The organism is Variovorax sp. PAMC 28711 (assembly GCF_001577265.1).
Lineage (GTDB): Bacteria > Pseudomonadota > Gammaproteobacteria > Burkholderiales > Burkholderiaceae_C > Variovorax.
The window spans coordinates 2,702,501-2,758,411 of record NZ_CP014517.1 but is presented as its reverse complement, the minus strand read 5'-3'; the positions used below and the strand labels follow the sequence as shown (position 1 = coordinate 2,758,411).

General features: G+C 66.4%; 52 protein-coding genes, 2 rRNA genes and 1 pseudogene (2 of these 55 only partly in view). 11 read left to right on the top strand and 44 right to left on the bottom strand.

The genetic code is table 11. From position 1 onward, the window contains the following. The 15 genes and pseudogenes from uvrA to AX767_RS13310 form a co-directional block, all read right to left on the bottom strand. Positions 1 to 5,453: the 5' portion of an excinuclease ABC subunit UvrA gene (gene uvrA / locus AX767_RS13370; RefSeq protein WP_068631789.1), read on the bottom strand. 292 nt of this gene lie to the left of the window's left edge; 5,453 of the gene's 5,745 nt are visible here — the first part of the coding sequence; the start codon lies at positions 5,451 to 5,453; its stop codon lies off the left edge, out of view. Positions 5,454 to 5,558: 105 nt separating this feature from the next. Beyond that, entirely contained in the window at positions 5,559 to 5,711 is a 153-nt protein-coding gene (locus AX767_RS21605; protein ID WP_168164827.1) for a hypothetical protein, read from the bottom strand. Positions 5,712 to 5,825: 114 nt separating this feature from the next. After that, a complete protein-coding gene (locus tag AX767_RS13365) occupies positions 5,826 to 7,520 on the bottom strand; it encodes an MFS transporter (protein ID WP_068631788.1) in 1,695 nt (564 codons plus the stop codon). A gap of 149 nt (positions 7,521 to 7,669) precedes the next feature. Then, positions 7,670 to 8,311 (bottom strand): 2-hydroxychromene-2-carboxylate isomerase, encoded by a 642-nt coding sequence (locus AX767_RS13360; RefSeq protein ID WP_068631787.1) that lies wholly within the window; start codon positions 8,309 to 8,311, stop codon positions 7,670 to 7,672. After that, positions 8,308 to 8,445, bottom strand: coding sequence for a DUF1289 domain-containing protein (locus AX767_RS22175; RefSeq protein WP_335338858.1), 138 nt, complete (start codon positions 8,443 to 8,445; stop codon positions 8,308 to 8,310). The genes AX767_RS13360 and AX767_RS22175 overlap by 4 nt, the downstream gene beginning before the upstream one ends. A 60-nt stretch (positions 8,446 to 8,505) precedes the next feature. Next, positions 8,506 to 8,991: pseudogene (locus tag AX767_RS22170) on the bottom strand (YbaK/EbsC family protein); the annotation flags it as partial. 104 nt (positions 8,992 to 9,095) lie between these two features. Further along, a complete protein-coding gene (locus AX767_RS13350; protein WP_068631785.1) occupies positions 9,096 to 9,488 on the bottom strand; it encodes a VOC family protein in 393 nt (130 codons plus the stop codon). A gap of 37 nt (positions 9,489 to 9,525) precedes the next feature. Then, the gene (locus tag AX767_RS13345) at positions 9,526 to 10,476 is read right to left on the bottom strand and encodes a hydroxymethylglutaryl-CoA lyase (protein ID WP_068631784.1); all 951 of its coding nucleotides are present in this window, start codon (positions 10,474 to 10,476) and stop codon (positions 9,526 to 9,528) included. A gap of 22 nt (positions 10,477 to 10,498) precedes the next feature. Further along, the gene (locus AX767_RS13340; RefSeq protein WP_068631783.1) at positions 10,499 to 11,434 is read right to left on the bottom strand and encodes a 2-hydroxyacid dehydrogenase; all 936 of its coding nucleotides are present in this window, start codon (positions 11,432 to 11,434) and stop codon (positions 10,499 to 10,501) included. Then, positions 11,434 to 12,330, bottom strand: a complete 897-nt coding sequence (locus AX767_RS13335; protein WP_237288454.1) for a DUF4349 domain-containing protein — start codon at positions 12,328 to 12,330, stop codon at positions 11,434 to 11,436. The genes AX767_RS13340 and AX767_RS13335 overlap by 1 nt, the downstream gene beginning before the upstream one ends. Before the next feature lie 80 nt (positions 12,331 to 12,410). Beyond that, positions 12,411 to 14,414: an acetyl-CoA carboxylase biotin carboxylase subunit gene (locus AX767_RS13330; protein ID WP_068631781.1), complete on the bottom strand. Its 2,004-nt coding sequence runs from the start codon at positions 14,412 to 14,414 to the stop codon at positions 12,411 to 12,413. Next, entirely contained in the window at positions 14,407 to 15,078 is a 672-nt protein-coding gene (locus tag AX767_RS13325) for a DUF4126 domain-containing protein (protein WP_068631780.1), read from the bottom strand. Before AX767_RS13325 ends, AX767_RS13330 begins: the two co-directional genes overlap by 8 nt. Then, complete coding sequence (locus tag AX767_RS13320) at positions 15,075 to 15,869, bottom strand: enoyl-CoA hydratase/isomerase family protein (RefSeq protein WP_068631779.1); 795 nt, start codon at positions 15,867 to 15,869, stop codon at positions 15,075 to 15,077. Before AX767_RS13320 ends, AX767_RS13325 begins: the two co-directional genes overlap by 4 nt. 295 nt (positions 15,870 to 16,164) lie before the next feature. Beyond that, entirely contained in the window at positions 16,165 to 16,677 is a 513-nt protein-coding gene (locus tag AX767_RS13315) for a DinB family protein (protein WP_068631778.1), read from the bottom strand. A 7-nt stretch (positions 16,678 to 16,684) separates the two neighbouring features. After that, positions 16,685 to 18,307: a carboxyl transferase domain-containing protein gene (locus AX767_RS13310; RefSeq protein WP_068631777.1), complete on the bottom strand. Its 1,623-nt coding sequence runs from the start codon at positions 18,305 to 18,307 to the stop codon at positions 16,685 to 16,687. Positions 18,308 to 18,387: 80 nt separating this feature from the next. On the opposite strand from AX767_RS13310, the gene AX767_RS13305 reads away from it, so the two are divergent. Beyond that, a complete protein-coding gene (locus AX767_RS13305) occupies positions 18,388 to 18,798 on the top strand; it encodes a nuclear transport factor 2 family protein (RefSeq protein ID WP_068631776.1) in 411 nt (136 codons plus the stop codon). A gap of 32 nt (positions 18,799 to 18,830) precedes the next feature. Here the strand turns inward: AX767_RS13305 and AX767_RS13300 are convergent, their stop codons facing one another. Together AX767_RS13300 and AX767_RS13295 are read right to left on the bottom strand one after the other, a co-directional pair. Then, positions 18,831 to 20,495: an AMP-binding protein gene (locus AX767_RS13300; RefSeq protein WP_068631775.1), complete on the bottom strand. Its 1,665-nt coding sequence runs from the start codon at positions 20,493 to 20,495 to the stop codon at positions 18,831 to 18,833. A 10-nt stretch (positions 20,496 to 20,505) separates the two neighbouring features. Further along, positions 20,506 to 21,678: an isovaleryl-CoA dehydrogenase gene (locus tag AX767_RS13295; protein ID WP_068631774.1), complete on the bottom strand. Its 1,173-nt coding sequence runs from the start codon at positions 21,676 to 21,678 to the stop codon at positions 20,506 to 20,508. Positions 21,679 to 21,786: 108 nt separating this feature from the next. Between AX767_RS13295 and AX767_RS13290 the strand changes: the two genes are divergently transcribed. Beyond that, positions 21,787 to 22,827 carry an AraC family transcriptional regulator gene (locus tag AX767_RS13290; RefSeq protein WP_068631773.1) on the top strand — a complete coding sequence of 347 codons (1,041 nt, stop codon included), beginning with the start codon at positions 21,787 to 21,789 and terminating at the stop codon, positions 22,825 to 22,827. 10 nt (positions 22,828 to 22,837) lie between these two features. On the opposite strand, the gene AX767_RS13285 is transcribed toward AX767_RS13290, so the two are convergent. The 11 genes from AX767_RS13285 to AX767_RS13235 form a co-directional block, all read right to left on the bottom strand. Then, entirely contained in the window at positions 22,838 to 23,686 is an 849-nt protein-coding gene (locus tag AX767_RS13285; protein WP_068631772.1) for a PA4780 family RIO1-like protein kinase, read from the bottom strand. Further along, a complete protein-coding gene (locus AX767_RS13280; protein WP_068631771.1) occupies positions 23,649 to 24,026 on the bottom strand; it encodes a thioredoxin family protein in 378 nt (125 codons plus the stop codon). The genes AX767_RS13285 and AX767_RS13280 overlap by 38 nt, the downstream gene beginning before the upstream one ends. A gap of 15 nt (positions 24,027 to 24,041) precedes the next feature. Further along, positions 24,042 to 24,674, bottom strand: a complete 633-nt coding sequence (locus AX767_RS13275) for a response regulator (protein ID WP_068631770.1) — start codon at positions 24,672 to 24,674, stop codon at positions 24,042 to 24,044. Between the two features lie 146 nt (positions 24,675 to 24,820). Next, a complete protein-coding gene (locus tag AX767_RS13270; RefSeq protein WP_068631769.1) occupies positions 24,821 to 25,522 on the bottom strand; it encodes an HAD family hydrolase in 702 nt (233 codons plus the stop codon). A gap of 1 nt (position 25,523) precedes the next feature. Beyond that, positions 25,524 to 25,946, bottom strand: coding sequence for a YchJ family protein (locus tag AX767_RS13265; RefSeq protein WP_068633687.1), 423 nt, complete (start codon positions 25,944 to 25,946; stop codon positions 25,524 to 25,526). Positions 25,947 to 25,965: 19 nt separating this feature from the next. After that, the gene (locus AX767_RS13260) at positions 25,966 to 26,229 is read right to left on the bottom strand and encodes a hypothetical protein (protein WP_068631768.1); all 264 of its coding nucleotides are present in this window, start codon (positions 26,227 to 26,229) and stop codon (positions 25,966 to 25,968) included. After that, positions 26,226 to 27,356 carry an acyl-CoA dehydrogenase family protein gene (locus AX767_RS13255; RefSeq protein ID WP_068631767.1) on the bottom strand — a complete coding sequence of 377 codons (1,131 nt, stop codon included), beginning with the start codon at positions 27,354 to 27,356 and terminating at the stop codon, positions 26,226 to 26,228. Before AX767_RS13255 ends, AX767_RS13260 begins: the two co-directional genes overlap by 4 nt. Before the next feature lie 14 nt (positions 27,357 to 27,370). Next, on the bottom strand, positions 27,371 to 28,618 hold the full coding sequence (locus tag AX767_RS13250; protein ID WP_068631766.1) for a glutamate carboxypeptidase: 1,248 nt from the start codon (positions 28,616 to 28,618) through the stop codon (positions 27,371 to 27,373). Between the two features lie 34 nt (positions 28,619 to 28,652). Next, positions 28,653 to 29,837 (bottom strand): acetyl-CoA C-acyltransferase, encoded by a 1,185-nt coding sequence (locus tag AX767_RS13245; protein ID WP_068631765.1) that lies wholly within the window; start codon positions 29,835 to 29,837, stop codon positions 28,653 to 28,655. A gap of 43 nt (positions 29,838 to 29,880) precedes the next feature. Next, positions 29,881 to 30,609 (bottom strand): carbonate dehydratase, encoded by a 729-nt coding sequence (gene can, locus AX767_RS13240; protein WP_068631764.1) that lies wholly within the window; start codon positions 30,607 to 30,609, stop codon positions 29,881 to 29,883. 27 nt (positions 30,610 to 30,636) lie between these two features. Continuing rightward, positions 30,637 to 31,032: a MerR family transcriptional regulator gene (locus tag AX767_RS13235; RefSeq protein WP_068631763.1), complete on the bottom strand. Its 396-nt coding sequence runs from the start codon at positions 31,030 to 31,032 to the stop codon at positions 30,637 to 30,639. Between the two features lie 87 nt (positions 31,033 to 31,119). On the opposite strand from AX767_RS13235, the gene AX767_RS13230 reads away from it, so the two are divergent. The 3 genes from AX767_RS13230 to AX767_RS13220 are packed head-to-tail and all read left to right on the top strand — an operon-like array spanning position 31,120 to position 34,418. Beyond that, positions 31,120 to 32,199: an MBL fold metallo-hydrolase gene (locus AX767_RS13230; RefSeq protein ID WP_068631762.1), complete on the top strand. Its 1,080-nt coding sequence runs from the start codon at positions 31,120 to 31,122 to the stop codon at positions 32,197 to 32,199. Between the two features lie 9 nt (positions 32,200 to 32,208). Beyond that, entirely contained in the window at positions 32,209 to 33,528 is a 1,320-nt protein-coding gene (locus AX767_RS13225) for a leucine-rich repeat-containing protein kinase family protein (protein ID WP_068631761.1), read from the top strand. Further along, positions 33,525 to 34,418, top strand: coding sequence for a pseudouridine synthase (locus tag AX767_RS13220; RefSeq protein ID WP_068631760.1), 894 nt, complete (start codon positions 33,525 to 33,527; stop codon positions 34,416 to 34,418). The genes AX767_RS13225 and AX767_RS13220 overlap by 4 nt, the downstream gene beginning before the upstream one ends. Here the strand turns inward: AX767_RS13220 and AX767_RS13215 are convergent. Next, positions 34,405 to 35,088: a GNAT family N-acetyltransferase gene (locus tag AX767_RS13215; RefSeq protein ID WP_068631759.1), complete on the bottom strand. Its 684-nt coding sequence runs from the start codon at positions 35,086 to 35,088 to the stop codon at positions 34,405 to 34,407. The genes AX767_RS13220 and AX767_RS13215 overlap by 14 nt on opposite strands. A 151-nt stretch (positions 35,089 to 35,239) precedes the next feature. On the opposite strand from AX767_RS13215, the gene AX767_RS13210 reads away from it, so the two are divergent. Then, positions 35,240 to 36,010, top strand: coding sequence for an SDR family oxidoreductase (locus AX767_RS13210; RefSeq protein ID WP_068631758.1), 771 nt, complete (start codon positions 35,240 to 35,242; stop codon positions 36,008 to 36,010). Here AX767_RS13210 and AX767_RS13205 read toward each other — a convergent pair. From AX767_RS13205 to glyQ, 5 genes are read right to left on the bottom strand one after another with little or no spacing between them, the layout of a single operon-like run. Beyond that, on the bottom strand, positions 36,007 to 36,924 hold the full coding sequence (locus tag AX767_RS13205) for a M48 family metallopeptidase (RefSeq protein ID WP_068631757.1): 918 nt from the start codon (positions 36,922 to 36,924) through the stop codon (positions 36,007 to 36,009). The genes AX767_RS13210 and AX767_RS13205 overlap by 4 nt on opposite strands. A gap of 8 nt (positions 36,925 to 36,932) precedes the next feature. After that, positions 36,933 to 37,667, bottom strand: a complete 735-nt coding sequence (locus tag AX767_RS13200; RefSeq protein ID WP_068631756.1) for a lysophospholipid acyltransferase family protein — start codon at positions 37,665 to 37,667, stop codon at positions 36,933 to 36,935. Beyond that, positions 37,667 to 38,245 carry a D-glycero-beta-D-manno-heptose 1,7-bisphosphate 7-phosphatase gene (gene gmhB / locus AX767_RS13195; protein WP_068631755.1) on the bottom strand — a complete coding sequence of 193 codons (579 nt, stop codon included), beginning with the start codon at positions 38,243 to 38,245 and terminating at the stop codon, positions 37,667 to 37,669. The genes AX767_RS13200 and gmhB overlap by 1 nt, the downstream gene beginning before the upstream one ends. Before the next feature lie 10 nt (positions 38,246 to 38,255). After that, complete coding sequence (gene glyS, locus AX767_RS13190) at positions 38,256 to 40,406, bottom strand: glycine--tRNA ligase subunit beta (RefSeq protein ID WP_068631754.1); 2,151 nt, start codon at positions 40,404 to 40,406, stop codon at positions 38,256 to 38,258. A 3-nt stretch (positions 40,407 to 40,409) separates the two neighbouring features. Next, positions 40,410 to 41,315: a glycine--tRNA ligase subunit alpha gene (glyQ, locus tag AX767_RS13185; protein WP_068631753.1), complete on the bottom strand. Its 906-nt coding sequence runs from the start codon at positions 41,313 to 41,315 to the stop codon at positions 40,410 to 40,412. Positions 41,316 to 41,474: 159 nt separating this feature from the next. Between glyQ and AX767_RS13180 the strand changes: the two genes are divergently transcribed. From AX767_RS13180 to AX767_RS13170, 3 genes are read left to right on the top strand one after another with little or no spacing between them, the layout of a single operon-like run. After that, positions 41,475 to 42,434 carry a diacylglycerol/lipid kinase family protein gene (locus AX767_RS13180; protein ID WP_068631752.1) on the top strand — a complete coding sequence of 320 codons (960 nt, stop codon included), beginning with the start codon at positions 41,475 to 41,477 and terminating at the stop codon, positions 42,432 to 42,434. Continuing rightward, positions 42,431 to 43,267: a metallophosphoesterase family protein gene (locus AX767_RS13175; protein ID WP_068631751.1), complete on the top strand. Its 837-nt coding sequence runs from the start codon at positions 42,431 to 42,433 to the stop codon at positions 43,265 to 43,267. Before AX767_RS13180 ends, AX767_RS13175 begins: the two co-directional genes overlap by 4 nt. Then, on the top strand, positions 43,257 to 44,090 hold the full coding sequence (locus AX767_RS13170) for a phosphatase PAP2 family protein (protein ID WP_068631750.1): 834 nt from the start codon (positions 43,257 to 43,259) through the stop codon (positions 44,088 to 44,090). The genes AX767_RS13175 and AX767_RS13170 overlap by 11 nt, the downstream gene beginning before the upstream one ends. On the opposite strand, the gene AX767_RS13165 is transcribed toward AX767_RS13170, so the two are convergent. From AX767_RS13165 to AX767_RS13145, 5 genes are all read right to left on the bottom strand, one after another. After that, positions 44,066 to 45,133: a type II asparaginase gene (locus AX767_RS13165; protein ID WP_068631749.1), complete on the bottom strand. Its 1,068-nt coding sequence runs from the start codon at positions 45,131 to 45,133 to the stop codon at positions 44,066 to 44,068. The two genes, AX767_RS13170 and AX767_RS13165, sit on opposite strands and share 25 nt — an antisense overlap. Before the next feature lie 117 nt (positions 45,134 to 45,250). Next, complete coding sequence (gene lnt, locus AX767_RS13160; RefSeq protein ID WP_082755016.1) at positions 45,251 to 46,813, bottom strand: apolipoprotein N-acyltransferase; 1,563 nt, start codon at positions 46,811 to 46,813, stop codon at positions 45,251 to 45,253. After that, on the bottom strand, positions 46,810 to 47,688 hold the full coding sequence (locus AX767_RS13155; RefSeq protein ID WP_068631747.1) for an HlyC/CorC family transporter: 879 nt from the start codon (positions 47,686 to 47,688) through the stop codon (positions 46,810 to 46,812). The genes lnt and AX767_RS13155 overlap by 4 nt, the downstream gene beginning before the upstream one ends. Positions 47,689 to 47,751: 63 nt before the next feature. Continuing rightward, entirely contained in the window at positions 47,752 to 48,480 is a 729-nt protein-coding gene (locus tag AX767_RS13150; RefSeq protein WP_068631746.1) for a GNAT family N-acetyltransferase, read from the bottom strand. Positions 48,481 to 48,657: 177 nt separating this feature from the next. After that, on the bottom strand, positions 48,658 to 49,545 hold the full coding sequence (locus AX767_RS13145; protein ID WP_068631745.1) for an esterase/lipase family protein: 888 nt from the start codon (positions 49,543 to 49,545) through the stop codon (positions 48,658 to 48,660). Between the two features lie 103 nt (positions 49,546 to 49,648). Here AX767_RS13145 and AX767_RS13140 point away from each other — a divergent pair, with 103 nt between their 5' ends. Both AX767_RS13140 and AX767_RS13135 read left to right on the top strand, forming a co-directional pair. Further along, on the top strand, positions 49,649 to 51,340 hold the full coding sequence (locus tag AX767_RS13140; RefSeq protein ID WP_068631744.1) for an AMP-binding protein: 1,692 nt from the start codon (positions 49,649 to 49,651) through the stop codon (positions 51,338 to 51,340). Between the two features lie 53 nt (positions 51,341 to 51,393). Beyond that, positions 51,394 to 51,993, top strand: coding sequence for an MBL fold metallo-hydrolase (locus AX767_RS13135; protein WP_068631743.1), 600 nt, complete (start codon positions 51,394 to 51,396; stop codon positions 51,991 to 51,993). An 84-nt stretch (positions 51,994 to 52,077) separates the two neighbouring features. Here AX767_RS13135 and tnpC read toward each other — a convergent pair whose 3' ends face one another. From tnpC to AX767_RS13110, 5 genes are all read right to left on the bottom strand, one after another. Beyond that, on the bottom strand, positions 52,078 to 53,685 hold the full coding sequence (gene tnpC, locus AX767_RS13130) for an IS66 family transposase (protein WP_068631742.1): 1,608 nt from the start codon (positions 53,683 to 53,685) through the stop codon (positions 52,078 to 52,080). Positions 53,686 to 53,761: 76 nt separating this feature from the next. After that, positions 53,762 to 54,118: an IS66 family insertion sequence element accessory protein TnpB gene (gene tnpB, locus AX767_RS13125; RefSeq protein WP_068631741.1), complete on the bottom strand. Its 357-nt coding sequence runs from the start codon at positions 54,116 to 54,118 to the stop codon at positions 53,762 to 53,764. Further along, positions 54,115 to 54,522 (bottom strand): IS66-like element accessory protein TnpA, encoded by a 408-nt coding sequence (gene tnpA / locus AX767_RS13120; protein ID WP_068631740.1) that lies wholly within the window; start codon positions 54,520 to 54,522, stop codon positions 54,115 to 54,117. The genes tnpB and tnpA overlap by 4 nt, the downstream gene beginning before the upstream one ends. A gap of 136 nt (positions 54,523 to 54,658) precedes the next feature. Next, a 5S ribosomal RNA gene (rrf, locus tag AX767_RS13115) occupies positions 54,659 to 54,771 on the bottom strand. A gap of 143 nt (positions 54,772 to 54,914) precedes the next feature. Continuing rightward, positions 54,915 to 55,911 (bottom strand): 23S ribosomal RNA (locus AX767_RS13110); it runs 1,879 nt beyond the window's last position.

Sequence of the window (55,911 nt, the reverse complement as noted above, 5' to 3'; positions counted from 1 at the left end):
CGGCGCGTGATGTCGTCGCGCACCTTGCTCAGCTCGGTGACGAGCTTGATGCGTTGCGCCTCGCCGCCGCTCAGCGTCGGCGACGGCTGGCCCAGCGTGAGATAGCCGAGCCCCACGTCCTTGAGCAGCTGCAGCGGATGGCTGATGTTGGGCATGGCCGCGAAGAAATCGACCGCCTCGTCGACCTCCATCTGCAGCACCTCGCCGATGCTCTTGCCGCGCCAGCTGACCGCCAGCGTCTCGGGGTTGAAGCGCGCGCCGTGGCACACCTCGCAGGGCACCTTCACGTCGGGCAGGAAGCTCATCGCGATGGTGCGGATGCCCGCGCCGTCGCAACCCGGGCAGCGACCTTCGCCGGTATTGAAGCTGAAGCGCGCCGGGCTGTAGCCGCGCGCCTTCGCCTCCAGCGTGTCGGCGAAGAGTTTGCGGATGGTGTCCCAAAAACCGATGTAGGTCGCGGGGCAACTGCGCGGTGTCTTGCCGATCGGTGTCTGGTCGACTTCGAGCACGCGGTCGATGGTTTCATAGCCCTCGACGTCGCTGCAGCCGGCCCACTTCGCGCGCTTGCCGGCGGCGTCGTTGTCGCGTCCGGCCTTGGTCATGCGCTGCACGACGATCGCATAGACGTTGGCCAGCAGCACGTCGCGCGCCAGCGTCGACTTGCCCGAGCCGCTGACGCCGGTGACGACCACCAGGCGGTGCAGCGGCAGCGTGGCGGTCACGTCCTGCAGGTTGTGCAGGTCGGCGCCGCGCACGGTGAGCCAGCCAGCCGCATCGGGCGCGGGCGGCGGCACGTCGCGTCGCGGCTGCAGCGGATGCCGGATGGCGTCGCGCAGGTAGCGCCCGGTCTGCGAATCGGCCGCCGCTTCGATGTCCGCCACCGAGCCTTCGGCGACGAGCCGGCCACCGCGCTTGCCCGCGCTCGGGCCGATGTCGATGATGTGGTCGGCGCGACGGATCGTGTCCTCGTCGTGCTCCACCACCACCAGCGTGTTGCCTTTCTCGCCGAGCTTGTGCAGCGCGTCGAGCAGGATCTGGTTGTCGCGCGCGTGCAGGCCGATGGTCGGCTCGTCGAGCACGTAGCACACGCCCTGCAGGTTGCTGCCCAGCTGTGCCGCGAGGCGGATGCGCTGCGCTTCGCCGCCCGACAGGGTCGGCGCGCCGCGGTCGAGCGTGAGGTAGCCGAGCCCGACCTCTTCGAGGAATTCGAGCCGGCTCTTGATCTCCGGCACCAGGTCGCGGGCGATCTCCGCCTCGCGGCCGACCAGTTCCAGCCCCTCGAACCACTGGCGCACCTCGACCACGCTCATGCGCGCGAGCTGCGTGATGCCGATGCCGCCCTTGCCCTCGAACACCGAGGCCCCGAAGCTCACGGCGCGTGCCGTCGCGTTCAGTCGCGTGCCTTCGCAGGTCGGGCACGCCACGTCGCCGACGTCTTCGGCTTCCGGCTCGGCGAAAGTCTGCTCGCGGCCCTTCTGGTCGTCGGCCAGCACCGAGTCGTCGTAGACCTTGCGCTGGTCCTTGCTGAGCTTGACGCCCGTGCCCACGCAGTCGGGGCACCAGCCGTGCTTGCTGTTGTACGAGAAGAGGCGCGGGTCGAGTTCGGTGTAGCTCGTGCTGCACACCGGACACGCACGCAGCGTCGAGAACACGCTGACGCGGCCGATGCCCGCCGTCGACACGCCGGCCCTCATCGCGGCGCGCAAGCCTGTGAGTTCGCTCAACACGTGGACCACGCCCTTGCCGTGCTCCAGCGCCTTCGTGAGCGCCGCGCGCAGTTCGGCCGCGTTCTGCGGCGACACGTCGAGGCTGGCCACCGGCAGCTCGATGCTGTGCTCCTTGAAGCGGTCGATGCGCGGAAAGCCTGTCGTCGGCAGGAAGGCGCCGTCCACGCGCAGGTGCGTGTAGCCGCGCGGCCGCGCCCAATCGGCCAGTTCGGTGTAGACGCCCTTGCGGTTGCTCACCAGCGGCGCCAGCAGGCCGATGTGCTGGCCCTTGAAGTTCTTCAGCAGTTGCGCGGCGATGCTGTCGGGCGTTTGCGGTTGCACGGCAGCGCCGTCGAAGATGCAGTGCTGGATGCCGAGCTTCACGTACAGGAGCCGCAGGAAATGCCAGACCTCCGTCGTCGTGCCCACCGTGCTTTTGCGCCCGCCGCGCGACAGGCGCTGCTCGATCGCCACGGTCGGCGGAATGCCGTACACCGCGTCGACCTCGGGCCGCCCTGCGGGCTGCACGATGCTGCGCGCGTAGGCATTGAGCGATTCGAGATAACGGCGCTGCCCTTCGTTGAAGAGGATGTCGAAGGCCAGCGTCGACTTGCCCGAGCCGCTCACGCCCGTGACCACGCTGAACTTGCCACGCGGGATGTCGACGCTGAGGTTCTTCAGGTTGTGCTCGCGCGCGTTCACGATCTGAATCGCGTGGCGGCCCGGCGCGTCCGATGCGGCGCTGCCGACGTAACGCCGCGCGGCGCGCTCGGCCACCTTGTACGCGTCGGGGCCGATCGCGAGTTCATAGTCGGCCAGCGCCGCACCGGTGAGCGATGCGCGGTTCTCGCGGATCGATTCGGGCGTGCCTTCGGCCACCACCTGCCCGCCACCCTCGCCGCCCTCGGGGCCGAGGTCGATCAGCCAGTCGCTGGCGCGGATCACGTCGAGGTTGTGCTCGATCACGACCAGCGAATGGCCCGCATCGAGCAGCTTGCGCAGCGCACGCATGAGGCGCGCGATGTCGTCGAAGTGCAGGCCGGTGGTGGGTTCGTCGAACAGGAAGAGCGTGCCCTTGCGCGCGACCGCCTGCTTGCTGGCCGTCGCGTTCTTCGCGGCTTCGGCCAGGAAGCCGGCGAGCTTCAGGCGCTGCGCCTCGCCGCCGCTCAACGTCGGAACCGGCTGCCCGAGCTTCACGTAGTCGAGCCCCACGTCGACGATGGGTTGCAGCACGCGCAGCACGTCGCGGTCGGCATCGAACAACGTCGCGGCTTCGGCCACCGTGAGGTCGAGCACGTCCGCCACGTTGAAGTGGCGGCCCTTCCGCTCGATCGTCACTTCGAGGATTTCGGGGCGGTAGCGCTTGCCGTCGCAATCGGGGCAGCGCAGGTACACGTCCGACAGGAACTGCATTTCCACATGCTCGAAACCCGAGCCGCCGCAGGTCGGGCAGCGCCCGTCGCCGGAATTGAAGCTGAACTTGCTGGCCGTGTAGCCGCGTTGGCGCGAGAGCGCTGCCGTCGCGAAGATCTCACGCAGTGCGTCCCAGGCGCCCACGTAGCTCGCCGGATTGGAGCGCGCCGTCTTGCCGATCGGCGACTGGTCGACGAAGACCACGTCGCCCAGGTGATCGGCACCGAGCAGGCGGTCGAAGGCGCCGGGGCTTTCGGTGGTCTTGCCGAAGTGGCGCATCAGCGCGGGCGCGAGCACGTCCTGCACCAGTGTCGACTTGCCGGAGCCGCTCACGCCGGTGATGCACACCAGGCGCGCCAGCGGGATCTCGACCGTGATGTTCTGCAGGTTGTGCTCGCGCGCGCCTTCGAGGATGAGCCGGTGCGTGTTCTCGCTCACCAGCCGCTTGAAGCCCATGCCGATCTTCTTGCGGCCACCGAGGTAGTTGCCGGTGAGCGTATCGGCATCGCGCAGCTGGTCGGTGGTGCCGTCGAACACGATCTGGCCGCCGCGGATGCCGGGGCCCGGGCCCATGTCGATCACGCGGTCGGCCGCCAGCATCACGGCCGGATCGTGCTCGACCACGACCAGCGTGTTGCCCGCGTCGCGCAAACGCAGCATGGCCTCGGTGATGCGGTTCATGTCGCGCGGGTGCAGGCCGATGCTGGGCTCGTCGAGCACGAAGAGCGTGTTGACCAGCGAGGTGCCGAGCGCTGTCGTCAGGTTGATGCGCTGCACCTCGCCGCCGCTCAACGTGCGGCTCTGCCGGTCGAGCGTGAGGTAGCCGATGCCGACGTCGTGAAGGTAACGCAAGCGCGTGGTGATCTCTTCGAACAGCAGCTTGAGCGCCTGGGCGTCGCCCTCGCTCGCCGGCGTGCCGTTGCCGTGGTGTTCGACGCGGTCGAAGAAGCGGCGCAGCCGCTCGATCGACAGCATCATCAGATCGTGCAGGCAAAGACCTGGCAATGCTTCGAGCTGCGCGCGCGACCACTTGGCGCCGACCGGCATGAAGCGCTTTCCGGGCGGCAGCACCGCGTCGGCGTCGTCCTTGCTGCCGATGCGCCACAGCAGGCTTTCGAGCTTGAGCCGCGCGCCGGCGCAGGTCGGGCATGGCGTGTAGCTGCGGTACTTCGACAAGAGCACGCGGATGTGCATCTTGTAGGCCTTGCTCTCCAGGTAGCCGAAGAAACGCTTGACGCCGTACCACTGCTGGTTCCACTTGCCCTTCCAGTTGGGCGAGCCCTCGATGACCCAATGCTTCTGCTCGTCGGTGAGCTTGGCCCAGGGCGTGTCGCGCGGAATGCCGGCCGCTTCGGCGTGGCGCATCAAGTCGTCCTGCGCCTCTTTCCATGCCGGTGTCTGGATCGTCTTGATCGCGCCGGCGCGCAGCGTGAGCTTGTCGTTCGGGATGACGAGGCCGAGGTCGACGCCGATCACGCGACCGAAGCCCCGGCAGGTGTCGCAGGCGCCCACCGCCGAGTTGAACGAGAACATCGACGGGATCGGGTCAGCGTAGCGGATGTCGCTCTCGGGGCAATGGAGCCCGGTCGAAAACTTCCAGACCTCCGGCTCGCCGCCCTCTTCGGCCGCCAGCGCATAGACCGTGAGGCGGCCCGCGCCGCGCTTGAGCGCCGTCTCGATCGCCTCCAGCACGCGAACGCGTTCCGTCCCCGCCACGCGGAAGCGGTCGGCCACCACGTCGAGCACCTTGCGCGGGCCCGTCGGCGTGGCGACTTCGCGCTCGGCCTGCACGCGCGTGAAGCCGCTGGCCGACAGCCACTGGGTGACTTCATCGGCGGTCGTCGTCGCGGGCAGCTCCACCGGGAAGGTCAGCACCACGCGCGGGTCGCCGGCGCCCGCCGCGCGGTCCGCCAGCGCGGCGTAGATGGAGTCGGGCGAGTCGTGCCGCACCGGCAGCGCCGTTTCGCGGTCGAACAGCGCCGCGGCGCGTGCGTAGAGCAGCTTCAGGTGGTCGTTGAGCTCGGTCATCGTGCCGACCGTGGAGCGCGACGAGCGAACCGGGTTGGTCTGGTCGATGGCGATGGCCGGCGGCACGCCTTCCACCTTGTCGACTGCCGGCTTGTCCATGCGATCGAGGAACTGGCGCGCATAGGCCGAGAAGGTCTCGACGTAGCGGCGCTGGCCCTCGGCATACAGCGTGTCGAACACCAGGCTCGATTTGCCCGAGCCGCTCGGGCCGGTGACCACGGTCATCTCGCCTGTGCGGATGTCGAGGTCGAGGTTCTGGAGGTTGTGCTGGCGTGCGCCGCGGATCCGGATGGAGCCCTGTGTCATGTGTACCTTGGGGGGTGGGGCAGACATTCTAGGAACAGCACCGCGACCGCCGTGTGGCAGGGTCTTGCGCGGCCGGGTGTCAGCCGGCGTCCCGTACCGGGCGGATTACTTGGGCGCGGCGGATGCGGCCGGCTCGGGCGTGTGCGTGGCCTCGGTGCCGTGCTTCTCACCGGACATGTCGATCGAATCGCCGCCCTTGGCGATGACGAACAGCGCGATGGCGGCAAAGACGACGAAACCTACGACGATTTTCCACATGGTCTTGTCTCCTGGATTGAATGCTCGAGAAAAAGGCCTCAGCCCGCGTGCCGCAGGGCGTGAAGCCTTTTTGTCGAGCAGAGGGCGCAGGCCCTCCGCGTCGGTCAGCGTCGATCAGTCGTTCGCGTAGATGTCGATGTCCTTGGTTTCGCGGATGAACAGCGTACCGATCACGAGCGTCATGCCCGCGATGATGATCGGGTACCAGAGGCCGTTGTACATGTTGCCGGTGCTGGCCACGATGGCGAAGGCGGTGGTGGGCAGCAGGCCGCCGAACCAGCCGTTGCCGATGTGGTACGGCAGGCTCATCGAGGTGTAGCGGATGCGCGTCGGGAACATTTCGACCAGCATCGCGGCGATCGGACCGTAGACCATCGTCACCAGCAAGACGAGCCAGAACAGGAGCACGATCATCATCACCTTGTTCATCTTGGCAGGATCGGCCTTGGTCGGATAGGTCGCGAGCTTCAGGTCCTCCGACATGGTCTTCTTGAATGCCGCGATTTCCTTGGCGGACGCTTCGTCGAACTTCAGGTTGACCACGTTGCCCACCGGTGCTTCCACCGACTTGTCGCCGATCTTGACCGAGGCCTTCGAACCTGCCGGGCCGGCAATGTTCTCGTAGCTCACGGAGTTCTGCACCAGGTAGCGCTTGGCGATGTCGCACGAGCTCTTGAAGTCGATTTCACGCGCGACCGGGTTGCCCTGGAAGGAGCAGGTCGCCGGATCGGCGGTGACCACCACGCCGGCCGTGGCTTGCGCCCTGGCCAGATCGGGGTTGGCGGCTTCGGTCAGCATCTTGAAGACCGGGAAGTAGGTCACCACGGCGAGCAGGCAGCCGGCCATGATGATCGGCTTGCGGCCGATCTTGTCCGAGAGCGAGCCGAACACCAGGAAGAACGGCGTGCCGAGCAACAACGCGGCAGCGATCATCAGGTTGGCGGTGGTGCTGTCCACCTTGAGCTGCTGCGTCAGGAAGAACAGCGCGTAGAACTGGCCCGTGTACCAGACCACGGCCTGGCCGGCGGTCAGGCCGACGAGGGCCAGGATCACGATCTTGAGGTTCTTCCAGTCACCGAAGGATTCGGAGAGCGGTGCCTTGGAGGTCTTGCCTTCGGCCTTCATTTTCTGGAAAGCCGGCGACTCGGAGAGCGACAGGCGGATCCACACCGAAATGCCCAGCAGCAGCACCGACACCAGGAACGGAATGCGCCATCCCCAATCGGTGAATGCGGCCTCGCCCATGACCGTGCGCACGCCGAGGATGACGAGCAGGCTCAGGAACAGGCCGAGCGTGGCGGTGGTCTGGATCCACGAGGTGTAGGCACCGCGCTTGCCGTGCGGCGCGTGTTCGGCCACATAGGTGGCCGCACCGCCGTACTCGCCGCCGAGCGCGAGGCCCTGCAGCATGCGCAGCGCGATCAGGATCACGGGTGCCGCGACACCGATGGTCGCGTAACTCGGCAGGAGACCGACGATAAAGGTCGACAGGCCCATGATCAGGATCGTGATCAGGAACGTGTACTTGCGTCCGATCATGTCGCCGAGCCGACCGAACACGATGGCGCCGAACGGCCGCACCAGGAAGCCCGCCGCGAAGGCCAGCAGCGCGAAGATGAAGGCCGCGCCGGCGTCCAGACCGCTGAAGAACTGCTTGGCGATGATCGCTGCGAGCGAGCCGTACAGATAGAAGTCGTACCACTCGAAAACCGTGCCGAGGGAAGAAGCGAAGATGACCTTCTTTTCCTCGGCGCTCATCGGCCGCGGGGCCGGATGCGGGTTCCCTTTGGAATCCAGGGTGGCTGCCATTGCGTCGTCTCCTAAAAAGTATGCGACCCGTCGAACGAGGCCGTGCAGCATTCTTGAAGGATCGACTGACCCGAGACTTGCGCCAAACTGAATCGGCGCTGACGACTCAAGGGGAAACCCGCGCAGCAGGTTTCAGAATGCAATAAATGTCAACGATTCTGGCGGACGAGGCCCGGACGCTCCGCGGCACCCGACCAGGCCGGGCTGTCGAACCACGCGTCGCCGTCGAGGTACGCGCGCAGCATCGCGAGGCCGTCGAAGCCCCAGAAGAGCTTGTCGTCGACCGCATACGCCGGCACACCGAAGACGCCGCGCGCGAGCGCTTCATCGGTGTTCGCTTTCAGCTGTGCCTTCGCCTCGGCGCCGTTGCCGTCGCGCACCGTGTCGAGCGCTTCGGCCAGGCCTGCCAGCCGCACCGCATCGCCCATCTCGGCACCGCCGCGCCACACCTCGTGGAAGATCATCTCGGCCACGTAGCGGCTGATCGCGGCGCCCGACGACGTGGCGAGCGCCAGCCGCAGATGCGGCAGCGGGTTGAAGGGATGCGTCGCCGGCATCTCGAGCGGCACGCCGTGCGCGTGGCCGAGCCACAGCACATGGCGGTAAGTCCACGCGCGCTTGGACGCGATCTCGGCCGGGCCGAGCTGGCCGTTGGCCTTGAGCATCGCGCCGAACAGCACCGGCTTGTAGGCCACGGTGTAGCTCAGGCCTTCGAGCGTCTCGGGCAACTTTTCGAACGCGAGGTAGGCGTAGGGCGAGATGAAGTCGAGATAGAAAGTGATGTGCTTCACGAGGCCGTCTCCGAAAGTCTTTGCGCAATGCGCCCCCACACCACGCGCTTGTCATCGTCCGACATGCGGCTCCAGCCCGCGATCTCGGGAATCGTGCGCGCGCAGCCTTCGCACAGCGCCGTCGCGGCCACCATCCGGCAAACGGAAATGCACGGCGAGCGCACGGCCACCGTGTGCAAGGGGTCGGGAACGCTCACCACGTCCGCCACCGGGGCGCCGGTCAGGCGTTCGAGGTCTTGCGGCGCCAGGCGCACCACCGCATGGGGATGACCGGCCGCAGCCCACACTTCAGTGAAGCGGAACAGTTCACGGTCGATCAGCGTGACTGGCGGCGTGGCATGGGCGAACGGCGAAACGCCGCCGATCGAGAAACCCGTCTTCGCCTTCACGAAAGCCGCGTCGGCGCGGCCGGTCGTGCCGACGATGGCGTCGACCTTGCGCTCGTCCACGCGCTGGTCGCCCGAGGTGATGACCAGCACCGCCGCGTCATCGCTCTTGCGCCTGAAGACGATGCTCTTGGCAATCTGCCCGACGGCCACGCCGAGCGCATCGGCCGCCTGCTGCGCGGTGCGCGCCGCGTCGTCGAGCATGCGCGGCATGTGCGGATGCCCGTCGTCCTGCAGGCTGCGCGCGACACGCTGTACGGTTTGGGGGAGGGAATGGAGTTCAGCGCCGCACATAAGAAGCAGAGTAAGGCTTGTTCTCTCTCCCTGTCGGAAACCGGCAACAGACGCGCGCAGCGATCAGGGATGGAGGTCGATGAAGTGTGCCTTGCGTGGCCGTGTTACTTGACGCGAAAGATGGCACACAGCTTGTGGCCATCCGGATCACGCACGTAGCCAAGATGCACGTCGCCCGCGGGGCCCGACCGCAGGCCCGGCGCGTCTTCGATCGACTCGCCACCATGGGCGACCGCGACGTCGTGGAACGCCTTGACTTGCGCTGCGGAATTGCAGCGAAAGCCGATCGTTCCGCCGTTGGCCGCAGCCGCCGGCTCGTTATTGATAGGTTGGCTCAGACCGAAAGTGCTTCCGTCATGGCGATAGAACAGCCGGACGTGCCCCGTCGCCGCGACGTTGCGAACCGGCTCGCCCGCCCCCAGAACGCCCAGGACAGCGTCGTAAAAGCGCTTGGAGCGCTCGATGTCATTGGATCCGAGCATGACGTGGTTCAGCATGATGTGGCGAGGGTGTGAGGGTTAAAAGCTGCAGATGCTAAGGCTTTGGGCCAGGCCGCGCTTCTTGCTCACCAGCCAGCTTGGTGCGAATCGCTTTCGACGCACGCGAATTCGGCTCGCGCCCCAGTGCCTGGCTGATGTACACGCCCGCCTCGATCAGCTTGTTCAGATCAATGCCGGTGTCGATGCCCATGCCATGCAGCATGTACACCACGTCCTCGGTCGCGACATTACCGGTCGCGCCCTTGGCGTACGGGCAACCGCCAAGACCTGCGCAAGACGACTGGAAGTTCCAAACGCCGAGCTCGAGCGCCGCCAGCGTGTTGACCAGCGCCTGGCCGTAGGTGTCATGGAAATGACCAGAGATGTGGTCGACGTCGAAATGTGCCAGCGTCGCCTCCATCGCGGCCTGCACCTTGACCGGCGTGCCGGTGCCGATGGTGTCGGCCACATCCACGCGCTGGATGCCGATGCCGGCCATGAGTTGCGCAAGGTAGCCGACCTTGGCAGGCGCGATCTCGCCTTCGTAGGGGCAGCCGACGGTACAGCTCATCGCGCCGCGCACCGCAATGCCTTTGTCCAGCGCGGCTGCCACCACGGGCGCAAAACGTTCGATGCTCTCGGCGATCGAACAGTTGATGTTCTTCTGACTGAAGGCTTCGCTGGCGGCGCCGAAAACCACGATCTCGTCGGGCCACTCGTCGCGGGGCGCCGCGATGGCGGATTCAAAGCCCTTCATGTTCGGTGTGAGTACCGAGTAGCGCACACCCGGCTTCCGGGCGATACCACGCATCACCTCGGCGTTGTCGCCCATCTGCGGTACCCACTTGGGGCTCACAAAGCTCGTGACCTCGATCTCGGTCAGGCCTGCATCCTGCAGACGGTGAACGAGCCCGATCTTGATGTCGGCAGGCACCGGCTGCTTTTCGTTTTGCAGGCCGTCGCGAGGGCCGACGTCGATGAGCTGGACACGGGTGGGGAGTTTCAAGGGGATCTCCTGATAGGGAATTTCAGTAGCCGCGCTGCGGATCGACCAGCCCCGGCAAGTCGGCGAATGCAGCGCCCGCTTCGACGGCCCGGATTTTCCCGGCGATCTGCACAATCGACTCTTCACGCAGCGTGCGCGCGGACGCATGCGGCGTGACCGTGATCTTCGGGTGGCGCCAAAACGGATGATCGGGCGGCAGCGGCTCGGTTTCGAACACATCCAGCGTGGCGCCGGCCAGCGGGCCCTCCTCCAGCAGCGCCAGAAGGTCTTCGTTGACCAGATGCGCGCCGCGCGCGACGTTGATGACATAGCCACCCGGCGCACCGCCATTCAGCTTGAGCAAGGTCTCGCGGTTCATCACGCCGCGCGTGTCGGGCGTGAGCGGCAGCAGACACACCAGCACACGGCTCGCCGCCAGAAACTCATCGAAGCCTTTGGCACCCGAGAAGCACTGAACGCCACCGACCTGGCGCGGCGAGCGGCTCCAGCCGTTCACCGGAAAGTCGAACTGCCCCACAGCTTTTGCGACCCGCTCGCCCAGCACGCCGAGTCCCATCACGCCCACCGGAAAATCACGGCGCAGGCGCGGCTTGCGATAACTCCATTTGCCCTCGCGCGCATCGGCCTCGTACACATCCAACTCGCGCACATGGCGCACCAGCGCATGGCAGACGTACTCGGCCATCTGAACTGACATGCCGGCATCATCGAGCCGAACGATGTGCGTGGTGGGCGGCACGCGGAGCTGGAGCAGCGCATCGACCCCGGCACCGATGTTGAACAGGCCGCGCAGCGTCGGCTGCTCGTCGATGAACTGCTGCGGCGGCGCCCACACCACGGCGTGGTCGGCCGGTGGCGCGCCCGCGGCCCACACCGCAATATCGGCCCCCGGCAGCTCGCGCTGCAAGCCCTCAACCCAGGCATCCGGCCGTTCGGGCATCCAGACAGCGATACGCATCAATCAATCCTTTTTTGGGTACGGGCGCGACGGCGCCACAGCAGGCGCCCCACCCACAACACCGGCACCGCCAGCAGCAGCCACGGCAGGGCGACGGCGACGAAAGTAATCAGGGCACCAACGCTTTCGGCCAGCACGGCACCCGCGTTGCGCAGCGCACCGCGAATCGGGCTGTAACTGGTGCCGCCGACCAGCACGCGCTTGGCGGCGAAGTTGATCGTCAGGTGTTGCTTGCTGGTCTGCTGCTCGAGCACCTTGCGCTGCGTGGCGCCGCTGTCGAGTTGAGCTTGCGTGTCGGCCAGCGTGCTCTGGATGGACAGGATGTCGCCCAGGTCGCGCTTGGTCTTGCTGTCGGCCAGCATCGCGCGCAGGCTGTCGCGGAACTCGGTGCGGTTCTTGATGTGCGCTTCGACATCGATCACCTCGGCCGTCTTGTCTTCGCTCGTGGTGTTGTGAGAGACCACCTGCGCCACGCCGGAGAGACCACCGAGCAAGGCTTCAACATCGGCCGGAAGCACGCGCATTTCGAGCGACGCATGGCCGGGCTGCTGAGGGGTTTCGCGTTGCAGCGCCGACGAGAGCAGCTCGCAGCGCAGCGTGCCGCACAGGTCGCGCACCGTTGCCCAGGCGGCAGGGAGCTGTTCGGACGTCACTTCCGCCGACAAATCGTGGCGCACCGCAAGAAAGCGCTGGGCCGGCGGCTCGGCGCCCGGTGCCGCGGATTCGGCCATCACGCTGCGCGCACGTTCGCCGCCGGCCGCCTTGGAGAGGCTCGCGCGACTCGCACCCATCGCTGGCGCTGGCGCTGGCGCTGGCATGGGTGGCACCTCGTTCCGAGTGCACCCGATCGTCAGGGCCAGCAACAGCACGGCTGCGGTGCGGGAAAGGGGAAGCATCGAGAATTTCATGGGGACCGCAGTCTAGTGATAAAGATCCCAGTGATACGGGCCACAGCCTGATTCGGGGTCAAGGCACGTCACCCAGCCTTCGCCATCCGCAACAACTCGGCGCCTTCGGTGACCTGATCGCCCGGCGCGAACATGAGTTCTTCCACCATGCCGTCAGCCGGCGCGGCGATGGTGTGCTCCATCTTCATCGCTTCCATCACGGCGAGCGCCTGCCCACGGCTGACCTTGTCGCCCGCCTTCACCGAGAACGACACCACCTTGCCCGGCATCGGCGCCGTGAGACGACCGCCTTCGGCCTGGGCGTCGCCGGCGTGCGCGAGACGGTCGATCGTCACGATCCGAGTCGCACCTTCTGCCGCGAAGACGTGCGCGGTGGCCTGACGCTCGTACACGTCGAGCGTGTGGCGCGCGCCGTTGAAAGACACTTCGATCCGGCCTTCGGGCAAGCGGCCGATCTCGAGGGCGCCCGACACGCCGCCCACGTCGAGCGTGAGCGCGCCGTCGTGCAGATAGCGCAGCGTGGCAGTCTGCGGCTCGCCGCGAAATTCGAAGGCGAACACGCGCGCGGTGACGCCGAGCGAGCGCCAGCCGTCGCGGCGGCTGAACGGGTCGCCGTCCTGCATCGCGCGCTCGTCGAGCAGCGTGCGCGCGACCGACGCGGCCGCGGCCAACGGCAGGCCGAGCGGCTCGCGGTCGAACAGCACGGCGCGCTCGCGCTCGATGAGCGCGGTGTCGAGCTTCGCGTGGGCGAACGAGTCGGTCGCGAGGATGCCGCGCAGGAACTGCACGTTGGTCTGCACGCCGACGATGTGCACCTGCGCGAGGGCGGTGTCGAGCCGCGCCAGCGCTTCGGCGCGGGTGGCGCCGTGCACGATGAGCTTGGCGATCATGGAGTCGTAGAACGGCGAAATTTCGCCGCCCTCGCGCACGCCGTCGTCGATGCGAACGTCGCCGCGCTGGAAGGCCGTGTGCTGCGCCGGCTTGCGGTACACGTGCAGCGTGCCGGTGGCGGGCAGGAAGTTCTTGTCGGGGTTCTCGGCGCAAATGCGCGCCTCGATCGCGTGGCCGTGGATCTGCAGCTGGTCCTGGCGGAGCGGCAACGGCTCGCCCGATGCGACGCGCAGCTGCCATTCAACGAGGTCGAGCCCGGTGATGGCTTCGGTGACCGGATGCTCGACCTGCAGGCGCGTGTTCATCTCCATGAAGAAGAAGTTCATCTCGCCGCCATCGCGTTGCTCGACGATGAACTCCACCGTGCCCGCGCCGACGTAGTTCACCGCCCTGGCCGCGGCCACCGCGGCCGCGCCCATCTCTGCGCGCATCGCTTCGGTCATGCCGGGCGCGGGCGCTTCTTCGAGCACCTTCTGGTGGCGGCGTTGCACCGAACAGTCGCGCTCGAAGAGATAGACGCAGTTGCCCTGCGTGTCGCCGAACACCTGGATTTCGATGTGACGCGGGCGCTGCACGTATTTTTCGATGAGCACCGCGTCGTCGCCGAAGCTGTTGACGGCTTCGCGCTGGCACGATGCGAGCGCGGCCGCGAAGTCTGCGGCCTTCTCGACCGCGCGCATGCCCTTGCCGCCGCCACCCGCGCTGGCCTTGATGAGCACGGGGTAGCCGATGCGATCGGCCTCGCGTTGCAGCAGCGCCGGGTCCTGGTCGTGGCCGTGGTAGCCGGGCACCAGCGGCACGCCGGCCTTCTCCATCAGCTGCTTGGATTCGGCCTTCAGCCCCATCGCCTTGATGGCCGAGGGCGGCGGCCCGATGAAGGCGATGCCGGCGGCGGCGCAGGCTTGCGCGAAGGCTTCGTTCTCGCTCAGGAAGCCGTAGCCCGGGTGCACGGCTTCGGCGCCGGTCGCCTTGGCGGCCTCGAGGATTTTCTCCCAGCGCAGGTAGCTGTCTTTGGGCGCGCTGCCGCCGACATGCACCGCTTCGTCGCAGGCGCGAACGTGGTTGGCGTTCGCATCGGAGTCGGAATAGACGGCGACGGTGCGCACGGCCATGCGGCGCGCGGTGGCGGCCACGCGGCAGGCGATCTCGCCACGGTTGGCGATGAGGATCTTCTTAAACATGAGGGGTGTCTCCCGGAGGATTTTTCTTGAACTGGAACGCCGACGTCACGCCCGGATCGGGCTGGCCGCTGAAGATGCGCCGCACGCGACCGAACAGCCCGCGCAGAAAGCGCCAGCTCTTGCGGATGAGCCAGACGCTCAGCACCAGCACGATCACGAAGAGCACGCCGAACGCCAGCGGATGCGCGACCGCCAGCCACAGACTGACCGGCACCATCGTGTCTTCGACCAGCGAGGCGCCGACGTTGGTGAACGGTTCGGGCGAGGTGTTGATGGCGGCGCGCGTGGTCGCCTTGGCGGTGTGCGCGGTTGCGGCCAGCCCGCCGCCGATGAGCGCGGCCACCAACGCCATGGCCGTGTGGTCGGCACCGAACACGCCGGCTGCGAGCGCCGCACCGGCGGGCACGCGGATCACCGTGTGGACCATGTCCCAGAGCGAGTCGAGCCCCGGGATCTTGTCGGCGAAGAACTCGACGAACACCATGAAGCCGGCCGCTGCGAGCACCACCGGATGCGCCAGCATCTGCAGGCCTCCGGGCAGCGGCATCCAGCCGAAGTAGCCGGCCATGCCGGTCAGCAACACCACGAGGTAGAGCCGCACGCCGCTGGCCCAGCCGATCGCGCCCGCGAGCGCGAGCAACTGGGGCATGTCGAGGGTGGTCATTTCGGCACCAGCCAATCGGGCTTGCGCTTCTCGAGAAAGGCTTTCACGCCTTCGCGGCCTTCGTCGCTGGCGCGGATGTCGGCAATGCCTTCGACGGTTCGCGCGATCAGCGCGTCGTCGATGTCGCGACCCGCGACGTCGGCGATGAGTTGCTTGCACGCCCGCACGGCGGCGGGGCTGGCACCGATCAGCGCCTTCACCATGTCATCGACCTTGGCATCGAGCGCATCGGCGGCGACCACTTCGTGCACGAACCCGATGCGGTGCGCCTCGGCAGCAGCGAAGCGCTCGGCCGTCAGGAAGTAGCGCTGCGACGCGCGTGCGCCCATCGCGCGGATCACGTACGGGCTGATGGTCGCGGGAATGAGGCCGATCTTGACTTCGCTCAGGCAGTACCCCGCGGTGTCGACGCTCACCGCCATGTCGCATGCGGCAACCAGGCCCATGCCGCCCGCATACACGTCACCCTGCACGCGCGCGATGGTGGGCTTCGGGCACTCGGCCATCGTGCGCAGCATCTCGGCCAGCTTGCCCGCGTCGGCGAGGTTCTCGTCGCGCGTGTAGTCGGCCATGCGGCGCATCCAGTTCAGGTTGGCACCTGCGCAGAAGGCCGGGCCGTTGGCGCCGAGCACGATCGCCTTGACCCGCGCCGCCGCACCGGCCTCCGTGAAAGCTTGCGTCAGCTCGGCGATGACGATGTCGTCGAAGGCGTTGCGCGTGTCGGGCTGGTCGAGCCAGATGCGGGCGACAGCGCCTTCGATGGTGAGCTTGAGTTTGGTGAAGTCGGTCATGTCGTTTCTTTCTCTGGGCGCTTCTGTTCGGGGCGCTTCTGCTCTGGGCGCGTGCACAGGCCACCGGGTACTCCCCTCCGCGAATGTCCCCCGCCTTCGGCTCCTCCTTTATTTCGCTGCGGGGAGCACCCGATACCCTGCGCACGTGGACGCGGTGGGGCGGTGCAGCGGTCGATCAACCAAGGCGCGTCCGGATCGCGTCGATGGTGTGCTCTGCGCAGCGAAATAAAGGAGGAGGCCGCAGGCCGGGGGACATTCGCGGAGCAGAGTACGCCGTCGGCGTGATTCCGTCCCGTCATGCCGGTGATCTCGTGTCGATTTGCAGAAGACTCGCCCAGTCGAGCGAGGGCCCGGGATGGCCCATCGCGGTCACGCCCGCCGTGATCTGGCCCCGGTGATGGGTCGCGTGATTGAAGACGTGGCCGAGCGCCGGCGCGAAAGGAATGCGCGCGGCCACGCCATCGGTGCGGGTGTAGACGAGATCACCGTCCAGACGTGTGGCCTCCATCGCCTCGACCCACGGCGCCCAACGGTCTACCGCAGCCGCCAGCGCCGCACAGAGAACGGCACGGTCGGCGTGAAGTTCGGCATCGAGTGCGATGCGCAACGAAGGCTTTTCCGCAAAGCGCGCGTACCAGATCGTGTCGGCCACGAGCAGGTGGTTCACCGTGCGGTGCACCGATCCGAAGAACAGGCGCAGGTCGCGATGCCACTCTTCGTCGCTCAACTGAGCAAGGTCCAACAGCAACCTGTGCGTGGCCCACGCGTGATAGCGCGCGAGACGGGTGAAGTAGTGCGCGATTTGCATGCGCCGATCACATCCGGAAGATGCCGAACTTCGGCTCGGGAATCGGCGCGTTGCGGGATGCGGCCAGCCCCAGCGCCAGCACGCGCCGCGTGTCGGCCGGGTCGATGATGCCGTCGTCCCAGAGGCGAGCGGTCGCGTAATACGGGTGGCCCTGGTCTTCGTACTGCTGGCGCAGCGGCGCCTTGAAGGCCTCTTCTTCTTCCTTACTCCAACTGCCGCCCTTGCCCTCGATGCCGTCGCGCTTGACGGTGGCCAGCACGCTCGCGGCCTGCTCGCCGCCCATCACGCTGATGCGCGCGTTGGGCCACATCCAGAGGAAGCGCGGACTGAAGGCGCGGCCGCACATGCCGTAGTTGCCGGCGCCGAAACTGCCGCCGATGATGATGGTGAACTTCGGCACGTTGGCCGTGGCCACCGCCGTCACCATCTTGGCGCCGTGGCGCGCGATGCCTTCGTTCTCGTACTTGCGGCCGACCATGAAGCCGGTGATGTTCTGCAGGAAGACCAGCGGGATCTTGCGCTGGCAGCACAGCTCGATGAAGTGCGCGCCCTTCTGCGCCGATTCGCTGAAAAGAATGCCGTTGTTGGCGACGATGCCCACGGGCATGCCCTCGATCTCGGCGAAGCCGCAGACCAGCGTGGCGCCGAAGCGCTGCTTGAACTCGTGGAACTCGCTGCCGTCGACGATGCGGGCGATGATCTCGCGCACGTCGAAGGGCTTGCGCGTGTCGGTGGGGATCACGCCGTACAGCTCTTGGCGCGAGAACGCCGGCGCACGCACATCCGGGTGCGGCGCCTCGGTAGCATCCTTGCGGTTGATGTTCGCAATGGCCGAGCGCGCCAGCGACAGCGCATGCAGGTCGTTCTGGGCCAGATGGTCCACGACGCCCGACAGGCGCGTGTGCACATCGCCGCCGCCCAGGTCTTCGGCCGTCACGACCTCGCCGGTGGCCGCCTTCACCAGCGGCGGGCCGCCCAGGAAAATCGTGCCCTGGTTCTTCACGATGATCGACTCGTCGCTCATCGCCGGCACGTAGGCGCCGCCGGCCGTGCACGAGCCCATGACCACCGCGATCTGCGCGATGCCCTGCGCGCTCATCTGCGCCTGGTTGTAGAAGATGCGGCCGAAGTGGTCGCGGTCCGGAAAGACCTCGTCCTGGTTCGGCAGGTTGGCGCCGCCCGAGTCGACCAGGTAGATGCAGGGCAGGCGGTTCTGCTCGGCGATCTCCTGGGCGCGCAGGTGCTTCTTGACGGTCAGCGGGTAGTAGGTGCCGCCCTTCACCGTCGCGTCGTTGCAGACGATCATGCAGTCGACGCCGCTCACGCGACCGATGCCGGCGATCAGGCCCGCGCCCGGCGCCGACTCCACGCCCTTGGCGTCGAGGTACATGCCGTAGGCCGCGAGCGGTGCGATCTCCAGAAACGGCGTGCCCGGGTCGAGCAGCTCGGCCACGCGGTCGCGCGGCAGCAGCTTGCCACGTGCGACATGCTTGGCCCGTGCCGCTTCACCACCGCCGGCCTCGACCTTCGCGAACTGCGCGTGCAGGTCGTCCACGAGCGCGCGCATCGCGGCGGCGTTGGTCTGGAACTCCGCCGAACGGGCATTGAGTTTCGATTCGAGTTTGCTCATCTTGAGTTTTCCAAAGCAGAAATGAAGATCGCCGCTGGCAAAATCTGCCGCGCCCCCCAACCAACGAGAGACACCGTTCCATGACCACAGCCATCCCGCGCACGCCGCAAGCCTTCAATGCCGCGAGCGCCAGCGCCGAAGAAGCCGCCGTGTGCGAGCCGATCGAGCAGTACTTCCGGGGCCACGCCAACGACGACGTCGCCTTCATGCGCCAGGCGTTTCTGCCGACGGCGCACATCGAGTCGATGCGCGAGGGCGTCTTCACCTCCTGGCCGCGTGAGACCTATGGCGAGCGCTTCAAGGGGACGCCGGCCGCGGACGAGGCGACGCGCCGCCGCACCATCGACTGGATCGATGTTCACGGCAACGCCGCCTGCGCCAAGATCACGCTGGTGCACGGCGCCACCACCTTCACCGACTACTTCGTGCTGCTCAAGACGGCCGAGGGCTGGAAGATCGCCAACAAGGCCTTCCACGGCCAGCCGACCTGAGCCGCACGGTGCCGCCGATGTGAAAGACGACGTCACGCCGTCTTCTCCTCGTCCAGCCCGAGCTGGGTTTTCATCGCGTCGCGAATCTTGAATTTCTGGATCTTGCCGGTCACCGTCATCGGGAATTCGGCGACGAACTGGATGTATTTCGGCACCTTGTAGTGCGCGATCTGGCCCTTGCAGAAATCGCGCACTTCGTCTTCGGTGGCGGTCTGGCCCGGCTTCACGATGATCCAGGCGCACAGCTCCTCGCCGTACTTCTTGTCGGGCAGGCCGACCACCTGCACATCCTGCACCTTGGGATGGCGATACAGGAATTCTTCGATCTCGCGCGGGTAGATGTTCTCGCCGCCGCGGATCACCAGGTCCTTGATGCGCCCGACGATGTTGACGTAGCCCGCGTCGTCCATCGTGGCGAGGTCGCCGGTGTGCATCCAGTGCTCGGCGTCGATGGCCTCGCGCGTCTTGGGCTCATCGTCCCAGTAGCCGTGCATGACCGAGTAGCCGCGGGTGAGCAGTTCGCCCGACTGGCCGCGCGGCATGACCGCGCCGGTCTCCGGATCGACGATCTTCACTTCGAGGTGCGGCTGCACCGTGCCGACGGTTGACACCCGCTTGTCCTGCGGTGTGTCCGTGCTGCTCTGGCAGCTCACCGGCGACGTTTCGGTCATGCCGTAGGCGATGGTGATTTCGCGCAGGCTCATCTGGTCGACTACGCGTTTCATCACCTCGGTCGGGCACGGCGAGCCGGCCATGATGCCGGTGCGCAGCGTCGACATGTCGAACTCCTTGAAGCGTGGATGGTCGAGTTCGGCGATGAACATCGTCGGCACGCCGTGCAGGCCGGTGCAGCGCTCGGCCTGCACCGTCTCCAGCACGGTGAGCGGATCGAAGCCGTCGTTCGGGTAGACGATGGTCGCGCCGTGCGTCAGCACGGCGAGGTTGCCCAGCACCATGCCGAAGCAGTGGTACAGCGGCACCGGAATGCAAAGCCGGTCTTCCGGCGTGAGCTTCATGCACTCGCCGATGAAGAAGCCGTTGTTCAGGATGTTGCGGTGCGTGAGCGTCGCGCCCTTGGGGAAGCCGGTGGTGCCGCTGGTGAACTGCACATTGATCGGATCGGTCGCTTTCAGCGTGGCGCCGACCTGAGCGATGCGCGCATCGGCCGGGTCGCCGCTCGCGAGCAGGGCCGAGAAACGCTGCATGCCGGGCTGGTCCGCGTCGCCGGTCTTGTCGATCCACACGATGTTCTTCAGCAGCGGCAGGCGCGTCGGGCCGAGCTCGCGCAGCATGCCGAGGTAGTCGCTCGTCTTGAACTGCGCCATCGTCACCAGCGCCTTCACGCCGACCTTGTTGAGCGCGTATTCAACTTCCGATGTTCGGTACGCCGGGTTGATGTTGACGAGGATCACGCCGACCTTCGCCGTCGCGATCTGCAGCAGCACCCACGGCACGTTGTTGTGCGACCAGATGCCGACGCGATCGCCGGGCACCAGGCCCAGGCCCAACAAAGCGCTCGCGAGGCGATTCGATTCGGTCTGCAGCTGGCGGTAGGTGAAGCGCTGCGCCTCGTGTCGACTCACCAGCGCCTCGCGGTCCGGCTGCCCGGCCACCCTGTCGTCGAAAAAATCGCCAAGCGTTCGCTCGATCAGCGGGACGTCGGTGGCGCCCTTGGCGTGGCTCAGGCTCGCTGCCATGGTGCGGTCCTCAGGAGGTTTCTGCGAACAGCTCGCGGCCGATCAGCATGCGGCGCACTTCGCTCGTGCCCGCACCGATCTCGTAGAGCTTGGCATCGCGCCACAACCGCTCGACCGGGAAGTCCTTGGTGTAGCCCACGCCGCCCAGCGCCTGGATCGCCTCGCCGGCCATCCAGGTCGCCTTCTCGGCCGAATAGAGGATGGCGCCGGCCGCGTCCTTGCGGAAGGTGCGCGCATGGTCGTTGCGATCGCAGGCCTTGCCCACGGCGTACACGTAGGCGCGCGTGGCCTGCCAGGTCGAGTACATGTCGGCGAGCTTGCCCTGCATCAGCTGGAATTCGCCGATGCTCTGGCCGAACTGCTTGCGCTCGTGGATGAAGGGCAGCACCGCGTCCATGCAGGCCGCCATGATGCCGAGCGGGCCGCCCGAGAGCACCGCGCGTTCGTAGTCGAGGCCGCTCATCAGCACCTTCGCGCCCATGCCTTCGCCGCCCAGCACGTTCTCCTCGGGCACCTCGCAGTTGTCGAAGAAGAGCGGGTAGGTGTTGCTGCCGCGCATGCCCAGCTTGTCGAGCTTGGTGCCGGCCGAGAAGCCCTTGAAGTTCTTCTCGACGATGAAGGCCGTCATGCCGCGGGCGCCCATCTCGGGTTCGCTCTTGCCGTAGATGACCAGCGTGTCGGCGTCGCCGCCGTTGGTGATCCACATCTTGCTGCCGTTGAGGACGTAGTAGCCGTCCTTCTTTTCGGCGCGCAGCTTCATGCTGACCACGTCGGAACCCGCATTGGGCTCGCTCATCGCCAGCGCGCCGACGTGCTCGCCGCTCACCAGCTTGGGCAGGTACTTTTTCTTCTGCGCCTCGGTGCCGTTGCGATGAATCTGGTTCACGCACAGGTTGCTGTGCGCGCCGTACGACAGGCCGACGGAGGCCGAGGCCCGCGACACCTCCTCCATCGCCACGATGTGCGCGAGGTAGCCGAGTTCGGTGCCACCATATTCCTCTTTCACCGTCATGCCGTGCAGGCCGAGGTCGCCGAGCTTTTTCCACAGGTCGTGCGGGAACAGGTTGTCGGCGTCGATGGCGGCCGCGCGCGGCGTAATTTCGTTCGCGCAGAAGTCCTGGATCGCGTCGCGCAGCGAATCGATGGTGTCGCCCAGATCGAAGTTCAGGCCGGGATCGTGCATGGGGTTGTCTCCTCTGAGGGGGTCGGCAAACCTTGCAGCTTACGCCTCACTGCGCCGCAATTGGCGCCACAATGGTTGCAAATTCCGCCACCATTTCTCAGCTCGCTCATGGCATCGCCCGCCTTTCTCAGTCCAGCCCGCGCCGTCACGCCCATGGCGTTCGTGCGAGCGATCGTGCATGGCTACGCACGGCATCGGGTCGATCCGGCCGAGGCGCTGCAGCAGGCACAGATCGCGCCGCGCGATCTCGCCCGTGTCGCCGCACGTGTGACCGCTGCCCAGTTCGAGACGTTGAATGCGCACGCGATGCAGGAGCTGGACGACGAGGCGCTCGGCTGGTTCAGCCGCAAACTGCCTTGGGGCAGCTACGGCATGTTGTGCCGCGCGTCGCTCGGGTCGCCCGATCTCGGCGTGGCGATCAAGCGCTGGTGCCGCCACCACCGGCTGCTGACCGACGACATCGCGCTCGAGCTGCAGGTGGCGGGTGGCGTCGCGACGCTGTCAATCACCGAGCAGTGCGAGCCCGACCCCGCGCTGCGCGAGTTCTGCCTGGTGTCGAGCCTGCGCTTCCTGCACGGCTATGCCTGCTGGGCCATCGACTCGCGCATCTCGCTGCGCAAGGCCAGCTTCCCTTTTGCCGCGCCGCCGCACCGCGATGTGTATCCGCTGATGTTCACACCCGACCTGCGCTTCGGCGCCGCGCGCGCCAGCTTCAGCTTCGACGAGCGCTACCTCGCATTGCCGTTGCAACGCGACGAGCGCGCCCTGCGCACCATGCTCCGGCGCGCGCTGCCCCTGACGGTGTTGCAGTACCGGCGCGACCGACTGCTCGGCCAGCGGGTGCGCGAGCTGCTGCGCACGCATGCCGAACAGACCGGCAACGCCGAGGCGCTGGCCGTCTTGCTGAACGTGTCGAGCCGCACGCTGCACCGGCAGCTGAAGGACGAAGGCACGTCCCTTCAGGCCCTGAAAGACGAAGTGCGGCGGGAGCAAGCCCAGCAGCAACTGCAGCGCACCGACAAGCCGATCAAGCAGATCGCGCTGGCCGTCGGGTTTCGCAACGAGAAGAGTTTTTCGCGCGCGTTTCGCGGCTGGACGGGCGAGACGCCCGGTGCGTTCAGGCAGCGTGTCGCGACCGGTGGCGCCTGACCCCGGCCGGTCAGCGCGGCGCCGCCATCCGCACCAGCCGCGCCGCTTCTTCCGACCGAGCATCGTCCACTTCCCGCAGCACGGCCCCCACGTCGACCGGCCCGCTGGCACGCTCGAATCGCCCGGTGAGCGCCGATTCGGGCGACAGCTCGCCGCGCTCGTACAGGTTCCAGATCTCCTCGCCGAAATGGGTCTTCTGGAGCTCCGGCGCGAACTGGCCGAAAAAGCCCTTGAGGTTGTCCACGTCGCGCAACAGCATCCGCCTCGCGTGGTTGTTGCCGGCCGCGTCAACGGCCTGCGGCAAATCGATGATGACCGGCCCGTCGGCCGCGAGCAGCACGTTGAATTCGGAGAGGTCGCCGTGGACGACGCCGGCGCACAGCATGCGCACGACTTCGACGATGAGCGTGGCGTGATGGCGGCGCGCGTCTTCGGGCGAGAACACGACGTCGTTCAGGCGCGGTGCCGCATCGCCCTCGGCGTCGGTGACGAGCTCCATCAACAGCACGCCGTCGCAAAAGTTGTAGGGCTCGGGCACCCGCACGCCCGCGGCAGCGAGCCGGTAGAGCGCATCGACCTCGGCGCTTTGCCAGGCGGCCTCGGTGGCCTGGCGACCGAACTTGGTGCCCTTGGCCATCGCGCGCTGCAATCGCGTGTTCTTGACCTTGCGGTTTTCGGTGTAGTCGACGGCCTGGCGGAAGCTGCGTTGCGTGGCTTCCTTGTAGATCTTGGCGCAGCGCGTGTCGTCGCCGCATCGGACGACGTAAACCATCGCTTCCTTGCCGCTCATCAATTGGCGGACCACGCTGTCGATCAGTCCTTCATCGACCAGCGACTGGAGTCTCGGGGGTGCTTTCATGCGGCGTATTTTGCGCCGGAGCGAGGGCGGCGAGCGCCGTGGCGAGCACGGCGGTGTCGGTCGGTCGCACGACACGCGCGACTTCCCGGCCGTCCTGCACAAAGATCAGCGTCGGCCACAGCTTGATACCGAAAGAGCGACCGAGCGGCCGCCCACTGCCGTCTTCGACCTTGATGTGGCGCAGTTCGGGCCGGGACGCCAGCACTTCCTCGACCTTTGGCGCGGCGGCGCTGCAGTGGCCGCACCAGTTGGTGCCGAAATCGAGGACGGCTGGGCCGCGGAGGGCGTCGATCTCGGTGCGATCGGGTTGCGCGGTTTGGTAGTCGGGAACAGAAGGCATGCCGCTATTCTGGAATCAATCGATCAGCTGCGTCTTCATCGCGTAGTACGTCAGGTCGCTGTTGCTGCTGAGGCTCAGCTTTTCCATCAGGCGCGTGCGGTAGGTGCTGACGGTCTTGACCGACAGCGACAGCGCCTCGCCGATCTTGCCGACCGACTCGCCCTTGGCCAGTTTCAGGAACACCTGGAACTCGCGCTCCGACAGCTGCTCGTGCGGCGCCGCGTCGTCCTTGCGGCCCAGCTGGCGCGCCAGCAATTCGGCCACGCCCGGGGTGATGTAGCGACGGCCCATGGCCACCGTGCGGATCGCGTTGACGATCTCGATCGGCTCGCATTCCTTGTTCAGGTAGCCCGACGCGCCCTGGCGAATCAGGTTCATCGCGTAGTGCTCTTCCGGGTAGCCGCTCAAGATCAGGATGCCGACATCGGGCGCTTTCGCACGGATCATCGACAGCGCGTCGATGCCGCTCTGGCCCGGCATGGACACGTCCATCACAAGCACGTCGATTTCGTTGTTGCGCACGAGGTCAATGGCTTCCCGGCCATTGGCGGCTTCGCACACCACGCGCAGATCGACATGCGTGGAGAAGAAATCGCGCAGGCCTGCGCGCACGATGGCGTGGTCGTCCACGATGCCGATTTTGATCATTGCTCTATTCCTCGTTTTAGGCTGACCCGAAGAGTGCCATGCGGAATGTGCGCAGGCACACGCACGGAAACGAATGCGCTCTTGTCCTGCAGCACCAGCCGCCGATGGACTTCAGCGGCAGCGGCGCTTTGAGAAAAGCGCGGCTCTCAAACGATTTGGGAATGCCAGGCCGCCAGGACCGCCGGCAGCTGCGCCATGTCGGTGAACACCTGCGCCGCGCCGACCGCGCGCATCGCGTCGGGGTCGCTGTGGCCGTAACCCGCCAGGCCGGGCGGGCTGTAGCCGAACACGGTGGCGCCGGCGGCGACGCCTGCAGTGGCGCCGGTCACGGTGTCTTCGACCACGGCGCAGCGCGTCGGGTCGACGCCCAGCGCGGCGGCGGCGGCCAGGTACACGTCGGGAAACGGCTTGCTGCGCGGCGTGTCGTGGCCGCTGAAAACGCGGCCTTCGAAACAATCGAGGATGCCGGCCTTCGCCAGTTGCAGCTTGACCTTGTGCAGATCGGCGCCCGAGGCGCAGGCGATGCGGCCGTCCAGCAGGCGATGCAGTTCACGCACCGCCTGCGGCGCGCCGGGGATGGCGAGCAGGTCGGCGTCGAGCGCGGCATTGCGACGCTCGCGAAAGCCGGCAAGCCAATCGGGCGTGATGCGAAAACCGGTGCGCGCCTCGATCAGCGCAGCCTCGTCCTTCACGGCCTTTCCGGTGAAGATGCGCATCGATTCTTCCGTGCTCAGCGACCAGCCGAGTTCGCCGAGCATCTCGGCCAGCACGCGGTTGGTGATCGGCTCCGAGTCGACCAGCACGCCGTCGCAGTCGAAGAGCACGGCGTCGAACGGCAACGCGCCCATCTCAGAGGTGCGTGCCGTCGAGGTAGTACCAGCGCTCGTCGGCTTCGCGCACGAAGCGGCTGCGTTCGTGCAGGCGCGTGGCGACGCCGGCGGTGTCGCGCTGACGGGCGACGAATTCGACTTCGGCATGGTCGGCGTCGAGCACCGAGCGCGACCGCACATCGAGCCCCAGCCATTTGACGTCGGCGTCGAAGGTCACCTGCGACGGTCGTTTGGCCTCGGCCCAGGTCGCGAGCAGGTAGTCTTCCCGCTGGTGAACGAACGCCGTGTAGCGCGATCGCATGAGCGATTCGGCGTCGGGTGCGGGCGTGTGGTCGAAATCGTCGACGTAACGGCCGCAGCACAGCGCGTAGGTGAACGGCTTCTCGCGACGGTCGCGACGGCCGCAGGGGCAGGGTCCGGGGAGGGGTGCGGGGGCGCTCATGAAGGCCTCCATTGGAACATCACCTGGAAGCCATGCCGACGCGCTCGGCAATCCAGGCCTGAAAGCGCCGCTCGGCCTGCAGCTTGAACTCGTTGCGCGCCTGATTGCAGGCTCCGTGCGCGAGCCGCCGGTGCTGCTGCTTTCGCACGCTGCCGAGCGTGGAATCATTGAGGTGTTCGATGGTGGCCGACTCCGGCCGGCCGAAGGGCTCGTCGAAGTCCATCGGCAGGCCGCACCAGTGGCACAGCGGGCCGAAGGTGCCGCGAAGCGCCTTGACGCTCACGCCAGCGCGCGCTGGATCAGCAGCTTCTGGATGTCCGACGTGCCTTCGTAGATCTGGCAGACACGCACATCGCGGTAGATGCGCTCCAGCGGAAAGTCGTTGACGTAGCCGTAGCCGCCAAGCGTCTGGATCGCGGCGCTGCAGACCTTTTCGGCCATCTCGCTCGCGAAGAGCTTGGCCATCGCGGCTTCCTTCAGGCAGGGCCGGCCGGCATCGCGCAGCGCGGCGGCGTGCCAGAGGAGCTGGCGCGCCGCTTCAAGCTGCGTCGCGCACTCGGCCAGGCGGAAGCCGACGGCCTGCTGGTCGAAGATGCTGCCGCCGAACGCTTGCCGCTCCTTGGCGTAGGCCAGTGCCACGTCGAACGCGCTGCGCGCCATGCCCACGCTCTGCGCCGCGATGCCGATGCGGCCACCCTCGAGCGCGCCGAGCGCGATCTTGTAGCCCTCGCCTTCCTGCCCGATGAGGTTTTCCACCGGAATGCGGCAGGCGTCGAAGTTGATCTGCGCCGTGTCGCTCGAATGCTGGCCGAGCTTGTCTTCGAGCCGCGCGACGTTGTAGCCCGGCGCGTCGGTCGGCACCAGGAACGCGCTCATGCCGCGCTTGCCGGCGCCCTTGTCGGTGACCGCGATCACCACCGCCACGTGGCCGTTCTTGCCGCTGGTGATGAACTGCTTGACGCCGTCGATCACATAGCCGTCGCCGTCCTTCTTCGCAGTGGTGCGCAGGCTCGATGCGTCGCTGCCGGCCTGCGGTTCGGTGAGGCAGAACGCGCCGAGCATGTGCCCCTGCGCAAGCGGCTGCAGCCATTGCTTTTTTTGCTGCGCGTTGCCGTAGCGCATGAGGATTGCGTTGACCGGGCAGTTGGTCACGCTGATGGCGGTGCTCGTGCCGCCGTCGCCGGCCGCGATCTCTTCGAGCACCAGCGCGAGCGTGAGGTAGTCGAGTCCGGCGCCGCCGTCTTCTTCCGGCACGCAGATGCCGTAGGCACCGAGTGCGGCCAGGCCCTGGTGGACTTCTTTGGGGAAGCTGTGCTCGCGGTCCCAGGTGGGCGCGTGCGGCCAGATCTCGGTCTGCGAAAAGTCGCGCACCGCTTCGCGGATGGCTTCCTGGTCGGCGGTGAGCAGCATCGTCGTGTCCCGGTTTACTTGCCTGCGCCCAGGTCCATGATGAGGCGGGCCGACATGTAGAGACGACGCGGGATCGCATCGATCATCACGTACTCGGCCTTGTCGCTGTGGTAGCCGAAGCCCGGCAGGCCGAGGCTTTCGATGACCGGCTTGCCCGAAAGCGCGGCGTACGCCGCGTCGGTGCCGCCGCCGGTGCGCTCTTCCACATCAATCACGCCGCCGGCTTCCTTGTAAAACCCCATGGCCTTGTCGATCAGCTTCTTGCCGCCCTCGCCCGCGTTGAAAGCCGGCCGGCCGCGCGTGACGACGATGGACACTTCTGCGCCCGGCACCTTCTTCTTTTGCGCGCGCTCTTCGAGCGTCTTCATCGCAACCTCGAAATCTTCGTTGCGCGCGTAGCGCACGTCGGCGTTGACGGTGGCGCTCTCGGGAATGATGTTGTTGACCGCGCCGCCCTTGATGATGGTCCAGTTGAAGCGCAGGCCCTTCGCCTTGTCGTCCAGGTCCATCGTGCGCAGCACCAGGTCGGACGCCTCGACCACCGCGTTGATGCCGAGCTCGGGTGCAGCACCCGCATGCGAGGCCTTGCCCTTGATGTTGGCCTGCACGTAGGCGATGCCCGAAGTGCCGAGCGAGAACTTCTCGCTCTCGGCGCTGGTCGGCTCGAAGGACAGCACGTAGTCGTGCTGCTTCGCTTCTTCCTCGATCAGTTCGCGCGAGCCGAAGGAGCCCTTTTCTTCGTCGGTGTTGAAGAGCACGGTGATCGTGCCGTAGTCGCGAACGCCGTAGTCCTTCAGGAGCTTGAGCGTGTGCAGGATGACCGCGCTGCCGCCCTTGTCGTCGGCGATGCCCGGGCCGTAGGCCTTGTTGCCTTCGACGCGGAACGGCGCCTTGGCCAGGGTGCCTTTCAGGTACACCGTGTCCATGTGCGAAAGGAGCAGCAGGTTCTTGCCGCCGCGGCCTTTGAGCTTGCCGACGATGTTGTCCCCGACCACGAGCCCGGCCGACTTGTGGCGCGTGACCGTGAAGCCGAGCGACTTGAGTTCACCTTCGAGTAAGTTGCCGGCCGCGGCGATGCCCGCAGCGTCGCCGGTGCCGGTTTCGATGTTCACCAGCTTCTCGAGCGTCTTGATGACCGCGGGTTGTTCGGCCGTGGCGGCGTCGAACAACACGTTGTCGCGCTTTTGGGCAAAGGCAGCCGGCACGGCGAAGGCGCCGGCGAGCAACACGGCGATGGCCGTGCGACGAAGGGAAATTTGCATGAGGTCTCCGGGTGCGCTGGGCACTTCAAATTCGTTAGAACAATTCGAGCGCGACGGCCGTGCCTTCGCCGCCGCCGATGCACAGCGTCGCGACGCCGCGCTTCTGGCCGCGCGCTTGCAGCGCGTGGATCAGCGTGACCATGATGCGCGCGCCGCTCGCGCCGATCGGGTGGCCGAGTGCACAGGCGCCGCCGTGCACGTTGACGATGTCGTGCGCCACGTTCAGTTCCTTCATGAGCGCCATCGGCACCACCGCGAAGGCTTCGTTCACTTCCCACAGGTCGACGTCCTTCACGCCCCAGCCGGTCTTCTTGAAGAGCTTGTCGACGGCACCGACCGGCGCGGTCGAGAACCACTCGGGCTGTTGGGCGTGCGTGGCGTGGCCGACGAGGCGGGCCAACGGCTTGGCGCCGATCTTCTTCGCGTGCGACTCGGTCATCATGACGAGCGCCGCGGCACCGTCGTTGATCGACGAGCTCGATGCGGCGGTGATGGTGCCGCCGTCCTTCTTGAAGGCAGGCTTGAGCGTCGCGATCTTGTCGAGCTTGACCTTGCCGGGGCCTTCGTCGATGGAGACCAGCGTTTCGCCGCTGCGGCTCTTGACCAGGATCGGCGTGATTTCGGCCTTGAAGAGGCCGTCGGCCGTCGCGTGGCGCGCGCGCTCGACGCTGGCCGTGGCGAAGGCGTCCTGCTGTTCGCGCGTGAAGTGATACTTGGCCGCGCAGTCTTCGCCGAAGGTGCCCATCGAGCGGCCTGGCTGGTACGCGTCTTCGAGGCCGTCGAGCATCATGTGATCGAAGATGCGGTCGTGGCCCATGCGGTAGCCGCCGCGGCCCTTGAGCATGAGGTAGGGGGCGTTGGTCATGCTCTCCATGCCGCCGGCCACCATCACGTCGTGCGTGCCGGCCAGCAGCAGGTCGTGCGCGAGCATCGCGGCCTTCATGGCCGAGCCGCACATCTTGCTGAGCGTGACGGCGCCGGCGCTGTCGGGCAGGCCGCCCTTGTAAGCCGCCTGGCGCGCGGGCGCCTGGCCCTGCCCCGCCATCAGGCAATTGCCGAACAGCACTTCGCCGACCGCCGCCGGGTCGATGCCCGCGCGCTCGACGGCGGCCTTGATCGCGGCGCCGCCGAGATCGTGTGCCGCGAGGGAAGAAAAGTCGCCCTGGAAGCCCCCCATGGGGGTGCGGGCAGCGCCGACGATGACGATGGATTCGGACATGAGGATCTCCTTCTGGGAATGCGTGGAAGCGGGGCGTTGCGGGTCAGTCGGCAGCGGTCGGCTGGATGACGGCGGGGCGGTGGGGAATCACCGGCGCCGCAGGTCCTTCGGCCGGCCGGCTCCACTTGTAGCGAATGCGCTGCACCGCCGCGCGGTACTGGGCATCGAGCGGCTTGCTGCCGTCCACGTCAAAGCCCAGGTCCTGCAGCAGGCCGTCGTGCACCCCGAAAGTCCAGCCGTGCACGCGAACCTTCTGGCCGCGGCTCCAGGCGTCGACCATCACGGTGCTGACCGAGACGTTCACCACCTGCTCGGCCACGTTGAGATCGCACAGCGCGTCGGCACGCACCACCTCGGGCAGGCTCTCGAGCAGCGCATGGTGCCGGTCGCGCACGTCCTGGATGTGCCGGATCCAGTTATCGGCCAGGCCGACGCGGATGCCGTCGAGCGCCGCCTTCACGCCGCCGCAGCCGTAGTGGCCCACGACCATGATGTGCTCCACCTTGAGCATGTCGACCGCGAACTGGATGGCCGACAGCGCGTTGAGGTCGGAGTGCACCACGATGTTGGCGACGTTGCGGTGCACGAACACCTCGCCCGGGTCCAGGCCGGTGATCTGATTGGCCGGCACGCGGCTGTCGGAGCAGCCGATCCACATGTAGCGCGGCGTCTGTTGCTTGACCAGGCCGGTGAAGAATCCGGGGCGGTCGCGCTCCATCTGAGCAGCCCAGGCGCGGTTATGGGTGAAAAGGTCGTCGATTGAAGGGGACATGGCTTCTATTCTCTGCGAGGGACCGTTTCAGCGGGAGGTGGACTTGCGGGACCGTGCCAGCGTGGCCCGCGCCTTTTTCTCGTGCGCGCGCACTTCTTCGAGGTTGGAATTCAGTTCGTCAAGTTGCGCTTCGAGCTGGGTGCGGTGGCTACCGAGCACCGCCAGGAATTTTTCGAGTTGCGCAGTGGTGTCGCGCGGACTGTCGTACATGTCCAGGATGTCTTTCGCCTCGGTCAGACTCAGGCCCAGCCGCTTGGCCCTGAGCGTGAGCGTGAGGCGCGTGCGATCGCGCGCGCTGTAAACGCGTTGCAGCCCGGCCCGCGTGGGCGTGAGCAGGCCCAGGTCTTCGTAGAAGCGGATCGCCCGCGTCGTGAGGTCGAACTCGCGGGCGAGCTCGCTGATGGTGAAGGTGGCGGCGGACATGGACGTTGCAGGCGCGACAGCGATTTTCCGGTGCGGTGCCTACAATGAAGCACAACATCATGACGTTTACGTAAACGTCAATAGTACATGAACCTCCTCGAACGCGAACTCCACTACCCCCTGGGCGATACCCTGCCGGAGCCTGGCAGCACGATCGAAGTTGCGCCCGGCGTGCGATGGATCCGGATGGTGCTTCCCTTCGCGCTCAACCACATCAACCTCTGGCTGCTGCGCGACGAACTCGACGGCGAGCACGGAAAAGTACAAGGCTGGACGGTGGTCGATTGCTGCATCTCGCAGGCCGAGTCGCGCGCGCAATGGGAGCAGATCTTCGAGACCCAGTTGCAGGGCCTGCCGATCCTGCGCGTCATCGTCACGCACATGCACCCCGACCACATCGGCCTGGCCGACTTCGTGTGCAAGCGCTGGAACGCGCCGATGTGGATCAGCGCGACCGACTACAACGTGGCGCGCCTGCTCACGCTGGCCGGCGACAGCGCAGCCGGCGGCGAGGCGGCAGCCGACTTCTTCGCGGCGCACGGCCTGAACGACGCCGATGCCATCGCGAAAATCCGCGCGCGCACCAACTACTACGTGAGCATGGTGCCGTCGGTGCCCGACAGCTACGTGCGCATGATGGACGGCGACACCGTGATGATTGGCGGCCATGCCTGGCGCTGCATCAGCGGCTACGGCCACGCCCCCGAGCACATCGCGCTGTACTGCGCTGAAACGAAGCTGCTGCTGGGCGGCGACATGATGCTGCCGCGTATCTCGACCAACGTGAGCGTGCATGCGAACGAGCCCGAGGCCAACTCGTTGCGGCTTTTCCTGGACAGCATCGAGAAGTTCAATGCGCTGCCGGCCGACACGCTGGGCCTGCCGTCCCACGGCAAGCCTTTCACCGGCATCCATCGCCGCGTCGAGCAGTTGCAGGAACACCACCGCGACCGCCTGGCCGAGCTGATGGAAGCCTGCACTTTGCGGCCCTTGACCGCGGCCGAATGCATGCCGATTCTGTTCAAGCGCGAACTCGACCTGCACCAGATGACCTTCGCGATGGGCGAGACCGTCGCCCACCTGAACCTGCTCTGGCTCTCGGGCCAGCTCAAGCGCACGCACGGCAAGGACGGCGTCTACCGCTTCGGCGCGCTGGCCGCCGCTTAGACTTCCTGCATGGACACGCTGGCACTGCTGCGCGCGGGCCGGCTGGCCGGCACGCAACGACTCGATCTCTCTTGCGGGCTCACCGAGTTTCCGCGCGAAATCTTCGACCTTTCGGGTTCCCTGGAGGTGCTCAACCTCTCGGGCAATGCACTCGGTGCGCTGCCCCACGACCTGCACCGGCTGCACCGCTTGCGCGTGCTGTTCTGCTCCGACAACGCGTTCACCGAACTGCCCGCGTCGCTCGGTCGTTGCGCCGCACTGGAAATGATCGGCTTCAAGTCGAACCGCATCGGCGCGGTGCCTGCTGCGGCCCTGCCGCCCGCGTTGCGCTGGCTGATCCTGACCGACAACGTGATCGACACACTGCCCGAAGAGATCGGCGCCTGCACCCGCCTTCAAAAACTCATGCTCGCCGGCAACCGGCTCGGCGCACTGCCCGACGCGATGGCGGCGTGCCGCAACCTCGAACTGGTGCGACTGTCGGCCAACCGGCTCGACACACTGCCGGACTGGCTGCTCGCCCTGCCTCGCCTGTCCTGGCTGGCGTTCGCCGGCAATCCGCTCGGTGATGCGGCCGAACGCGCCGCGAGCGATGCCGAGGCCGTGCCGCGCATCGACTGGCACGCGCTGACTGTGGGCGCCAAGCTCGGCGAAGGCGCGTCGGGCGTCATCTACCAGGGCACGCTCGGACGCGATGCCGAACCGGTCGCGGTGAAGCTGTTCAAGGGCGCCGTCACCAGCGACGGCTGGCCGCGCAGCGAAATGGCGGCCTGCATCGCTGCCGGTGCGCATCCGGACCTGATCCCGGTGCGCGGGCGCATCGCGGGTCATCCCGACGGCGCGGAGGGCCTGGTGATGACGCTGATCGATCCGGCCTTTCGCACGCTGGCGGGGCCGCCGAGCCTCGCGTCTTGTACGCGCGACGTGTATGACGCAAATGCGCGCTGGCCGATGGCGACCGCGCTGCGCATCGCCCGCGACATCGCGGCCGCGATGGCCCATCTGCACGCCCGTGGTATCGCCCACAACGACCTGTACGCGCACAACATCCTCTGGCACCCGGAAGGCGGCGCGCTGCTCGGCGACTTCGGCGCGGCAGCGCTTTTCAGTCCTCTCGGCGCGGTGCCCTCACAGGCGCTCCAGCGCCTCGAAGTGCGCGCCTTCGGGTGCCTGCTCGAAGAGCTGCTGGCACATGGCGACCCGGCGCCGCCGGCCTTCCAGAACGCATGGCAGCTGCTCGTCGACCAGTGCCTGGAGCCGACCGTGGCTGCGCGACCGGCCTTCGACGACATGGCCGAACGCCTCGCGACGCTGCAGGCACCGGCATGACGCTGCCACTCCCCACGCGCGAAGGCGTCGGCCCGAGCTGCGTCGGCCTCACGCCCGGCCCGTGGCCGACCATCGCCGACTTCCTGGTCGAGCGCTTTCCGGCGATTCCGCGCACCACCTGGGCCGCGCGCATGGCGGCCGGCACCGTCGTCGACGAGCACGGCGCGCCGGTGACGATGACGCGCCCGCACGAAGCGCCGCTGCGCGTGTACTACTACCGCGCGCTCGACAGCGAGGTGCGCATTCCGTTCGACGAGGTGGTGCTGTTCCAGGACGACGAACTGGTGGTCGCCGACAAGCCGCCCTTCCTTCCCGTGACGCCGACCGGCAAGTACGTGCAGGAAAGCCTGCTGGTGCGGCTCAAGCGCAAGCTCGGCCTGGACGATCTCGCGCCGTTGCACCGCATCGACCGCGGCACCGCGGGCCTGGTGCTGTTCTCGGTGCGCCCCGCCACACGGGGTGCCTACACCACGCTCTTCGCGCAGCGCGTGGTCGAAAAGCGGTACGAAGCGGTGGTGCACTGGCGGACCGACGCCCCCTTGCCCGCGGTGTACCGCAGCCGTCTGGCCGACGATGCGCATTTCATGCGCATGCGCGAGGTGGCCGGCGAGCCGAATTCGGAGACGGGCTTCGCGCTGCGTGAGGCGACAGAGGACCGCGCATTGCTCGATCTGTCGCCCGTCACCGGGCGCAAGCACCAGCTGCGGGTGCATTGCATGGCGCTCGGCCTGCCGATCGAGAACGATCCGATCTACCCCGAACTGCTGCCCGCCGACAGCGACGACTTCGCGAAGCCTTTGCAGTTGCTCGCGAAGTGGGTGGCGTTTCGCGATCCGCTCAGCGGCCTCGCGCGGCGCTTCGAGAGCCCGCGTGCGCTCAGTTTGAAATGACGACCGAGAGTCGTGGCGTGCGCGGCCACCAACGCGGCATCCAGCGCAGGCGAGTCGACGGGAGCAGGCGCCGACCGCGCGCCTGCAGCACGCGTGGCCGCGTTTCGGCCCGCACGATGCGCGGGTCGATCCGGTCCACCACGCACCCGAAGCGGCAATGCCGCATGAGCGCCAGCATCGCGTCGTTGCCGGCCGGCACATCGCACCAGAGCCAGTCGACGCCGCGCGCCTCGGCCGCCTGACCGAGCGCTTCGAGCACCCAGGTCGCGACGCCCAGGCGCTGCCAGGCATCGTCCACCATCAGGGTGAACTCCGCGCCATCGCCCTCGTGGTTGACCACGTAGCGGCCCTCCGCCACCAGGTGCTCCTGCCCTTCGTGGTGCGTGGTGACGACCACCGCCAGATGCCGGCGCTGATCGACGCAGGTCAGCCGCGTGAGCTGGTCGACGGAGACGGCCGCACGCGCGCTCGGAAACCGCCGGCTTCGCGTGAGCGGCGACACCCGATTGATCAGCGCAGCCAGCAAATGATCGTCCTGCGGGAGGATCGGACGCAGCACGAGGCGGCGCTGGTCGGTCGTGATGCGGACATCGATCAGCGCCGTCGGATAGCAGCCGGCCAGCGGGGCGTCGCTCGTGTCTTCGGGCAAAGGCGCGTCGTGCAGATTCATGCGCGCCAGCTTAGGAAACATGGCCGCACGCGGCCTCCCCCCGACGATGGAGACAGGGGCTGGCGCCAAGGTGACGGCGCCCGGCCGGGTGCGCCACTAAGCTGCGCGGGCTGCATCTTTTCCAGCCACGACAACCCCAGGAGACAACCCCATGGACACCAGCCAACTCTTTTCGCTCAAAGGCCGCACCGCACTCATCACCGGCGGCTCGCGCGGCATCGGCCGCATGATCGCCGAGGGCTACCTGGCGCAAGGCGCGCGCGTCTACATCTCGGCGCGCAAGGCCACGGCCTGCGACCAGACCGCGAAGGAGCTGTCGGCCTTCGGCCAGTGCATCTCGCTGCCGGCCGACGTGTCGACACTCGAGGGCGCACAGGCGCTGGTCGCCGCCTATTCGAAGCACGAGAAGACGCTCGACATCCTGGTGAACAACGCCGGGGCCGCCTGGGGCGCACCGTACGACGAGTTCCCCGAAAGCGGCTGGGACAAGGTGGTCGACCTGAACCTGAAGACGCCCTTCTTCCTGACCCAGGCGCTCACGCCCATGCTCAAGGCCGCGGCCACCGACCACCTGGCCAAGGTGATCAACATCGCGTCGATCGACGGCGTGTCGGTCAACCCGCAGGAAACGTATTCGTACGCAGCCAGCAAGGGCGGCCTGATCCACCTGACCAAGCGCATGGCGCTGCACCTCGCGAAGCACCGCATCGCCGTGAGCGCGATCGCGCCGGGCGCCTTCGCCTCCGACATGAACAAGGACGCGCGCGACCACGGCGACGAGGTGAAGGAGCGCATCCCGGCTGGTCGCATCGGTACGCCGGAAGACATGGCGGGCGCGGCGATCTATTTGGCGTCGCGCGCTGGCGACTACGTGGTCGGTTCCACGCTCATCGTCGACGGCGGCGTGGCGTACTCGCGCTAGTCCCAGCGCGGGACGGCTTCGTCTTTCAACTGCTTGCGCAGGGTGTTGTAGTCCGGCACCACGGTCTCAACGGTGTCCCAGAAGCGCGCGCTGTGGTCCATCACGCGCAGATGGCTCAGCTCGTGCGCGACCACGTAGTCGATCACCGTTAGCCGGAAGTGGATCAGTCGCCAGTTGAGCCGGATCGATCCGTCCGAGCTCGCGCTGCCCCAGCGCGTGGCCGCATTCGACAGCGCCAGCTTCTTCCACTGCACGCCGAGTTGCGGCGCGAAGTGGTCAAGCCGTTCGATGAACAGGCGGCGCGCCTGCCGCGTCAGCCACGCTTGCGCGGCGTCGCGGATCTGCTCGGGCGCGGCGGTTTGCGCGACGGCCAGGCGCAACGTCCGCTGCTCGCCACCCTCCGCCGCCTCGGTTTCGAGCACCGCACCGCCGACACCCGAATGCCCGTGGCGCGGATCGAGACGCACCACCACCGGCTCACCGAGGAACGGAAAGCGCACGCCGTCCTTCCAGTCGATGCGCGCCGATTCGAGCCGCGCATGGCGCTGCTGCGTTTCGCCGAGCTTGCGCACGATCCAGTCGGCTTTCTCCTGAACCGCAGCGTCGACGTCACGCAGGTTGACCCAGCGCGGCGCCCGCACCGACAGGCCCTCGGCGCCGACGACGAAACCGATGGTGCGGCGCTTGCCGCGCGTGAATTCATAGGCGACGCGGGCATTGCCGAGCACCGCTTCGCGCGTGGCGCGCGGGTGCACGAAGCGCGCAAGCGTCATCGCATCCTTGAGCGGCAAGGCCGGCGCTGCGGCCGGCGTGTCCACGCGCTCCGGCTTGAACTTCTTCTCGGGCACCGGCATCGGCTCGGCGTCGCCGATGCCATCGAACAGGTCCAGCGTGAACTGCAGCAAGCTGCGCATGGCGGGCCTCAGACGTAGGCTTCGGGGTCGAGGCGCCGCATTTCGGCTTCGATCCAGGCTTCGACTTCGCGCATCAGCTCGTCGGGCTTGCGGCCGATGCTCGGGATTGCCGGGCCGATCGACACGTCGACGATGCCCGGGCGCTTGACGAACGCCTTGCGCGGCCACACCTTGGCCGACGTGACCGCGATCGGGATCACCGGCACGCCGGTCTCGCAGGCCAGGCGCGTGCCGCCGTTCTTGTAAGTGCCCTTCTGGCCGCGCGGGATCCGCGTGCCTTCGGGGAACATGATGATCCAGATGCCCTGCGCCAGCAGCGTGCGGCCCTGGCTCACGACCTTGTTGAAAGCCTGCGCCTTCTGGCTGCGGTCGATGTGGATCATGTCGAGCCGCGCCATGGCCCAGCCGAAGAAGGGCACGTAGATCAGTTCGCGCTTGAACACGAAAGCCAGCGGGTGCGGCATCAGCGTGGGCATCAGGAAGGTCTCGAAGGTCGACTGGTGCTTGACCAGCAACACCGCGCCGGCGAGCTGGTCGGTCGGCAGGTTTTCCATGCCGGTGACCCGCGTCTGGATGCCGAGGATCAGGCGCGCGCCGCCAATGGCCCAGCGCAGCCAGCGTTCGGCCATCCAGTAGAGCGGAATGCCGCGCTTCCAGATCGAGCTGACGCACATGATGATGCCCCACGGCACCACGGTGACGAGCATCCACAGTGCGTGGATCACGGAACGAATGAACGCCATCAGACTGCTACTTTCAGGGCTGCTGCGTTCGCTTCGCGAACCAGCAGGAAGTCGACGAAGGCCGCGAGGTCTTCGTGGACCATGGAATTCGGCGGGTAGTCCGGCGGTAGCTGCACGCCGCGGCAGGCGGCGCCCATGCCGGTCAGCACGAGGTGCGGCTCGCAGCCCACCGCCGCACCGGCCTGCAGGTCGCGCATGCTGTCGCCGCAGGTCGGCACGCCGACCAGCGAGATGCCGTAGCGGTCGCCGATCTGCTGGAACAGGCCCGGGCGGGGCTTGCGGCAATCGCAGTTCTCGTCCGGGCTGTGCGGGCAATAGAACACCGCATCGACCTTGCCGCCGACACCGGCCAGCATCTTGTGCATCTTCGCGTGCATCAGGTTGAGCGACGCCACGTCGAACAGGCCACGCCCGAGCCCCGACTGGTTCGACGCGATCACCACATGCCAACCCGCGTGGTTGAGCCGAGCGATGGCGGCGAGCGCACCGGGCAGCGGCGTCCATTCGACTTCGCTCTTGACGAAGTCGTCGCGGTTCACGTTGATCGTGCCGTTGCGGTCGAGGATGACGAGCTTCATGGGGTGGCGTTCAGGTGGCGAGGCGTTCGAGCTGCGCGACCCGGTTCATGGCTTCGTGCAGCGACTTCAGCAAACCGAGGCGGTTGAGCCGCAGGTCGGGCTGCTCGGCGTTGACCATTACGCCGTCGAAGAAGGCGTCGACGGGTGCGCGCAGCGCGGCCAGCGTTTGCAGCGACGCGGCGTAATCGCCCGCATCGAACTGCGCATTGGCGGCCGGCACGGTGGCCGCCATCGCGGCGTGCAGTGCCTTCTCCGCTGGCTCCTGCAGCAGCAACTCGCTCACATGCGCATCGGCCTCGGGCGCCTTCTTCAGAATGTTGCCGATGCGCTTGTTGGCCGCAGCGAGCGCAGCGGCTTCGGGCAGCGCAGCAAAGGCGCGCACGGCGGCGAGCAGCTTGGGCACTTCGCCCAGGCGCTGCGGCAGCGGCGCGAGCACCGCATCGACTTCCTGTGCGCTGGCGCCCTGCTCGCGCAGGCTGCCGGCGAGACGGTCGAGGATGAAACCCTGCAACGCGACGGTCGCGCGCTCCGCATCGAAGCCTTCGATGCCCCTGAATTGCGCGGCAGCATCGCCGAGCAGGGCGGCGAGGTCGAGCGGCAGGTCTTTCTCGATCAGCATGCGGATCACGCCGAGCGCATGGCGGCGCAGCGCGAACGGATCGCGGTCGCCGGTGGGCAGGTTGCCGATACCGAACATGCCGGCCAGCGTCTCGAGCTTGTCGGCCAGCGCCACCACCACGCCGACATCGCCGCGCGGCAGCGTGTCGCCGGCGAAGCGTGGCTTGTAGTGGTCTTCGATGGCATCGGCGACCGAGGCATCGAGGCCGTCGTGCAACGCGTAGTAACGGCCCATCGTGCCCTGCAACTCGGGGAACTCACCGACCATGTCGGTCACGAGGTCGGCCTTGGCCAGCTGGGCGGCTTGCACCGCGTGCGCCGGAAGCGTCGCATCGCCCGTCGAGACGGCGAGCCGGGACGCGATCGCTTCAGCGATCTTCATCACGCGCGTCACGCGTTCGCCCTGCGTTCCGAGCTTGTTGTGATAGACCACTTTCCCCAGCGATTCGACGCGCGAGGCGAGCGACTTCTTGCGGTCCTGGTCGAAGAAGAACTTGGCGTCGGCCAGGCGCGGGCGCACCACGCGCTCGTTGCCCTGGATCACCGCGCTCGCGTCGTCCGGCGTGATGTTGCTGACGACGAGGAACTGGTGGGTCAGCTTGCCGGCCGCGTCGAGCAGCGGGAAGTATTTCTGGTTGGCCTTCATCGTGAGGATGAGGCACTCCTGCGGCACCTCGAGGAACTCGCGCTCGAAGCTGCAGACCAGCACGTTCGGGCGTTCGACCAGGGCGGTGACCTCGTCGAGCAGCGCATCGTCGTCGATCGGCTTCGCGCCGCCGCCGACCTTCACCACAGCGGCTGCGAGCTGGCGCGCGATCTCGGCGCGTCGTGCGTCGAAGCTGGCGATCACCGCGCCGTCGTCGGCGAGCTGCTGCGCGTAGCTGTCGGCGTCGCGCAGCACGACCGGATCGACCGCGGCCTCGAAGCGGTGGCCGTGCGTGTCGCGCCCGGCCTGGAGCCCCAGCGCCTCGATCGCGACGACCTCGGCGCCATGCAGCGCCACGAGGCCGTGCGCCGGACGCACGAAGCTCACGCTGCTCCAGCCCGGCAGTTCGCAATGGGTTTCGAGCTGGTAGCTCATGACCTTGGGAATCGGCAGCCTGGCGATGGCATCGGCCAGCGCCTTCTGAAGGCCCTCGGCCAGCGCAGCGCCCCTCGCGGTGCTCTCGTAGAAGAGCGCTTCGGCCTTGCCGTCTTGCGCGCGCTTGAGTCCCGCCACTGCGGACGCGTCGGCACCCAAGCCCGCAAGCCGCTTGAGCAACGCCGGCGTCGCCTGCCCCGACGCATCGAGCCCCACGGCCACCGGCATCAGCTTTTGCGACACGGCTTTATCGGCTGCCTGCGCAATGACGCTGGTCAGGTGCGCCGCCAGCCGACGCGGCGAGGCATAGGCGGTCAGCACCGAATCGGCACTAGCCAGACCTTGCGCCACGAGCTGGTCGCGCAGCACGCCGGCGAACGCATCGCCGAGCTTCTTCAAGGCCTTGGGCGGCAGCTCTTCGACGAAGAGTTCGACCAGCAGGTTCTTTTGCACACTCGTCATCGCTCAGGCCGCCTTCTTCGTCATCTGGGCCACCCACTCGGGCGGTGCCATCGGGAAACCGAGCCGTTCACGGCTCTCGTAGTAGCTCTGCGCGACGCTGCGGGCGAGGTTGCGGATGCGGCCGATGTAGGCGGCGCGTTCGGTCACGCTGATGGCGCCGCGGGCGTCCAGCAGATTGAAGCTGTGTGCGGCCTTGAGCACCTGCTCGTAGGCCGGCAGCGCCAGTTGTTCGGTCATCAGGTGCTTGGCCTGCTTCTCGTGCGCGTTGAAGGCGGTGAAGAGGAAGTCGGCGTCCGAATGCTCGAAGTTGTAGGTCGACTGTTCGACCTCGTTCTGGTGGTACACGTCGCCGTAGGTGACGCCGGGCGCCCATTGCAGTTCGTAAATGCTTTCCTTCTGCTGCAGGTACATCGCCAGCCGCTCCAGCCCGTAGGTGATCTCGCCAGTGATCGGCTTGCAGTCGATGCCGCCGACCTGCTGAAAGTAGGTGAACTGCGTCACCTCCATGCCGTTGAGCCACACTTCCCAGCCCAGACCCCAGGCACCGAGCGTGGGGTTCTCCCAGTCGTCCTCGACGAAGCGGATGTCGTTCTTCTTCAGGTCGAAGCCGAGTGCTTCGAGCGAACCGAGGTACAGCTCGAGGATGTTCGACGGCGCGGGCTTCAGGACGACCTGGTACTGGTAGTAATGCTGCAGGCGGTTCGGGTTCTCGCCGTAGCGGCCGTCCTTGGGGCGGCGGCTGGGCTGCACATAGGCCGCCTTCCAGGGTTCGGGACCAAGCGCGCGCAGGAAGGTGGCGGTGTGCGAGGTGCCCGCACCGACCTCCATGTCGTAAGGCTGGAGCAATGCGCAGCCTTGTTCGGCCCAGTACGACTGCAGTTTGAGAATGATTTGTTGGAAGGTCAGCATGTGAGAACGCAGGAGCGGCCCGATAGCGCAGGGAGCCTTTGATTTTACGGGCGCGCTGCCGCCGAATGGCCGCCTTCCGACACCGCACCGCGCCATTGCCCGCCGTGGGGCGGGCCTCGTATCGGCGATAAACCTGCAAATACCTTTTTGAACGCTGCCATGACGCCCCTCGCGATCACTGAATCCCCGCCGTTGTTGATCGTCCTGAATTCCGGCTCCGGCCACGGAGCGGCCGAAGACGCGCGTGCGGTCATCGAGGCCGGTTGCGCCGCCGCAGGCCGCGAGTGCCGCATCTTCCTGATCGATGCACCGGGCAAGATCAAGACGCTCGCCAGGGAGGCGGTCGAGGCGGCGCGCGCGGCACGCGGCGTGGTGGTCGCAGCGGGCGGCGACGGCACCATCAACGCAGTGGCGCAGGCCACGCTCGGCAGCGGGTGCGCGTTCGGCGTGCTGCCGCAGGGCACCTTCAATTACTTCAGCCGGACGCACGGCATTCCGTCGGACACCGCTGAAGCGCTCCAGGTGCTGCTGACCGAATCGCCGCGCGCGGTGCAGGTCGGCCTGGTGAACGACCAGGTGTTTTTGGTCAACGCGAGCATGGGCCTGTACGCCAAACTGCTCGAAGACCGCGAGGCGTTCAAGGCGCAGTACGGCCGGCATCGCTGGGTGGCGTTCTGGTCGGGGCTGATCACGGTGCTGCGCGGTGAGCGCCCCTGGCACCTGCACATGGCGTGGAACGGCAAGGAGCGCGACATCCGCACGCAGACCCTGTTCGTGGCCAACAACGCGCTGCAGATGCACCAGGTCGGCCTGGCCGAAGCCGATGCGCCGGAACAGGGCCAGCTGGCAGCCATCGCACTGAAACCGCAGGGCGCCTTCGCGATGATGGGCCTGCTGGCGCGCGGCGCGCTCGGCCGGCTCGGCGAGGCTGACAGCGTCGAAAGCTTCTCTTTCGAATCACTGCACATCCAGCCGATGCGCGGGCGCAAGCGGGTCAAGGTCGCGACCGACGGCGAGATCGGCTGGATGCAGATGCCGCTGCACTTTCGGGTGTCGCCAGAACCGCTCTGGCTGGTGCGGCCGGACGTCGCGGCCGAGCTGGAGGCGACACGCCAATGAGCAGGGTGCTGCTGCAGATTTCCGACCCGCACTTCGGCACCGAGCAGGCGCCAGTCATGGCAGCGCTGGAGCGGCTTGCGCATTCGGAAGCGCCGGGGCTGGTCGTGCTGTCCGGCGACATCACGCAACGCGCCACGCGGGTCCAGTTCGAGGCGGCGAAGGCTTTCGTGGTGCGGCTCGGGGCACCGGCGGTGCTGGCCATCCCCGGCAACCATGACATCCCGCTGTTCGCGTTGCATGCGCGATTGCTCGACCCGTATGGCCGGTACCGGGAAGCGTTCGGCGACACGCTGGAGCCGGTGGTTGACTTGCCCGGATGCCTTGCCATCGCCCTCAACACGACGCGCTGGTATCGCCACGAAGACGGTGAAGTGTCTGCTGCGCAGATCGAGCGCGTTGCCGAGCGACTGCGCCGCGCCGCGCCGCACCAGTTGCGCGTGGTCGTGGTGCATCAGCCGGTCGCGGTGACGCGTGCCGAAGACCTGTCCAACCGATTGCATGGACGCGATGCCGCCGTCCCGCGCTGGTCGGCGGCCGGTGCCGATCTCGTGCTGGGGGGGCACATCCACCTGCCGTTCGTCCAGCCCTTGCACGAGACGTTCGCGGGGTGCGCGCGCGCGCTGTGGGCGGTGCAGGCCGGCACCGCGATCTCGACGCGGGTGCGCTCGGGCGCGCCGAATTCCGTCAACCTGATCCGCTACACCCCGAACGCCGGCCCGCGCGCGTGCGTGGTCGAACGCTGGGACTGCGAAGCCGGCGCCGGCCGCTTCGAACTCGCCGCCTCGCACACGCTTCGTCTGGCCGACAGTGCCACCGCACCGCATGCCGACTGACTCCCTGCCGCTCGTCGCGTTCGCGCAGCACGTGGGCGAACACGCGTTGCCGATCTTTCTCTCCACCCTGGCCGCGCTGGTGTTGCTTGCCGGTACGGCCGGGCTGCTGGTGCAACGACGACGCGCGCGTCGCGCCACCCGCGAGGAAGTCGCGCCGACGGGGTTGCGCTGGCTGGTCGCAGCGTTCGCGGCGGGCTTCGCGCTCATCCTCGGCGCGGCGAGCCTGTTCGAGGCCATCGCCGACCGGCTCGACCCGGCCCATGCGATGGGCCAAGCCGATCAGGCGCTGGCAGACGCGATCGCGCAGCACACGCCGCTCGGGGCGTTGCGCGTCTTCGCGCGGGTCACGCACTTCGCAGACCCGCCCGTTCTGGCCGCGCTCGGCGCGATCGTGGCGATCGTGCTGTGGCGCCGTCGTGCGAAGTTGCTGGCCGCCGGATGGGTGCTGGCGCTGGCCGGCAACGCGGTGCTCAATCCGTTGCTCAAGGGCATATTCGAGCGCGTTCGGCCGGTGCACGATCACGGGCTGGCGCAAGCCTCCGGCTTCAGCTTTCCGAGCGGCCACAGCTCGGGTGCGATGGTGACCTACGCGATGCTGCTGTACGTCGGGCTGCGGATGCTGCCGGCGCGCTGGCATGCGCCCGCAGCCATGGCCGCGGTGGCGCTGGTCTTCAGCATCGGGTGCAGCCGCATCTTCCTGCAGGTGCACTTCGCGAGCGACGTGGCGGCCGGACTGTTGTCCGGCCTCTGCTGGGCGGGAGTCTGCGTGGCCGGGCTGGAGTTCGCCCGGACGCGTGCTCAGTATTCCCAGAAGATGCGCTGAAGTTCCTTGGTGTCGCTGGTCTTGGTCAGCGCGACCATCGCCAGGATGCGCGCCTTCTGCGGGCGCAGGTCGTGCGCCACCACCCAGTCGTACTTGTCGTCGGGCTGCTCGGCGTTGCGGATCACGAAGCCGTCGGGCACGCGCGAGCTGCGAATCACGACGATGCCGTCGGCGCGCACTTTCTGCAGGCTCGGCACGATGCGGTCGGCGACCGAACCGTTGCCCGGGCCGCCGTGGATCAGCGCCTTGATGCCGCTCTTGCCGAGCGCGTCGATAGCGGTGGAGGCCACGCCTTCGTAGCCCATCGCGATCTCGACCGGCGGCACCGCCGTCATGGTGTCGATGTCGAACTCCGAATTCATGGTGTGACGCTTCACAGGCGCGCGGAACCAGTAGTTCTTGCCCTCGACCACCATGCCCAGCGAGCCCCACTGGCTCGTGAACGCGCTCGGCTTGATGTTGAAATTCTTGCTCACGTCGCGGCCGCTCTCGATGCTGTCGTTCATGGTCAGCAACACGCCCTTGCCCATCGCGTCCTTGCTGCCCGCCACGCTTACCGCGTCGTACAAGTTGAGCGCGCCGTCGGCCGACAGCGCGGTGCCCGGACGCATCGAGGCGACCATGACGATCGGCTTGTTGGTGTGCACCGTGAGCGTCAGGAAGTACGCGGTTTCTTCCACCGTGTCGGTGCCGTGCGTGATGACGATACCGTCGACGTCGGGCTGCTTGGACAGTGCCGACACGCGCTTGGCGAGCGTCACGAGGTTGTCGTTGGTGAGGCTTTCCGAGGCGACCTGGAACACCTGCTCGCCGCGCACGTTGGCAACCTTCGAAAGCTCCGGCAACCCGGCGATGAGCTTGTCGACACCGACCTTGGCGGCCGCGTAGGTCGCGCTGTTGACGGCCGAAGCGCCGGCGCCGGCAATGGTGCCGCCGGTCGCGAGGATGACGACGTTGGGCAGCGACTGCGCTTGCGCGATCGCGCTGGCGGCGATCAGTGCGGCGCCTGCGGCGAGCGCACGAAAACGGGACGAAAAATGCATGGAAGCTCCTGTTGGTATGTGATTGATTCCTCGGGCGCCGAGGAAGATACAGGAACCGTGCCGGAAAGCACTCACAGGCCATGCCGAGCCGGCATGCGCTCATGCCGCGCGCAAATTTCAGCGCCTGCGGCGGCTGAGCGCGATCGTCGCGCCGATCACCAGCAGAGAGGCGATCCAGAGCGGCCACAGGCCGAACGTCGACACCCAGCGCGCGAAAGGCGTTCGTCCGGCACGGCCTTCGACTTCGGCCTCGAGCACGCCGCGGGTGAGGCGCGGGAGCTGGTGCGTGACCCGCCCGTGGTGGTCGATCACCACCGTGGCGCCGGTGTTGGTGGCACGCACCATCGGCCGCGCGAACTCGAGCGACCGCATGCGCGAGATCGACAGGTGCTGATCGATCGCGATCGAGTCGCCGAACCAGGCGATGTTGCTCACGTTGAGCAGGAGGGTCGGTGCGGACGCGTCGTCGCGGAAGTTCGCGCCGATCTCGTCGCCGAACAGATCCTCGTAGCAGATGTTCGGCGCGATGCGCTGGCCTTGCCACAGGAAAGGCGCCTGACCCAGTCCGCCGCTGCGAAAGTCGCCGAGCGGGATGTTCATGAGGTTGGTGAACCAGCGAAACACCGACGGCACGAATTCGCCGAACGGCACCAGGTGGTGCTTGTCGTAGCGATAAGTCGTGGTTTGCCCCGGCTGGAAACCGAGCACCGCGTTGCTGTAGGTGTCGCCATTGCCGATCGGCAAGCCGACGATCGCCGCCTGCTGACCGGTGCTGTAGCGCTCGGCGATGCCCTGCAGATACCCGTTCGGCAATTGCGACGGCAGGAGCGGGATGGCGGTTTCGGGCGTGATCGTAAGCGAGGCACGCGGCGCACCGAGCTGCTCGCCATACCAACGCAATGCCGTGGCCACGCCGCCGCCCGGGATGAACTTCTCGTCCTGCGGAATGTTGCCCTGCAGGAGCGCGACGCCAAGCTTGCCGCGGGCCAGCGTGGCGTCACCGGCCACGTCGCTCACGCCCTTCAGCGCGGTCGGCACGAGCAGCATGGCCACCACGCCGGCCAGTGGAAGGAGGCGTTTTGCAGACGCGGCACCCGGCGTGCGGCGCACCGTCATCGCGAGTGCGGCAGCGATTGCGGCCGACAGCGCGCCCATGCCGTAGACGCCGACCCACGCGGCAGCCGGTGCCAGCGGCCCCTCGACATGCGCATAGCCACCGGCGCCCCATGGAAAGCCGGTGAACCAGCTGTTCCGAAGGAGCTCACCCACTGTCCAGAGCGCCGCGAAGAAAAGTGCGCTCCACGCCCGCCCCGCTGGCGCGAACGCGACGAAGCAGGCACAGGCGGTCGCGTAGTAAAGCGCCAGCCCTGCAGCGAGCGCGAACACCGCGATCACGGCCAGCGGCGCGGCGAGTCCGCCATAGGTGTGCAACGAAATGAAGAGCCACCAGAACGTGCCGCAGAGCCAGGCGGTGGTGAACACCCATCCGTAGCCCAGGCCACGGCGCCATGCGTTCGGCTCGGCGCGCTGCCGAATCGCGTCCAGTTGCCAGACCAGAAACGCCAGCGACAGGATCTGCAGCCACCACAGCGGCTGCCCGTTCCAGGGCGCCGCGATGGAGAGCGCCTGCGCGAGCCCCGCCACCGCGAAGCCGGCCAGGCGAGGCAGCGTCTTGTTCAATCCGAAGCGTCGTCGCCGCGCGCGGGCGAGACCTTGAACCAGCGCACCGCGCCGCCCTTGGTATGCAGCACGACGAAGTCGAAGCCACCGAGCGCATGGTGTTCGCCCCGCTTGGGCACGTGGCCCATCTCGTGCGCGACGAGGCCGCCGATGGTGTCGAAGTCTTCGCTCAGCTGCTCTTCGTCGAACGTGATGCCGAAGGCTTCGGCCACGCGCTCGATCGGCGTGTCGCCGCTCACCCGGTAGGTGTGGTCGGCCAGGCCGAAGATGTCGCCTTCGTCTTCCGGAATGTCGAACTCGTCTTCGATCTCGCCGACGATCTGCTCGAGCACGTCCTCGATCGTGATGAGCCCGGCCACGCGGCCGAACTCGTCGATCACGATGGCGAGGTGGTTGCGGTTGCCGCGGAACTCGCGCAGCAGGTCGTTGAGGCCCTTGGTCTCCGGCACGAAAGCCGCCGGCCGCAGCAGCGCTCGAATGTTGAGCCCCGGCGCGCGCTGCAGCTTGAGCAGGTCTTTCGCCAGCAGGATGCCGATGATGTTTTCCTTCTCGCCTTCGTACACCGGGAACCGCGAGTGCGCGGTGTCGATGATGAGATGGATCAGCGAGTCGTAGGGCGCATCGATGTTGACCAGGTCCATGCGCGGCGCGGCAACCATCACGTCGCCGGCCGTCATGTCGGCCATGCGCAGCACGCCTTCGAGCATGACGCGCGACTCGGCACCGATCACATCGTTGTCTTCGGCGTCGGCGAGGGTTTCGATCAGCTCGTCGCGGGAATCCGGTCCGGGATGGATGAATTCGGCGAGCTTTTGCAGAAAACTGCGTTTGTCTTCCCGTTCGACGGGAGTGCGGTCAGGGTGAGGTTCGGCCACTGCGGGAGGGCGGAGTTGGGGAAGCGCAAGGATACCGGAAGTGTGTTCCGGCACTGCGTGCGTTCAGGCGGCGGACTTGTCGCGCGCGTCGCGCATGCCGCGTCGCACTTCCTGCATCCCACCGAGAAATGCCCAGAATTGCTTGGCGTGGCTCTTGAGACGGAAGTCGACCTCGGCAAACTGGTCGAGCGCGATTTCGCTCATGCGGCTGTCGAAGGTGGCCGCCGGAAGCTGGAGATGCGCTTCGGATTCGGAACCGCTGCGCACCACGCTCGCACCCGCGTTGCGCGCGATTTTCAGCATGGCCGCGTTTTCGCTCAGCGCATGAATGAAGAGCATGCCGACGCCTTCGTTGCGCGCGGTGACCATCGCACGCTCGAAAAGCCGCGAGCCGTAACCACGGCCGCGCGCATGGCCGGACACCGACACGCCGAATTCGGCGCAGTCGTTGGGCTGGTCTGCCGGCGCGAAGGCCACGTGCGCCATCGCGATGAGATCGAGGCGACGGTTGTAGATGCCGAAGAGCTCGTCGCGTTCGAAATCGAGCCCGTCGACGTAGCGCCGGATTTGTTCGTCCGATGCGGAATAGCCGAAGCGCAGATAGCGGTCATGGGCTTCGAGCGACAGCAGGTGGCGGGCGATGCGTTCGCGTTCGCCCGGGCCGATCGCGCGGATCGGCACCAGGACCGGCTGCGAAGGACGCGCCGCGCGCGGCTGCGCCTCGACCATCGGCGCCTTCAGGAAAGAGCCGACGCCGAGCGAAGCTTTGAGAATGGCCAGGGCGTTCAACATGCCTCAAATGTAAGGGTTTCCCCTTATTCGACAAGGGGCCTACTGTAGGGCAATGGCCCATTCGTGCATTGCTACCATGAGGGCGTGGTGGATGCACAACCAACTGTTGCCGGCGCGGAACAGCTGTTGCGCGCTGGACACATCGCGCGGACTTCTGAGGCGCCTGACATTGCGCGTTCAATCGCTGTCGAGGAGCGCCAGCGTCTCGCGCCGCACACGCGGATCGAATGCCATGTCGACATGTCCGCGGCCCGAAGCGAGCCGGTTGTCGGCGCCGGGCAAGGTGGCCGTCGAGATGGGAAAAACGACGTTGTCGCAGTCGGAGTACCAGCAGGTGAACGCCGTGCGGTGCGCGCTTGCGTGGTCGCCGTCGATGCGCGACAGCCACTCAGCGCCGATGCGCATCTGCTTTCCGTTGGCCGTGTGGCCGAAGCGCGCAAGCCAAGTGCCCGCATGCGGCGTGCCGAGCGTGACGATGCGGTGCACGCGCGCGCCGTCGTGCTCACGCAGCCAGGCGCGGACGGCGAGGCCGCCCATGCTGTGGCAAATCATGAGCGGGGGTTGCCCGGTGACGCTGGCGACGCGCTCAACCGCCTCGTCAATCGTTTGCACGAAGGCATCGATGGCGCCGAGCGGCGGCTCGAGGTTGACGGCGACGAAGGCTCGTTCGTCCGCGCGCAGGCTGTGCAACCACGGATTCCAGAAACCGCGGTTGCACAGGAAGCCGTGGATTAGCACCACACCTCTTCTGTGTCGTGACGGCAACTCGTCAGGCACGGCGCCCGACCGGAAGGGCTGGAGCCAGCAGAAAACCTGGAGCGCGATGCGCGTTTCGGCCCACCACGCCTTGCCGCAGTGCCCCGCCGTGGCGCGTGGTCGAACGTCGCTCGCACTCACGCGCCGGCTCGCGATGAATTCGATCGCCAGCACCGCGGAATGGGCGCACGTCAAGACGAAGAGTCCTCCAATCGCCACGGCCGGCGCGCTGCGCCACCAGAACGCGATCCAGCATGTTGACGCGATCAGCCATCCGAACACGATGAGTTGCTGCAAGCGGGCGACCATGCGTTTGACTATCGCACGCGTTGATTTTTTCCGCGCTTCCTAGGACAAGCCCGCTGGTGTCGGACCGCGCCTCGCTTCCACAATCCGCGACACAGGAGATCGCATGCAGACTTACGCACGACAGAACTATCCGGCCGGCGTGCCACACGAGATTCATCCAGAGCAGTACCGCTCGCTCGGGCACATGTTCGAAGAAGCTTTCCAGCGGCACGGCGACACGCCGTTTTCGGTGTGCATGGAGCGCTGGATGAGCTATTCCGAGCTCGACACCTTGTCCAAGGCGCTGGGCGCCTGGCTGCAGTCGCGCGGGCTCGAACCGGGCGCGCGGGTGGCGATCATGCTGCCCAACATCCCGCAGTTTGCGGTGACGATGTGCGCGATCCTTCGGGCGGGCTACACCTGCGTGAACGTCAACCCGCTGTACACGGCGCGCGAGTTGGAGCATCAGCTTCGGGATTCGGGCGCGACGGCGATCGTGATTCTCGAAAACTTCGCCGCGACGCTGGAAAAGGTGATCGAGAAAACACCGGTCAAGCAGGTGGTCATCACCTCGATGGGCGACCTGCTCGGTGGCGCGTACGGCGTGTGGATCACGACCGCAGTACGCCACCTTGCCAAGATGGTTCCGCCGTTCAAGTTGCCGCTCGACGAGGGTAGGACTGTGACGCCGTTTTCCAGGGCCTTGGCCGATGGCAAACGACTTCCACTCGCCGCAGACAGCAGCACGCTGGATTCGATTGCGTTCCTTCAGTACACGGGCGGAACCACCGGCCTCTCGAAAGGTGCGGTGCTGACGCATCGCAACATCGTTGCGGCGACCCTCCAGGCGGAGGCGTGGTTCACGCCGGCGTTGGCACGTGCGGGCGACCTGTCGAAGGTCAACAGCATTGCGGCGTTGCCGCTGTATCACATCTTCGCGTTGACACTCAGCCTGCTCGCGATCCGCCAGGGTTCGCACCTCACCTTGATTCCGAATCCGCGCGATTTCGGGAAATTCGTGGCGGTGCTGAAAAAGCGGCCCTTCCACATGCTGCCGGCAGTGAACACACTTTTCAATGCGCTCCTGATGCATCCCGAGTTCAAGTCGATCGACTTCTCGACCTTGTTCGTGTCGCAGGCCGGCGGCATGGCGGCGTCGGAAGGCACGGCACGGCGGTGGTTCGAAGTCACCGGCTGTCCCATGATCGAGGGTTGGGGCATGAGCGAGACCTGCGCGATCGGCACCAACAACCCGGTGTCGAACACATCGTTCACCGGAAACATCGGGCTGCCGCTGCCGAGCATCGACATCGCGATCAAGGACGACGAAGGTCGCTCGCTCCCAAATGGCGAAGCGGGCGAATTGTGTATCCGTGGCCCGAACGTCATGACCGGCTACTACAACCAGCCGGCCGAGACCGCGGCGGCCTTCACAGCCGACGGCTTCATGCGCACCGGCGACATTGCGGTGATGCAGGACGATGGATACAGCCGGATCGTCGACCGCAAGAAAGACATGATTCTGGTCAGCGGCTTCAATGTCTTCCCGAATGAGTTGGAGAACGTGATCTCGCTCTGCCCCGGTGTGGTCGAATGCGCCGCCGTCGGGGTGGCAGACGAGAAGCAGGGCGAGGCCATCAAGGTCTTCGTGGTTCGCAGAGATGTCACCCTGACCGAAGAGGCCGTCCTGCAGTATTGCAGCAGTCAGCTCACAGGCTATAAGCGCCCGAAATACATCGAGTTTCGCGATTCTTTGCCGAAAACGAATGTCGGAAAGATTCTCAGGCGCGAGCTCCGCGCAGCCGTGTCCACGTGACCATACAGGCGGCTTTGCCGTCCGAAGTCACGGTCTTCGAACGCGGATGACTGTTGTCGGATCACATTCTGTTTGTTGAACGCGATCAGACGGCCTTGATCGATTCCGGTTACGCCGCGCACGCCGGTCAGACGTTTGCGCTGGTCGAGAGTGCGCTGGCGGGACGTCCGCTCGAACGGCTGTTCAATACGCATCTTCACAGCGACCACTGCGGCGGCAACGCTGCCCTGCAGGCGCGTTATCCCGATCTGCTGACCGAAATCCCGCCGGGAGAGGCCCCGTATGTGGCGCAGTGGGAAGATGCTGCGCTGAGCTACATCGCAACAGGGGAGCAATGCGCACGCTCTCACTTCGACGGCGTTCTCAGTCCAGGCACGGCGTGCGTGCTCGGGGATCCCGCCTGGGACATTCATGCGGCGCCAGGACACGATCCGCACGCCGTACTCGTGTTCGAGCCGGTTTCGCGAACGTTGATATTTGCCGATGCCTTGAAACGGCTTCGGGTTGCGTTTACTGAACTGGCAGGCGAACCTTCGTTCGCAGACATCGGCGACACGCCCGATGAATTGGCGGGATTGGCTGCTCAGCTTCTGGAGGAACTGGCAGCCTCCGGTGGAACAACGATAGACGGCGACTTGATTCGGAACAACTAAGGCGACCTTCTTTTCCCCCAAAGGTAAGCGGCCAGCCATCCCACCTTGACGGCAATTAGCGAAGCCCGTTAAGCGATGTGCTGATCAGCCTGCGGGCTGCTGCCAGAGATGCGGAAGCAGCTCGTCGATGCGGCTGTTCAGATGGGTCGGCAGCCGCGTGAGCACGTCCTTCAGGTAGGCCCACGGATCGTGGCCATGCAACTTGGCCGACTGCACCAAACTCATCACGACCGCAGCACGTTGGCCAGCAAGTTCGCTGCCGGCGAACAGCCAGGCTCTCCGCCCGAGAGCCCATGGACGGATCTGGTTCTCGCAATGGTTGTTGTCGACATTCACGTCGCCATCCAGCAGGTTTTGCGTCAGCGCGGTCCAGGCGTTCAGGCTGTAGCTGAGCGCCCTGGCTGTCGAGCTGCCGTCAGGCACGCGGCTTCGCTCAAGACGCAGCCAGGCATGCAGGTCCTCCCACAGCGGCTTGGCGTCCTGCTGCCTTCTGGCCAGTCGCTCTCCGGTCGTCAAGGTGGCCAGTTCACGCTCGAGCCGGTAGATCTGCGCGATGCGCTGCAGCGCTTCGGCCGCGACAGCGCTCTTGCCCCCGTCGCGCAGCAGCTCATCGAACTTGCGTCTGGCGTGCGCAAGACACCCGGCAGGAATGCGTCCGGGCTGGGCGACCATCACCTTGTCATAGGCGGCGTACTCATCGCGCACCAACGTGCCGCGCCACGCCGTTGCGCCGTGCCCGTCATCATCGGGGCCGAGGAAGGCCACGGGGTACTGCGCACCCCGCCCGACACAGAAGTCGTAGATCACCCCCGGCACCGCATCGAAGGCGCCCCGCGCATAGGTCCAGACATAGGCCCGTTTGGTCTTGCCCCGCCCCGGATCGAGCATGGCCACCGGCGTCTCGTCGGCATGCAGCACCTGCGCCGACAGCACGAAGCGTTTGTGCGCGTCGTACAGCGGCATGAGGGCTGCACCGCCTTGCCCGGACCAACTCGCCAGCGTGGAGCGCGGCGTGTGCACGTTCGAGCGTGCGTTGATGGACTCCATCCGGTAGTACGGCAGATGGTCCACGAAGTGGCTGACCATCGTGTGCGCAATCAGGCCGGCCGCCGGCATGCCGCTGTCGATGATCTGCGGCGCAACGGCGTCTTGCACCAGACACTCGCAGCAGCGGCAGGCCCACTTGCCGTAGATGTGGCGGTGCACGAAGAACTCAGCCGGCACGATGTCCAGGCGCTCGCTGATGTCCTCGCCCACGCGCACCATCGGACGGCCGCACATCGGGCTCGGGCAGTTCGTGTTGTCAGGCTCGTGGTGGTGGTCTTCGCGGCGCAGATGATCGGGCAGAGGCTTGCGACGTGGCTTGCGCTCGGTCTGCGTGTCGTCCTTGGCCCCTGCCGCCGGCTCGCCCCTGGCTTGCTCGAGTTGCGCCTGCAGGCTGGATTCGTCCTCGGCCAGCGTCTCCTCGAACAGGCGCCGCTGCTCGGCGCTCATCGCCTCGGTCTTCGCGCCGAACTTCCAGGCCTTCAGCCGTGCGAGCTGGAAGGTGATCTTCTCGATCTTGGCGTCCTTGAACCTGATCTCGATTTCCTGCTGGCGCAAGTGTCGAAGCATTTGCTGCGCGAGTGCGGCGATGGCCTCGGGCGCCAGACCTTGGAGGTCTTCGTCCTTCAGATCGTGCAGCGCTTGCATGTCCGAATCATGCCGATTCCCGTGGCCCGTCGCCACTCGGGGATGCGCTGTCAACGCACCCGTCGCGAGCGCAGCGTCAGAGCCGCGTGATCGTGCTCATCTCGGGCAGGCGCTGCCAGGGCAGCCCGACCACGAGCGCGTCGAACTGTGCTTGCGTCAGTGCGATCGGCTGATCCTTCAACGCACCGATCTCTGCATCGATCTCGCGTGGCCACACGAAGTGACCAACGTTCAACCGTCTTGCAGCGCACCACACGCCGAAGCCGTCGTGCACGATCATCTTGATGCGTGTGGCCCGTGCATTGGCAAACAGATAGCCGTGATGCGCGTTCGCGCTGCCCAGAGCATGGACCACATGCGCCAGCAGGCGCTCGGCGCCGGCGCGCATGTCCACCGGCTTCGTGCACAGCCACAGCGCGTCGATGCGGATCATCGCAACACCTCGCGCAGCCATGCTGCGCAGTCCGCTGCTGCCGAGACCGGCCAGGTCACGCTCACACCGAGCACGCCGCGTTTGAACTCAAGGTGGATGGCCTCGGCAGCAACAGCAGAAACAACCGCTGGCGCCGAAGCTGAGGGCGGTGATGAAGGCGGCGGTGATGGCGGGGGCAACGACAGTGCGATGAACTGGGGCGCCGACTCGGAAATCGCCGTCGAAGCTGCTGATGTGACTGGACTCGCCCCGCGTCCACGGCGCCATTGGTGCACCAGGTTGTCGTTCAACTTGAAGGACAGTGCGACTGCCGCAACTGATGCCCCTGGCTCTCTGCAAGCAGCAAGGACTTGCGCCTTGAACTCTGCGCTGTGGCGGCGCCGTTGCTTCGGATTGACGTCCATTGATGATGTCCAGCTAAATTAGATGGACACCATGGTCTATGCCTCAACGACCGAACTCAAGGTGGGTTAACTGGGCGCTTACCCCCAAAGCAAAAACCCCCCGACCTTTCGATCGGGGGGTATTTGGGCTGTAAGAGCCTGACGATGACCTACTTTCACACGGGAACCCGCACTATCATCGGCGCTGAGTCGTTTCACTGTCCTGTTCGGGATGGGAAGGAGTGGTACCAACTCGCTATGGTCATCAGGCATAAAGGGTTGTCGAGTTGATCGGCAGATCAACCCAACGAATTCATAGAGTTTGGAATCAGCACGCAATGCCTGCGCTGCTTAGAATATATTTTGAATGCGTCAACTTGGCATAACACCTTGATCTGAACGATCAAAGTTATAGGGTCAAGCCGCACGAGCAATTAGTATCAGTTAGCTTAACGCATTACTGCGCTTCCACACCTGACCTATCAACGTCCTGGTCTTGAACGACTCTTTAGGGGGCTCAAGGCCCCGGCAGATCTCATCTTGAAACGAGTTTCCCGCTTAGATGCTTTCAGCGGTTATCTCTTCCACACTTAGCTACTCGGCAATGCCACTGGCGTGACAACCGATACACCAGAGGTGTGTCCACTCCGGTCCTCTCGTACTAGGAGCAGGCTTCCTCAAATCTGCAGCGCCCACGGAAGATAGGGACCAAACTGTCTCACGACGTTTTAAACCCAGCTCACGTACCTCTTTAAATGGCGAACAGCCATACCCTTGGGACCGGCTACAGCCCCAGGATGAGATGAGCCGACATCGAGGTGCCAAACACCGCCGTCGATATGAACTCTTGGGCGGTATCAGCCTGTTATCCCCAGAGTACCTTTTATCCGTTGAGCGATGGCCCTTCCATACAGAACCACCGGATCACTATGTCCTGCTTTCGCATCTGCTCGACTTGTCAGTCTCGCAGTTAAGCACGCTTATGCCATTGCACTATCGTCACGATGTCCGACCGTAACTAGCGTACCTTCGAACTCCTCCGTTACGCTTTGGGAGGAGACCGCCCCAGTCAAACTGCCTACCATGCACTGTCCCCGATCCAGATAATGGACCTAGGTTAGAACCTCAAACACACCAGGGTGGTATTTCAACGTTGGCTCCACAAGATCTAGCGACCCTGCTTCAAAGCCTCCCACCTATCCTACACAGATCTGTTCAAAGTCCAATACAAAGCTACAGTAAAGGTTCATGGGGTCTTTCCGTCTTTCCGCGGGGAGATTGCATCATCACAAACATTTCAACTTCGCTGAGTCTCAGGAGGAGACAGTGTGGCCATCGTTACGCCATTCGTGCAGGTCGGAACTTACCCGACAAGGAATTTCGCTACCTTAGGACCGTTATAGTTACGGC

Excerpts from the sequence above, each read along its gene's own strand:
- AX767_RS13320 (WP_068631779.1), bottom strand. The coding sequence starts at position 15,869 with ATGACCGACTTCACCAAACTCAAGCTCACCATCGAAGGCGCTGTCGCC.
- AX767_RS13285 (WP_068631772.1), bottom strand. The coding sequence starts at position 23,686 with ATGAAAGCACCCCCGAGACTCCAGTCGCTGGTCGATGAAGGACTGATC.
- can (WP_068631764.1), bottom strand. The coding sequence starts at position 30,609 with ATGTCCCCTTCAATCGACGACCTTTTCACCCATAACCGCGCCTGGGCT.
- AX767_RS13235 (WP_068631763.1), bottom strand. The coding sequence starts at position 31,032 with ATGTCCGCCGCCACCTTCACCATCAGCGAGCTCGCCCGCGAGTTCGAC.
- AX767_RS13330 (WP_068631781.1), bottom strand. The coding sequence starts at position 14,414 with ATGTTTAAGAAGATCCTCATCGCCAACCGTGGCGAGATCGCCTGCCGC.
- AX767_RS13305 (WP_068631776.1), top strand. The coding sequence starts at position 18,388 with ATGACCACAGCCATCCCGCGCACGCCGCAAGCCTTCAATGCCGCGAGC.
- AX767_RS13365 (WP_068631788.1), bottom strand. The coding sequence starts at position 7,520 with ATGGCAGCCACCCTGGATTCCAAAGGGAACCCGCATCCGGCCCCGCGG.
- glyQ (WP_068631753.1), bottom strand. The coding sequence starts at position 41,315 with ATGCTGACCTTCCAACAAATCATTCTCAAACTGCAGTCGTACTGGGCC.
- AX767_RS13300 (WP_068631775.1), bottom strand. The coding sequence starts at position 20,495 with ATGGCAGCGAGCCTGAGCCACGCCAAGGGCGCCACCGACGTCCCGCTG.
- AX767_RS13245 (WP_068631765.1), bottom strand. The coding sequence starts at position 29,837 with ATGTCCGAATCCATCGTCATCGTCGGCGCTGCCCGCACCCCCATGGGG.
- AX767_RS13145 (WP_068631745.1), bottom strand. The coding sequence starts at position 49,545 with ATGGTCGCCCGCTTGCAGCAACTCATCGTGTTCGGATGGCTGATCGCG.
- AX767_RS13140 (WP_068631744.1), top strand. The coding sequence starts at position 49,649 with ATGCAGACTTACGCACGACAGAACTATCCGGCCGGCGTGCCACACGAG.
- AX767_RS13340 (WP_068631783.1), bottom strand. The coding sequence starts at position 11,434 with ATGCGTATCGCTGTCTGGATGCCCGAACGGCCGGATGCCTGGGTTGAG.
- AX767_RS13250 (WP_068631766.1), bottom strand. The coding sequence starts at position 28,618 with ATGCAAATTTCCCTTCGTCGCACGGCCATCGCCGTGTTGCTCGCCGGC.
- AX767_RS13315 (WP_068631778.1), bottom strand. The coding sequence starts at position 16,677 with ATGCAAATCGCGCACTACTTCACCCGTCTCGCGCGCTATCACGCGTGG.
- AX767_RS21605 (WP_168164827.1), bottom strand. The coding sequence starts at position 5,711 with ATGTGGAAAATCGTCGTAGGTTTCGTCGTCTTTGCCGCCATCGCGCTG.
- AX767_RS13230 (WP_068631762.1), top strand. The coding sequence starts at position 31,120 with ATGAACCTCCTCGAACGCGAACTCCACTACCCCCTGGGCGATACCCTG.
- AX767_RS13215 (WP_068631759.1), bottom strand. The coding sequence starts at position 35,088 with ATGAATCTGCACGACGCGCCTTTGCCCGAAGACACGAGCGACGCCCCG.
- AX767_RS13275 (WP_068631770.1), bottom strand. The coding sequence starts at position 24,674 with ATGATCAAAATCGGCATCGTGGACGACCACGCCATCGTGCGCGCAGGC.
- AX767_RS13270 (WP_068631769.1), bottom strand. The coding sequence starts at position 25,522 with ATGGGCGCGTTGCCGTTCGACGCCGTGCTCTTCGACTGCGACGGCGTG.
- AX767_RS13200 (WP_068631756.1), bottom strand. The coding sequence starts at position 37,667 with ATGGCGTTCATTCGTTCCGTGATCCACGCACTGTGGATGCTCGTCACC.
- gmhB (WP_068631755.1), bottom strand. The coding sequence starts at position 38,245 with ATGAAGCTCGTCATCCTCGACCGCAACGGCACGATCAACGTGAACCGC.
- AX767_RS13165 (WP_068631749.1), bottom strand. The coding sequence starts at position 45,133 with ATGCATTTTTCGTCCCGTTTTCGTGCGCTCGCCGCAGGCGCCGCACTG.
- AX767_RS13225 (WP_068631761.1), top strand. The coding sequence starts at position 32,209 with ATGGACACGCTGGCACTGCTGCGCGCGGGCCGGCTGGCCGGCACGCAA.
- AX767_RS13265 (WP_068633687.1), bottom strand. The coding sequence starts at position 25,946 with ATGAGCGCCCCCGCACCCCTCCCCGGACCCTGCCCCTGCGGCCGTCGC.
- tnpA (WP_068631740.1), bottom strand. The coding sequence starts at position 54,522 with ATGGACGTCAATCCGAAGCAACGGCGCCGCCACAGCGCAGAGTTCAAG.
- AX767_RS13175 (WP_068631751.1), top strand. The coding sequence starts at position 42,431 with ATGAGCAGGGTGCTGCTGCAGATTTCCGACCCGCACTTCGGCACCGAG.
- AX767_RS13220 (WP_068631760.1), top strand. The coding sequence starts at position 33,525 with ATGACGCTGCCACTCCCCACGCGCGAAGGCGTCGGCCCGAGCTGCGTC.
- AX767_RS13280 (WP_068631771.1), bottom strand. The coding sequence starts at position 24,026 with ATGCCTTCTGTTCCCGACTACCAAACCGCGCAACCCGATCGCACCGAG.
- AX767_RS13295 (WP_068631774.1), bottom strand. The coding sequence starts at position 21,678 with ATGCACGATCCCGGCCTGAACTTCGATCTGGGCGACACCATCGATTCG.
- AX767_RS13255 (WP_068631767.1), bottom strand. The coding sequence starts at position 27,356 with ATGCTGCTCACCGCCGACCAGGAAGCCATCCGCGAAGCGGTGCGCGAC.
- AX767_RS13170 (WP_068631750.1), top strand. The coding sequence starts at position 43,257 with ATGCCGACTGACTCCCTGCCGCTCGTCGCGTTCGCGCAGCACGTGGGC.
- AX767_RS13350 (WP_068631785.1), bottom strand. The coding sequence starts at position 9,488 with ATGCTGAACCACGTCATGCTCGGATCCAATGACATCGAGCGCTCCAAG.
- AX767_RS13325 (WP_068631780.1), bottom strand. The coding sequence starts at position 15,078 with ATGACCACCCTCGACATGCCCCAGTTGCTCGCGCTCGCGGGCGCGATC.
- AX767_RS13335 (WP_237288454.1), bottom strand. The coding sequence starts at position 12,330 with ATGCTTCCCCTTTCCCGCACCGCAGCCGTGCTGTTGCTGGCCCTGACG.
- AX767_RS13290 (WP_068631773.1), top strand. The coding sequence starts at position 21,787 with ATGGCATCGCCCGCCTTTCTCAGTCCAGCCCGCGCCGTCACGCCCATG.
- glyS (WP_068631754.1), bottom strand. The coding sequence starts at position 40,406 with ATGACGAGTGTGCAAAAGAACCTGCTGGTCGAACTCTTCGTCGAAGAG.
- tnpC (WP_068631742.1), bottom strand. The coding sequence starts at position 53,685 with ATGCAAGCGCTGCACGATCTGAAGGACGAAGACCTCCAAGGTCTGGCG.
- AX767_RS13310 (WP_068631777.1), bottom strand. The coding sequence starts at position 18,307 with ATGAGCAAACTCGAATCGAAACTCAATGCCCGTTCGGCGGAGTTCCAG.
- AX767_RS13180 (WP_068631752.1), top strand. The coding sequence starts at position 41,475 with ATGACGCCCCTCGCGATCACTGAATCCCCGCCGTTGTTGATCGTCCTG.
- AX767_RS13150 (WP_068631746.1), bottom strand. The coding sequence starts at position 48,480 with ATGTTGAACGCCCTGGCCATTCTCAAAGCTTCGCTCGGCGTCGGCTCT.
- AX767_RS13210 (WP_068631758.1), top strand. The coding sequence starts at position 35,240 with ATGGACACCAGCCAACTCTTTTCGCTCAAAGGCCGCACCGCACTCATC.
- AX767_RS13205 (WP_068631757.1), bottom strand. The coding sequence starts at position 36,924 with ATGCGCAGCTTGCTGCAGTTCACGCTGGACCTGTTCGATGGCATCGGC.
- AX767_RS22175 (WP_335338858.1), bottom strand. The coding sequence starts at position 8,445 with ATGGTGGCCGCGACGGCGCTGTGCGAAGGCTGCGCGCGCACGATTCCC.
- tnpB (WP_068631741.1), bottom strand. The coding sequence starts at position 54,118 with ATGATCCGCATCGACGCGCTGTGGCTGTGCACGAAGCCGGTGGACATG.